This window comes from Luteimonas yindakuii (genome assembly GCF_004803715.2).
Taxonomy (GTDB): Bacteria; Pseudomonadota; Gammaproteobacteria; order Xanthomonadales; family Xanthomonadaceae; genus Luteimonas; species Luteimonas yindakuii.
The window spans coordinates 2,046,828-2,104,164 of the sequence record NZ_CP039383.2; the positions used below are offsets into that span (position 1 = coordinate 2,046,828).

At 68.4% G+C, this 57,337-nt stretch carries 50 protein-coding genes and 1 pseudogene (1 of these 51 running past the window's edge); 21 read left to right on the forward strand and 30 right to left on the reverse strand.

What is annotated here, in order from left to right:
* Both gcvP and E5843_RS09350 read left to right on the forward strand, forming a co-directional pair.
* Positions 1-2,640, forward strand: partial view of an aminomethyl-transferring glycine dehydrogenase gene (gene gcvP / locus E5843_RS09345; RefSeq protein WP_141065948.1) — the 3' portion only. 234 nt of this gene lie to the left of the window's left edge; 2,640 of the gene's 2,874 nt are visible here — the last part of the coding sequence; the start codon falls outside the window, past its left edge; the stop codon is at positions 2,638-2,640.
* Positions 2,641-2,801: 161 nt separating this feature from the next.
* Positions 2,802-3,350 carry an NADPH-dependent FMN reductase gene (locus E5843_RS09350; RefSeq protein ID WP_136412497.1) on the forward strand — a complete coding sequence of 183 codons (549 nt, stop codon included), beginning with the start codon at positions 2,802-2,804 and terminating at the stop codon, positions 3,348-3,350.
* Between the two features lie 360 nt (positions 3,351-3,710).
* Here the strand turns inward: E5843_RS09350 and E5843_RS09355 are convergent, their stop codons facing one another.
* The 5 genes from E5843_RS09355 to lexA all read right to left on the reverse strand — a co-directional run bounded on the left by E5843_RS09355 (position 3,711) and on the right by lexA (position 10,348).
* Positions 3,711-4,283, reverse strand: coding sequence for an alpha-ketoglutarate-dependent dioxygenase AlkB (locus tag E5843_RS09355; protein WP_134673716.1), 573 nt, complete (start codon positions 4,281-4,283; stop codon positions 3,711-3,713).
* Between the two features lie 4 nt (positions 4,284-4,287).
* Positions 4,288-7,530, reverse strand: a complete 3,243-nt coding sequence (locus E5843_RS09360) for an error-prone DNA polymerase (protein ID WP_166815968.1) — start codon at positions 7,528-7,530, stop codon at positions 4,288-4,290.
* Positions 7,531-7,678: 148 nt separating this feature from the next.
* Positions 7,679-9,097 (reverse strand): Y-family DNA polymerase, encoded by a 1,419-nt coding sequence (locus tag E5843_RS09370; protein ID WP_136412500.1) that lies wholly within the window; start codon positions 9,095-9,097, stop codon positions 7,679-7,681.
* 9 nt (positions 9,098-9,106) lie between these two features.
* Positions 9,107-9,739 carry a translesion DNA synthesis-associated protein ImuA gene (imuA, locus tag E5843_RS09375; RefSeq protein WP_166815970.1) on the reverse strand — a complete coding sequence of 211 codons (633 nt, stop codon included), beginning with the start codon at positions 9,737-9,739 and terminating at the stop codon, positions 9,107-9,109.
* Positions 9,740-9,742: 3 nt separating this feature from the next.
* Positions 9,743-10,348 carry a transcriptional repressor LexA gene (gene lexA / locus E5843_RS09380; protein WP_136412501.1) on the reverse strand — a complete coding sequence of 202 codons (606 nt, stop codon included), beginning with the start codon at positions 10,346-10,348 and terminating at the stop codon, positions 9,743-9,745.
* 128 nt (positions 10,349-10,476) lie between these two features.
* On the opposite strand from lexA, the gene E5843_RS09385 reads away from it, so the two are divergent.
* Positions 10,477-10,698 (forward strand): AbrB/MazE/SpoVT family DNA-binding domain-containing protein, encoded by a 222-nt coding sequence (locus E5843_RS09385; RefSeq protein ID WP_134673719.1) that lies wholly within the window; start codon positions 10,477-10,479, stop codon positions 10,696-10,698.
* A 9-nt stretch (positions 10,699-10,707) separates the two neighbouring features.
* Positions 10,708-11,136, forward strand: coding sequence for a type II toxin-antitoxin system death-on-curing family toxin (locus E5843_RS09390; protein WP_136412502.1), 429 nt, complete (start codon positions 10,708-10,710; stop codon positions 11,134-11,136).
* Between the two features lie 49 nt (positions 11,137-11,185).
* Here E5843_RS09390 and E5843_RS09395 read toward each other — a convergent pair whose 3' ends face one another.
* From E5843_RS09395 to E5843_RS09420, 6 genes are all read right to left on the reverse strand, one after another.
* Positions 11,186-11,692, reverse strand: a complete 507-nt coding sequence (locus E5843_RS09395; RefSeq protein WP_136412503.1) for a DNA-binding protein — start codon at positions 11,690-11,692, stop codon at positions 11,186-11,188.
* 62 nt (positions 11,693-11,754) lie between these two features.
* A complete protein-coding gene (locus tag E5843_RS09400) occupies positions 11,755-12,333 on the reverse strand; it encodes a GIY-YIG nuclease family protein (RefSeq protein ID WP_136412504.1) in 579 nt (192 codons plus the stop codon).
* A complete protein-coding gene (locus E5843_RS09405) occupies positions 12,333-13,724 on the reverse strand; it encodes a DUF763 domain-containing protein (RefSeq protein WP_141065949.1) in 1,392 nt (463 codons plus the stop codon). The genes E5843_RS09400 and E5843_RS09405 overlap by 1 nt, the downstream gene beginning before the upstream one ends.
* A gap of 129 nt (positions 13,725-13,853) precedes the next feature.
* Positions 13,854-15,008, reverse strand: coding sequence for an amidohydrolase (locus tag E5843_RS09410; protein WP_136413082.1), 1,155 nt, complete (start codon positions 15,006-15,008; stop codon positions 13,854-13,856).
* A gap of 110 nt (positions 15,009-15,118) precedes the next feature.
* On the reverse strand, positions 15,119-16,252 hold the full coding sequence (locus tag E5843_RS09415; protein ID WP_141065950.1) for a fatty acid desaturase family protein: 1,134 nt from the start codon (positions 16,250-16,252) through the stop codon (positions 15,119-15,121).
* A 13-nt stretch (positions 16,253-16,265) separates the two neighbouring features.
* Positions 16,266-17,372: a ferredoxin reductase gene (locus E5843_RS09420; RefSeq protein ID WP_136412505.1), complete on the reverse strand. Its 1,107-nt coding sequence runs from the start codon at positions 17,370-17,372 to the stop codon at positions 16,266-16,268.
* Positions 17,373-17,556: 184 nt separating this feature from the next.
* Between E5843_RS09420 and fabR the strand changes: the two genes are divergently transcribed.
* Together fabR and E5843_RS09430 are read left to right on the forward strand one after the other, a co-directional pair.
* Positions 17,557-18,213 (forward strand): HTH-type transcriptional repressor FabR, encoded by a 657-nt coding sequence (gene fabR, locus E5843_RS09425; protein ID WP_244240761.1) that lies wholly within the window; start codon positions 17,557-17,559, stop codon positions 18,211-18,213.
* Between the two features lie 82 nt (positions 18,214-18,295).
* Positions 18,296-19,057 (forward strand): enoyl-CoA hydratase/isomerase family protein, encoded by a 762-nt coding sequence (locus E5843_RS09430; RefSeq protein WP_208542749.1) that lies wholly within the window; start codon positions 18,296-18,298, stop codon positions 19,055-19,057.
* A gap of 128 nt (positions 19,058-19,185) precedes the next feature.
* Here the strand turns inward: E5843_RS09430 and E5843_RS09435 are convergent, their stop codons facing one another.
* The 3 genes and pseudogenes from E5843_RS09435 to E5843_RS09445 form a co-directional block, all read right to left on the reverse strand.
* Positions 19,186-20,037: a sulfurtransferase gene (locus E5843_RS09435; protein WP_136412507.1), complete on the reverse strand. Its 852-nt coding sequence runs from the start codon at positions 20,035-20,037 to the stop codon at positions 19,186-19,188.
* Positions 20,034-20,875, reverse strand: a pseudogene (locus E5843_RS09440) (NUDIX hydrolase). The gene E5843_RS09435 and the pseudogene E5843_RS09440 overlap by 4 nt, the downstream one beginning before the upstream one ends.
* A 135-nt stretch (positions 20,876-21,010) precedes the next feature.
* On the reverse strand, positions 21,011-21,712 hold the full coding sequence (locus E5843_RS09445; RefSeq protein ID WP_134673730.1) for an FKBP-type peptidyl-prolyl cis-trans isomerase N-terminal domain-containing protein: 702 nt from the start codon (positions 21,710-21,712) through the stop codon (positions 21,011-21,013).
* Between the two features lie 205 nt (positions 21,713-21,917).
* Here E5843_RS09445 and E5843_RS09450 point away from each other — a divergent pair, with 205 nt between their 5' ends.
* From E5843_RS09450 to nth, 3 genes are read left to right on the forward strand one after another with little or no spacing between them, the layout of a single operon-like run.
* Entirely contained in the window at positions 21,918-22,700 is a 783-nt protein-coding gene (locus tag E5843_RS09450) for an enoyl-CoA hydratase/isomerase family protein (protein WP_134673731.1), read from the forward strand.
* Between the two features lie 5 nt (positions 22,701-22,705).
* Entirely contained in the window at positions 22,706-23,110 is a 405-nt protein-coding gene (locus tag E5843_RS09455; RefSeq protein WP_134673732.1) for a hypothetical protein, read from the forward strand.
* A gap of 13 nt (positions 23,111-23,123) precedes the next feature.
* On the forward strand, positions 23,124-23,843 hold the full coding sequence (nth, locus tag E5843_RS09460) for an endonuclease III (RefSeq protein WP_141065951.1): 720 nt from the start codon (positions 23,124-23,126) through the stop codon (positions 23,841-23,843).
* A 173-nt stretch (positions 23,844-24,016) separates the two neighbouring features.
* Here the strand turns inward: nth and E5843_RS09465 are convergent, their stop codons facing one another.
* On the reverse strand, positions 24,017-25,321 hold the full coding sequence (locus tag E5843_RS09465; RefSeq protein WP_136412508.1) for an OprO/OprP family phosphate-selective porin: 1,305 nt from the start codon (positions 25,319-25,321) through the stop codon (positions 24,017-24,019).
* A gap of 254 nt (positions 25,322-25,575) precedes the next feature.
* Here E5843_RS09465 and E5843_RS09470 point away from each other — a divergent pair, with 254 nt between their 5' ends.
* Positions 25,576-26,718: a glycosyltransferase family 4 protein gene (locus tag E5843_RS09470; RefSeq protein ID WP_136412509.1), complete on the forward strand. Its 1,143-nt coding sequence runs from the start codon at positions 25,576-25,578 to the stop codon at positions 26,716-26,718.
* Positions 26,687-27,250, forward strand: a complete 564-nt coding sequence (locus E5843_RS09475; RefSeq protein ID WP_136412510.1) for a phosphatase PAP2 family protein — start codon at positions 26,687-26,689, stop codon at positions 27,248-27,250. The genes E5843_RS09470 and E5843_RS09475 overlap by 32 nt, the downstream gene beginning before the upstream one ends.
* A gap of 42 nt (positions 27,251-27,292) precedes the next feature.
* On the opposite strand, the gene E5843_RS09480 is transcribed toward E5843_RS09475, so the two are convergent.
* The 5 genes from E5843_RS09480 to creB form a co-directional block, all read right to left on the reverse strand.
* Entirely contained in the window at positions 27,293-28,177 is an 885-nt protein-coding gene (locus E5843_RS09480) for a carbon-nitrogen hydrolase family protein (RefSeq protein WP_136412511.1), read from the reverse strand.
* Positions 28,174-28,779, reverse strand: a complete 606-nt coding sequence (locus E5843_RS09485) for a GNAT family N-acetyltransferase (RefSeq protein WP_136412512.1) — start codon at positions 28,777-28,779, stop codon at positions 28,174-28,176. The genes E5843_RS09480 and E5843_RS09485 overlap by 4 nt, the downstream gene beginning before the upstream one ends.
* Positions 28,780-28,855: 76 nt before the next feature.
* On the reverse strand, positions 28,856-30,169 hold the full coding sequence (gene creD / locus E5843_RS09490; RefSeq protein WP_136412513.1) for a cell envelope integrity protein CreD: 1,314 nt from the start codon (positions 30,167-30,169) through the stop codon (positions 28,856-28,858).
* 86 nt (positions 30,170-30,255) lie between these two features.
* Positions 30,256-31,692 carry a two-component system sensor histidine kinase CreC gene (gene creC, locus E5843_RS09495; RefSeq protein WP_136412514.1) on the reverse strand — a complete coding sequence of 479 codons (1,437 nt, stop codon included), beginning with the start codon at positions 31,690-31,692 and terminating at the stop codon, positions 30,256-30,258.
* A gap of 2 nt (positions 31,693-31,694) precedes the next feature.
* The gene (gene creB, locus E5843_RS09500) at positions 31,695-32,399 is read right to left on the reverse strand and encodes a two-component system response regulator CreB (protein ID WP_208542801.1); all 705 of its coding nucleotides are present in this window, start codon (positions 32,397-32,399) and stop codon (positions 31,695-31,697) included.
* A 31-nt stretch (positions 32,400-32,430) separates the two neighbouring features.
* On the opposite strand from creB, the gene E5843_RS09505 reads away from it, so the two are divergent.
* The 3 genes from E5843_RS09505 (at position 32,431) to mfd (ending at position 37,561) form a co-directional block, all read left to right on the forward strand.
* Positions 32,431-33,297: a 23S rRNA (adenine(2030)-N(6))-methyltransferase RlmJ gene (locus E5843_RS09505; RefSeq protein ID WP_136412516.1), complete on the forward strand. Its 867-nt coding sequence runs from the start codon at positions 32,431-32,433 to the stop codon at positions 33,295-33,297.
* Between the two features lie 98 nt (positions 33,298-33,395).
* Positions 33,396-33,929 carry a GNAT family N-acetyltransferase gene (locus E5843_RS09510; RefSeq protein WP_134673743.1) on the forward strand — a complete coding sequence of 178 codons (534 nt, stop codon included), beginning with the start codon at positions 33,396-33,398 and terminating at the stop codon, positions 33,927-33,929.
* 128 nt (positions 33,930-34,057) lie between these two features.
* Entirely contained in the window at positions 34,058-37,561 is a 3,504-nt protein-coding gene (gene mfd / locus E5843_RS09515) for a transcription-repair coupling factor (RefSeq protein WP_134673744.1), read from the forward strand.
* A gap of 80 nt (positions 37,562-37,641) precedes the next feature.
* Here mfd and E5843_RS09520 read toward each other — a convergent pair whose 3' ends face one another.
* Positions 37,642-38,139 (reverse strand): hypothetical protein, encoded by a 498-nt coding sequence (locus E5843_RS09520; RefSeq protein WP_134673745.1) that lies wholly within the window; start codon positions 38,137-38,139, stop codon positions 37,642-37,644.
* Positions 38,140-38,291: 152 nt separating this feature from the next.
* Between E5843_RS09520 and E5843_RS09525 the strand changes: the two genes are divergently transcribed.
* The 7 genes from E5843_RS09525 to E5843_RS09555 all read left to right on the forward strand — a co-directional run bounded on the left by E5843_RS09525 (position 38,292) and on the right by E5843_RS09555 (position 48,412).
* Positions 38,292-40,169: a winged helix-turn-helix domain-containing protein gene (locus tag E5843_RS09525; RefSeq protein WP_134673746.1), complete on the forward strand. Its 1,878-nt coding sequence runs from the start codon at positions 38,292-38,294 to the stop codon at positions 40,167-40,169.
* A gap of 204 nt (positions 40,170-40,373) precedes the next feature.
* Positions 40,374-44,078 carry a hypothetical protein gene (locus E5843_RS09530; RefSeq protein WP_136412517.1) on the forward strand — a complete coding sequence of 1,235 codons (3,705 nt, stop codon included), beginning with the start codon at positions 40,374-40,376 and terminating at the stop codon, positions 44,076-44,078.
* A gap of 53 nt (positions 44,079-44,131) precedes the next feature.
* Positions 44,132-44,992, forward strand: a complete 861-nt coding sequence (locus E5843_RS09535; protein ID WP_136412518.1) for an AraC family transcriptional regulator — start codon at positions 44,132-44,134, stop codon at positions 44,990-44,992.
* 36 nt (positions 44,993-45,028) lie between these two features.
* Positions 45,029-45,484 (forward strand): VOC family protein, encoded by a 456-nt coding sequence (locus tag E5843_RS09540; protein ID WP_136412519.1) that lies wholly within the window; start codon positions 45,029-45,031, stop codon positions 45,482-45,484.
* A 46-nt stretch (positions 45,485-45,530) separates the two neighbouring features.
* On the forward strand, positions 45,531-46,037 hold the full coding sequence (locus E5843_RS09545; protein WP_136412520.1) for an ankyrin repeat domain-containing protein: 507 nt from the start codon (positions 45,531-45,533) through the stop codon (positions 46,035-46,037).
* An 82-nt stretch (positions 46,038-46,119) separates the two neighbouring features.
* The gene (locus tag E5843_RS09550; protein ID WP_136412521.1) at positions 46,120-47,835 is read left to right on the forward strand and encodes a catalase; all 1,716 of its coding nucleotides are present in this window, start codon (positions 46,120-46,122) and stop codon (positions 47,833-47,835) included.
* Positions 47,836-48,052: 217 nt separating this feature from the next.
* Positions 48,053-48,412, forward strand: a complete 360-nt coding sequence (locus E5843_RS09555; protein WP_136412522.1) for a hypothetical protein — start codon at positions 48,053-48,055, stop codon at positions 48,410-48,412.
* Positions 48,413-48,427: 15 nt separating this feature from the next.
* On the opposite strand, the gene E5843_RS09560 is transcribed toward E5843_RS09555, so the two are convergent.
* The 9 genes from E5843_RS09560 to E5843_RS09600 form a co-directional block, all read right to left on the reverse strand.
* Positions 48,428-49,597, reverse strand: a complete 1,170-nt coding sequence (locus tag E5843_RS09560; RefSeq protein ID WP_136412523.1) for a hypothetical protein — start codon at positions 49,595-49,597, stop codon at positions 48,428-48,430.
* 90 nt (positions 49,598-49,687) lie between these two features.
* Positions 49,688-50,497 carry a hypothetical protein gene (locus E5843_RS09565; protein ID WP_136412524.1) on the reverse strand — a complete coding sequence of 270 codons (810 nt, stop codon included), beginning with the start codon at positions 50,495-50,497 and terminating at the stop codon, positions 49,688-49,690.
* Between the two features lie 1,278 nt (positions 50,498-51,775).
* Positions 51,776-54,058: a choline BCCT transporter BetT gene (betT, locus tag E5843_RS09570; RefSeq protein ID WP_141065952.1), complete on the reverse strand. Its 2,283-nt coding sequence runs from the start codon at positions 54,056-54,058 to the stop codon at positions 51,776-51,778.
* Between the two features lie 257 nt (positions 54,059-54,315).
* Entirely contained in the window at positions 54,316-54,708 is a 393-nt protein-coding gene (locus tag E5843_RS09575; protein ID WP_136412525.1) for a VOC family protein, read from the reverse strand.
* 37 nt (positions 54,709-54,745) lie between these two features.
* Positions 54,746-55,075, reverse strand: coding sequence for a hypothetical protein (locus E5843_RS09580; RefSeq protein WP_134673756.1), 330 nt, complete (start codon positions 55,073-55,075; stop codon positions 54,746-54,748).
* 423 nt (positions 55,076-55,498) lie between these two features.
* Entirely contained in the window at positions 55,499-55,915 is a 417-nt protein-coding gene (locus E5843_RS09585) for a hypothetical protein (RefSeq protein ID WP_141065953.1), read from the reverse strand.
* A 64-nt stretch (positions 55,916-55,979) separates the two neighbouring features.
* Positions 55,980-56,228, reverse strand: a complete 249-nt coding sequence (locus E5843_RS09590) for a hypothetical protein (protein ID WP_136412528.1) — start codon at positions 56,226-56,228, stop codon at positions 55,980-55,982.
* A 165-nt stretch (positions 56,229-56,393) separates the two neighbouring features.
* Positions 56,394-56,813, reverse strand: a complete 420-nt coding sequence (locus E5843_RS14600; protein ID WP_141065954.1) for a DUF6404 family protein — start codon at positions 56,811-56,813, stop codon at positions 56,394-56,396.
* 23 nt (positions 56,814-56,836) lie between these two features.
* A complete protein-coding gene (locus tag E5843_RS09600) occupies positions 56,837-57,304 on the reverse strand; it encodes an RDD family protein (protein WP_141065955.1) in 468 nt (155 codons plus the stop codon).
* Positions 57,305-57,337: the final 33 nt, after the last annotated feature.

The window sequence follows — 57,337 nt, forward strand, 5'->3', positions numbered from 1 at the left end:
AAGAAGAACAAGGTCTTCCGCAGCTTCATCGGCCAGGGCTATCACGGCACCCGCACGCCCAACGTCATCCTGCGCAACATCCTCGAGAACCCGGCCTGGTACACCGCGTACACGCCCTACCAGGCGGAGATCTCGCAGGGCCGCATGGAAGCACTGATCAACTTCCAGACCATGCTGTCCGACCTCACCGGCATGGACATCGCCAATGCCTCGCTGCTCGACGAAGGCACCGCCGCGGCCGAGGCGATGACGCTGGCCAAGCGCTCGGCGAAGTCGAAGTCCAACGTGTTCTTCGTGTCCGAGCGCGTGCATCCGCAGACGCTTGAAGTGCTGCACACCCGCGCCGACGGTCTCGGCATCGAGCTGCGCGTCGGCCCCGACGCGGAAGCGGCACAGGCGGACAGCTTCGGCGTGCTGCTGCAGTACCCCGACACCTTCGGCCAGGTGCACGACCATGCCGCGCTCGCCGATGCCGTGCACGCGCGCGGCGCGGTGGTGGCGGTGGCCGCGGACCTGCTGGCGCTGACGCTGATCAGGGCGCCCGGCGAATGGGGTGCGGACATCGTGGTCGGCAACACCCAGCGCTTCGGCGTGCCGTTCGGCTTCGGCGGCCCGCACGCCGGCTACATGGCCTGTCGCGATGCCTACAAGCGCTCGATGCCGGGCCGCCTGATCGGCGTCTCGGTCGACGCCGAAGGCAACCCCGCCTACCGCCTGACCCTGCAGACCCGCGAGCAGCACATCCGCCGCGAGAAGGCGACGTCCAACATCTGCACCGCGCAGGTGCTGCTGGCGGTGATGGCCGGCATGTACGCCGTCTACCACGGCCCCGAAGGGCTCAAGCGCATCGCGCTGCGTACGCACCGGCTCGCCGCGATCCTGGCCGCCGCGCTGGGCAAGGCCGGCATCACCGTCGGCCCGGATTTCTTCGACACCCTGCACGTGGTCGATGTCGACGCCGACGCGATCCACGCGCGTGCGCGCGAGGCCGGCGTCAACCTGCGCACGATTGACAGCAACAGCGTCGGCATCAGCCTCGACGAGACCACCAGCCGCGACGACGTCGTCGCGCTGGCGCAGCTGTTCGGCGCGACGGTCGACGACATCGACGCGCTCGATGCCGCCACCGCCGACGCACTGCCCGCCGGGCTGCTGCGCACCTCGGACTACCTGCAGCACCCGGTGTTCAACACCCATCACAGCGAGCACGAGCTGCTGCGCTACATGCGCGCCCTGGCCGACAAGGACCTGGCGATGGACCGCACGATGATCCCGCTGGGCTCGTGCACGATGAAGCTCAACGCCACCGCGGAGATGATCCCGATCACCTGGCCGGAGTTCGCCAACATCCACCCGCTGGCGCCGGCCGACCAGGCCGAGGGTTACAGGGAACTGATCGACGGGCTCGAGCAGATGCTGGTGGAGATCACCGGCTACGACGCGGTGAGCTTCCAGCCCAACTCGGGCGCGCAGGGCGAGTTCGCCGGCCTGCTGGCGATCCGCGCCTACCACCAGTCGCGCGGCGAAGGCCATCGCGATGTCTGCCTGATCCCGGAATCCGCGCACGGCACCAACCCGGCGTCGGCGCAGATGGTCGGCATGCGCGTGGTGGTGGTGAAGTGCGACCGCGACGGCAACGTCGATGTCGACGACCTGCGCGCGCAGGCGGAAAAGCACAGCGAAAAGCTGTCCGCGCTGATGGTCACCTACCCGTCCACGCATGGCGTGTTCGAGGAAGCCATCGTCGAGATCTGCGAGATCGTCCACCAGCATGGCGGCCAGGTGTACACCGACGGCGCCAACATGAACGCACTCGTCGGCGTGGCACGCCCGGGCAAGTGGGGTTCGGACGTTTCGCACCTCAACCTGCACAAGACCTTCTGCATCCCGCACGGCGGCGGCGGCCCGGGCGTCGGCCCGTGCGCGGTGAAGTCGCACCTGGCGCCGTTCCTGCCGCGCGCGTTCGGCGGCGAGGGCGATGTGGGCATGGTGTCGGCGGCGACGTTCGGTTCGGCGTCGATCCTGCCGATCAGCTGGATGTACATCGTGATGATGGGTGCGGCCGGGCTGAAGCGCGCGACGCAGGTGGCCCTGCTCAATGCGAACTACGTGGCGAAGCGGCTGGAGCCGCATTACCCCACGCTCTACACCGGCCGCAACGGGCTGGTGGCGCACGAGTGCATCCTCGACCTGCGGCCGATCAAGGACGAGACCGGCATCAGCGCCGAGGACGTCGCCAAGCGCCTGATCGACTTCGGCTTCCACGCGCCGACGCTGAGCTTCCCGGTGGCCGGCACGCTGATGGTGGAGCCGACGGAGAGCGAGGCGCTGCATGAACTCGACCGCTTCATCGACGCGATGATCCAGATCCGCGACGAGATCCGTGCGGTCGAGGAAGGCCGGCTGGAGCGCGAGGACAACCCGCTGAAGAACGCGCCCCACACCGCCACCATGGTGACCGGCAGCGAGTGGACGCATGCCTACCCGCGCGAGCTGGCGGCGTTCCCGCTGGCCACGCTGAGGCGGCAGAAGTACTGGCCGCCGGTGGCGCGCGTGGACAACGTGCATGGCGACAAGAACGTGATGTGCTCCTGCATCCCGATCGAGGCGTTCAAGGAAGAAGAAGAAGCCGAGGCGTGACGCATCACGCCGTGCGGTAGAAGCCGACCCCCTCCCGTCATCGGGAGGGGGTCTTTGTTTGCGGGGTTTACGATCCGCAGACGCCTGCGGCGTCACTGCCGGCCAACAGGCGTTTAACAGCGGCAGGTACAGCATGGAGGGCCCGATCCAGGAGCCCCGCCATGTCAGATCTCAACATTGCCGTACTCGTCGGCAGCCTGCGCAAGGACTCGTTCAACCGGAAGCTCGCCGACGCGTTGCCGGCACTCGCGGCCGACGGCGTGCGCTTCGAAGTCCAGCGCATCGACGACCTGCCGCTCTACAACCAGGACGACGACGCCAAGCCGCCCGAAGCCGCCAGGCGCCTCAAGCAGGCGATCACCTCCGCCGATGGCGTGCTGTTCGTGACGCCGGAATACAACCGCTCGGTGCCCGGCGTGCTGAAGAACGCGATCGACCATGCCTCGCGTCCGTATGGCCAGAGTGCGTTCGCAGGCAAGCCCGCAGGCATCCTCGGCGTCTCGATCGGTGCCATCGGCACCGCCTGCGCGCAGCAGCACCTGCGCACCATCCTTGCGTATCTCGACATGCCCACGCTGGGGCAGCCGGAGATGTTCCTCGCCGCCAACAAGGTGCTGGAAGACGATGGTGGCATCGCCTCCGGCAGCCGCGACTTCATCCAGGGCTGGCTTGACGCGTACATCGGCTTCGTGCGCAAGCACGCCGGGTGATCCCGACGCGGCACGGGCGTGGCGATATTTTCGCCATGCTCGCCTCGATGCACCGGGTGGTCACAATTTCGCCATATCAAGAAATGCCGCCGCCGGATGCCGTTCTGCGACCAGTGTCCCGCGCGCTTCCACAGAGTTGCCCACAGGCCGGGTGGATAACTCCACAGGCCGATGTGGCCAGAATTTCGCCACCTCCGCACAGCGGCCGCGCGGCCAGGATCACGTCGATTCCGGTTGACTTGCGCAACAGGATGCGAAGCCGTCGTTGGCAGGACCACGGTGGCCGCGTCATTCACATCGATGTGCACGCGCTCCATGTGCGAACTGTCGCAAGCGCGTGTGGACTGCCGCTGCTCGCGTCTACTCGTCCTGCTCCGTCCTTACCCGGAACACCACGCTCATCCGCGGTCCCGGATCGCGCAGGGTCTTCGGGATGCCGTGCTCGTGGGTGAGCTGCGAGGCATGGCTCATGCTCAGCACGCTGCCGGGCTGCAGATCGATGCGCACGAGTTTTCCACCGGCACGCGCGCGGATGTTCATCTGCCGCGGCGCGCCCAGCGACACCAGCGTGATCGGATGCCCGGGAATGAGCGTATGCAGCTTGTCGTTGTGCATCGCCACCGAATCGCGGCCATCGCGATAGAGGTTCAGGCCGACCGCGTTGTACGGCGCCGGCGCCACGTCCTGCACATGCGCGAGCAGTTCCGGCAACGGCAACCCGACAGGCGCCGACGCGAGCCGCCAGGACGCCAGCAGGCGCGGCACCTCGACCACCCGGTCGTACATCGGCCGCGACATCTGCCGCCACGCGATGCCATCGCGCAGCGCGTCGAACCATGCCTGCGCCAGGTCTGCGGGAATCACATCCGGCCAGTAGCGGATGCCGCCCTCGGCGTCGTCGACCAGCTGCAGCACGGAGGAGAACAGGTCCATGGCGTCAGTGGAAATCCCGCGACGGCAGCGACAACCCACCCAGCAGGCCGCTGAGATCCTCGAGGTCGCCGGCGATCAGGTGCTCGACGCCATCCACGCGCTCCCAGCGTCCGCGCACCGCCAGCAGGCGCGACTCCAGCAGCGCGCGACGGCGACGCAACGCCAGCTTCGGCCACACGATCACGTTGATCATCCCTTCCTCGTCCTCGAGGGTGACGAAGATCGTGCCCTTGGCGGTCCCGGGCCGCTGCCGCTGCGTGACCAGCCCGGCCACGTGCACGCCACTGCCATGCCGGCGTTCGCGTAATGCACGCAGCCCGAGGATGCGACGCTGGGTCATCTGCGCACGCAGCAGGGCCATCGGATGCTCGCGCAGGGTGAGGCCGACGCTGCGGTAGTCGGCCAGCAGTTCCTCGCCACGCCGCGGCGCCGGCAGTTCCACCGTCGTTTCTTCCGGGCTGCCCGGCAGCAGCGGCAGGCGGCGTTCGATGCCGGCCACCGCCCAGCGCGCGTCATTGCGATGACCCGACAGCGATCGCAATGCATCCGATTCGGCCAGCACCGTGCGCGCCTTCTCGTCGAGGCCTGCGCGCAGGCACAGGTCGGCGATGTCGGAAAACGGCCGCTGCGCACGCACCTCGACGATGCGGCGCGCCACCGCTTCCGGCAGCCCGGCCACCTGGCGCAGGCCGAGGCGGATCGCCGGCTGCTCACCGCGGTCGTCGCCGTCACGCCACGCTGTTCCACCGACCAGCGTGCTGTCCCAGTGGCTGTGCATCACGTCCACCGGCAACACCTCCACCGCTTCGCGTTCCGCGCTGCCGCGGCGTGCGTCCTGCACGATCTGGCTGGGCGAATAGAAGCCCATCGGCTGCGAGTTGAGCAGGCCACAGGCGAACGCCGCCGGTTCGTGGCGCTTGAGCCAGCAGCTGGCATAGACCAGCTTGGCGAACGAGGCCGAATGGCTCTGCGGGAAGCCGTACGAGCCGAAGCCCTTGATCTGCTCGAAGATCTGGTCGATGAACTCGGGCGCGTAGCCCTTCTTCTCCATCAGTTCGCGGATGCGCGCACGGTGCGATTCCATGTCGCCGCCACGTCGCCATGCCGCCATCGAACGCCGCAGCCGGTCCGCTTCCTCGGGTGTGTAGCCGGCCAGGATCACCAGTTCCATCACCTGTTCCTGGAACAGCGGCACGCCCAGCGTTTCGCCGAGGATCGCCTGCACGTCCGGCGACGGATACAGGATCGGCTCCTTGCCCTGCCGACGCCGCAGATAGGGATGCACCATCTGCCCCTGGATCGGCCCCGGCCGCACGATCGCCACCTCGATCACCAGGTCGTAGAACCGCGCGGGTTTCAACCGCGGCAACATCGCCATCTGCGCACGTGATTCGATCTGGAACACGCCGACCGTGTCGGCGATCTGGATCATCGCGTAGGTGTCCCTGTCGTCGCCGGGAATGGTGGCGATGTCGTAATCGCGGCCGCGATGCCCGCGCACCAGGTCCAGCGTCTTGCGGATGCAGGTCAGCATGCCCAGTGCCAGGCAATCGACCTTGAGCAGCTTCATCGTCTCCAGGTCGTCCTTGTCCCACTGGATGATGGTGCGGTCGGCCATCGCCGCGTTCTCCACCGGCACCAGGTTCCACAACGGCTCGTCGGAAATGACGAAGCCGCCCACGTGCTGCGACAGGTGGCGCGGGTGGTCGCGCAACTGCTCGGTGACGTGAAGCACGCGCTGGATGATCGGATTGGCGAGATCGAAGCCGGCTTCGGTGATGCGCTGCTCCATCGGCGTGGCGCCGTTGCCCCAGCCGTAGCAGTTGGCCAGCAGGGTGATCTGGTCCGGCGGCAGGCCGAACACACGGGCCACGTCGCGCACCGCACTCTTGCCCCGGTAGCTGATCACCGTGGCCGCCAGTGCGGCGCGCTCCCGGCCGTATTTCGCGTACACGTACTGGATGACTTCCTCGCGCCGCTCGTGCTCGAAGTCGACGTCGATATCCGGCGGTTCGTTGCGCTCCTTCGACAGGAAGCGCGCCATCAGCAGGCGGGTCTCGTCGGGATTGACCGCGGTGATGCCGAGCGCAAAGCACACGGCGGAATTCGCCGATGAACCGCGGCCCTGGCAGAGGATGCCGCGGCCGCGCGCGAAGCGGACCACGTCGTGCACGGTGAGGAAGAACGCCTCGTAGCCGAGGCCGGCGATCAGTTCCAGCTCCTCCTCGATCGTCGCCCACACCTTCTTCGGCGTGCCTTCCGGCCAGCGTTCGCGCGCGCCGTCCACCACCAGCTGGCGCAACCAGGTGGTGGCGGTGTGGCCTTCGGGTACCAGTTCCTTCGGGTACTGGTATTGCAGCGTGCGCAGGTCGAAGGTGCAGCGTCGCGCCAGCGCGACCGCGGCTTCCAACAGGTGGTGTGGATGGATGTTGCCCAGCGCGCGGCGCGTGCGCAGGTGGCGTTCGCCATTGCGGAACAGGTGCGCGCCGCATTCGGCCAGCGGCAGGTTGTGGCGGATCGCGGTCAGCGTGTCCTGCACGATGCGCTCGCGACGGGTGGCCATGTGCACGTCGCCGCTGGCCAGTACCGGCATGCCGAGTGCATCCGACGACGCCAGCAGATCCTGCAGCCGCTGCGCGTCGTCGCGTTCGCGGTGCAGCTCCACCGACAGATGCGTACGCGCGTGGCCGAAGACCCGCCGCAGCCAGCTGCCCTCGCCTGCATCCGGCTTGTCGCCCGGCAGCCACAGCGCGAACACACCGGACGTGGCGTCGGCGAACACCGCTTCCACGTCGGCACGTGACAGCCGGTACGTGCCCTTGCTGCCGGCACGGCGGCCGCTGGTGATCAACCGGCACAGCTGCGTGTAGCCTTGTGCGTTCTCCACCAGCAGCACGAAGCGCAGGCCGTCGAGCAGGCGGAACTCGTTGCCCACGATCAGGCGCAGGCCGGTCGCTTCGGAAGCTTCCAGCGCGCGCACGATCCCGGCCAGCGAACATTCGTCGGTGATCGCAAGCGCCTCGTAACCGCATTGCGCGGCGCGCGCGAACAGCTGTTCGGCACTGGAGGCACCGCGCAGGAACGAGAAGTCCGACAGGCAGTGCAGTTCGGCATAGGCCGGCAGGCTGTCGTCATCGCCCACGGCATCGTTGGCAGCCTGGCGCAGGCGCTGGCCGACCGCCCAGGCGCGTGGGATCTGCGCCCCGGGCGTGTCGCGGCCGAGCCCGTCGAAGAGATCGCCGGTCATCGTCGGCCCCTCATCCGCCCTTCGGGCACCTTCTCCCGCAGACGGGAGAAGGGAAAAACACTGCGATGCGCCAGCTTGCAGACGCAGTCGCATCCCTTCTCCCGCTCGCGGGAGAAGGTGGCGCAACGCGCCGGATGAGGGCACATGCTCATCCGAACCACCCGTGCAGCATCCAGCCGTCGCGCTCACCCGCCCGGGTGAATGCCCACGCTCGTTGGCCGAGTGACGTTTGCACCACGTAGTAATCGCGACGTACATCGTCGCCATCCCACCAGCCGCTTTCCAGCCGTTCCGGGCCGTGCAGGATGTCGATCCGGCTGTCGCGCAGCGGCATCGGCTGCGGCAGCAGCCAACCCGGGCGTGGCGGGCGCGACGGCGCCTCCGGCATCGCATCCGCCTCGCCGTCGATGCGCCGCCAGGCGCGTTCGGGGCGCGGATCGTCGGCCGGCGCCAACCGGTACACGGCCCCATCGCCCAGCCGTCCACGCAGCCGCTCGCGCAGCTGCGGCCACGGCATGCCCTGTTGCAGGCGCTGTTCGAACAGGTCGCGGCTGGCCGGCACGAACGGCGGCAGTGCTGCCGCATGCAGGCGCAACGCCACCACCGGACGCGCCACCTCCACCCGTTCCAGGCGGCTGCGCGCCACCTCGAACAGCAGCGCGGGATCGCGTTCCGGCGCCAGCAGGCCGACGTCGACGGTGGTGTGCCCCTGTTCGTGTTCCAGCCGCAGCTCGAACCGCTGCACGCCGCCATCGCGGATCGACAGCGCGGTACACAGGTCGCCGATCATCCGCCGCAGCGGAAACAGCAGCGCCATGTGGCTCTCGACCTCGTAGCCCATCTCGATGCGGGCATCGAAGCGGTCCGGCGGTGCGTACCAGGGCAGTGGATCGTCGGCTTCGCCGTACAGGCGTTGCAGGTGGTCGAGCACACCGGCACCGAAGCGCCGGCGCACGGTGTCGCTGGGCAGGCCACGCAATGTGCCGAGCGTGCGCACGCCCATCCGCTGCAGGCGTTCGCCGGCGTCGTCGGGCAGCGCCGCGCGTCGCACCGGTACCGTGTCGAGGACGCGCGCCATCGCATCGGCATGGGTGACGGCGAACCCGTCGCGCAGCCCCGCCAGCACCCGTGCCGCGCGCGGGGTGGGCGCCAGCGCGATGCGATGGCGGAAGCCGAGTGCATCGAGTTCCTCGCGCAGGCGGGGTTCGAAGCGTGGCCACGGCCCGAACAGGCGGAAGCTGGCGCGCGCCTCCAGCACGATCGCACCCGGCCAGGCCGCACTCACCAGCGAACTGTGGCGGTAGGCCCAGGCGGCAAGGAACTGCTGCGCGGTGGCCTCGTGCGCGGGATCGTGCTCGACGATGGCGAAGCCGGGCGACAGCGCCTGCGCGGCAACCAGCCGCTGGCCCGGGCGCAAGCCGGCGGCGGCCGCGGCCGCATTCACCGCATGCAGGCTGCGCAGTTGCGCCGGCCCGGTGACCAGCGCCAGCGGGGCGTCGGGATCAGGGCAGCGGCGGAGAACGGCGTCGAGCGCCAGCTGCGGCAGGAGGATGCAGGCCCAGAGCATGGTCGCGGCTCAATGCGGAAGGGCCGCCAGTGGACCCGGTCGCAGTTGCAGGGGCTGGGACGGCAACTGCCCGCCGCGGCATTTGCGCACGTGCCAGGCGCCCTGCGCGCATTCCAGCCGCAGCGCGGCCGGGGACGGGTTGGCGGCATGGCGCCGGTCGCGCACCACGAAAGCGAAGCAGTCGCCACTGTCGGCCGCCACCTGCAGCCGCCGCAACGCACGCTCATCGGCGGTGCGCGGCCAGCCCACCACCGCGGCGCAGGCACCCGAACGCAGGCATTGCTCGAACGCCCACAGCGCATCGCGCGGCGCGGCATCCACCACGTGCAGCCAGGCTAGGTCGATGCCGGCCGCCTGCCAGGCCGGTGCATACGGCAGGTACGGCGGGGCCACCAGCACCACCGGGCTGCCGGCGGCGGTAAAGCGCGCCAGTGCCGGCAGCAGCAGTTCGAGTTCGCCCACGCCGTCGGCCGGCAGCAGCAGTTCGCTCAGTGCACGCCGCGGCCAGCCACCCTGCGGCAGCACCGCATCCAGCGCCGCGTGGCCGGTGGGTTCGCCATCGACCACGCGCACCGCGCCCTTGCCGGCGGGCCATATGGTGCGGGCGGCCAGCAGTGCATCCAGGGGCAGGACGTCGCCCATGGCTCAGCCCTGCCGGACCAGGCCGCAGAACAGCCCTTCGATGGCGAAATCCGTTCCCGCGGGGATGGCGATCGGCGCATGCGCCGGATTGCGCGGCAACAGGCGCAGGCGGTCGCGACGCTTCTCCAACCGCTTGATCGTGAGTTCGCCGTCCAGCCGCGCGACCACGGTCTGTCCATCGCGGGCATCGGCGCTGCGGTGCACGCCGACCAGGTCGCCGTCGAGGATGCCGTCGTCGATCATCGAATCGCCCTGCACCCGCAGCAGATAGTCGGGCCGCAACGCGAACAGCCCGCGGTCCAGCCACAGCTGCTGGTCCAGGCCGATGTCCGCGCCGATCGGCTGGCCGGCCGCCACCCGCCCCAGCACCGGCAGAGCCAGCAGGTCCGGGCGCTCGCCCACTGCCAGCCGGATGCCACGCGCATGCCCGGCGACACGTTCGATCAGACCCGCTTCGGCCAAGGCATGCACATGCTTCTGCGCAGCGCTGCGCGAGGCGAAACCGAACTCTTCGGCGATCTCCGCCAGGCTCGGCGGCCGACCCTCGGCGGCCCGCTCACGCAGGAAGGCGAGGACAGCGGCACGGCGGGAAGACAGTGGGGAGGACATCGGACGGGAGGCTGGAATCGGAATTCGAGTGTACAGATGTACACCCATATTGCGAGACTCAATCGACCTCTTGCGTTCGCCGGCGCGGACTGGAAATATAACTCCCGTTATAACTTCAAGGCATGGCCATGAAACTCAAGATCACCACCGTGGGCAACTCGGCCGGCGTCATCCTGCCCAAGGAACTGCTGGCCCGGCTGCGCCTGTCCAAGGGCGACACGCTCTACGCGCTGGAAACCCCGGACGGCATCCGGCTGAGCGCGTTCGACCCGGAGCTGGCGCAGCAGATGGAAGTGGCGGAGGAAGTGATGCGTCGTCGCCGCACCCTGCTGCACAAGTTGGCGCAGTAAGGAGTGGCCATGATCTGGATCAGCAAAGTTCTGCTGCTGGCCGTCCATGACCGGCAGCTCGCCGAACACGGCGGCAGCAGTGGCATCCGCGATGAGACGCTTCTGGAATCAGCGATCGCACGACCGCTGCAGCTCGCGGCCTATGGGGAGCCACCCCCCCACCTTGCCTCACTCGCCGCAAGCCTGGCCTATGGGATCGCGCGCAACCATCCTTTCGTCGACGGCAACAAGCGGACGACAGCCGTGGCCTGCGAAACCTTCCTGATCCTCAACGGTGCGTCGATCGATGCGGACGATGTTGCCCTCTATCCTCTCTACCTGGGGTTGGCGGAGGGCAGCCTCGACGAAGCCGGCTTCGCCGACTGGTTGCGCCGCCACGTGGTGCTGCCGCCAGCGACATCGCGGCTCAACGAACCGGGCGCCGTCTACCAGGACTGAACACCCGCAGTCCTTGCCCTGCCCCTGCCTGTGACTTGCTGGCCACGACTCAGCCCGCCTGCTTGCGCGTACGCGCCGCCTTTTCTGCCGCAGCCTTGCGACCGGTTGCGCCTTTGGTTTCCGCGGCTTTCTTCGCCGCTGCCGAACGGTCCGCGGCGCTGCGCTTCGATGCCGCCTTCCTGGCCTGCGTCGACAGTGCCTTCTTGCCGGCGACCTTCTTCGCGGTGGTCTTTTTGCTTGCAGTCCCGAGCGCCTTCTTCGCGGCGGTGGAACGCTTGGCCGAGGTCTTCTTCGTCGCCTTCTTCGAAGCCTTCGTGTCCTGTGCGGCCTTCTTCTTTGTCGCCTTCGATGCGGTCTTCGACGGCTTGGCCTTGACGCCATCGCGGCGTGCCTTCGACATGCCGATCGCGATCGCCTGCTTTGTGTTCTTGGCGCCGTGCCTGCCTTCGCGCACGTGCTCGATTTCCTCCTTCACGTATTCGCCGGCCTGGGTGTTGGCCGACTTGCCTTCGCGCTTCGCCTTTGCGGCGGCCTTGCGGGTCTTCTGTTCCGGCATGACGGTGCTCCGATGGCGTGGAGCGCCCGATGTAGCAACCGCGGCGTGAAGCAGCCGCAAGGTCAGCGCCGGTACCAGTCGCGCACCGTTCGTGGAAGCACGTCGTCGATGTCGATCCACAGTGCGTCGAAGGCATCGAGCTGGTCGCGCAGGCGGCGCTGTGCCGGCGTGTCGCCGCACAGGCCTTCGAGTTCATCGACCGACAGCTGCAACAGCGTCCACTCGTGCAGGCCATCGCGCCGGGCCGCCAGAGCAGCGCCCAGCCAGGCCTGCAATGGCAGCAGGCGATAGCCCTGCGTGGCGAGGCCACGCACCGCCACGTCGAGCAGGGTCTCCACGCCGCGGAACCATTCGGTGCCGCCGCCCGCCTCCATGCGCACCGACAGCGGTGCCGGTGCGTTGTGGTCGCGCAACGGCTCGCGCAGCAGCAGCTCGAGGTCACGTGCGTCGCGCACCGACTCGGCCTCCACCAGCACGCCGCGCTCGAGATCGAAGAACTCGTACCAGCGCGGATGCAGCGCGGCGATGCGCCCCAGCGGATCGCGCGAGAAGCCGATCTTGCAATGGTCTTCCCAGCGGCACGGGAACACGTAGGCGAAGCAGCGGCCGTCGATCGGCACGTCCGCCATGGGGACGTCCATCAGCCGGTGCCGCGTCGTCGCACGGGTGGTACCACCTCGGCCGGTGGCGGTTCCCAGCCGAACACGCTGCGCCCGCCGTAACGATGCGACTGCGCGCGCTCGTCGGCGAGGAATGCATCCAGCGTCGGACCGGTGGCGGTGGCTTCCAGCGTGCGGGCCTGCGCATCCAGCCGGCGGATCGCCGCCAGCCGCTCGTCGTTGCCGAGCTTCGCCTGGCCGACCGCCTGCTTCATCACCGCGATGGTGTGGTCGAAGACTTTCGTCGGCACCGGGAACGGATGCCGGTCCTTGCCACCGTGTGCCAGCGAGAAGCGCGCCGGGTCGGTGAAGCGGCAGGGCGTGCCATGCACCACCTCCGCCACCAGTGCCAGCGCGCGCACCGTGCGCGCGCCGACACCGGGTACCTGCAGCAGTTCGGTGAAGTCACGCGGACCGGAGTCGGCTGCGGCAGCGAGATTCCCGTGCAGGCGGCGCAACACGATGTCGCCGGCACGCACGTCGTGGTGGTCGGGCATGGCCAGGTGCGGCAGGCCTTCGGGCATCCGCGCCGAAGGTGCCGGGGCGGATGGCGCGTCACCGAACAGGTCACCGATGGCGTGGTGTGCAGCCCGGCCTGCACGCGCGCGCTTCGGCGGGACCGCGTGCTTGACCTGCGAGGCTGTACCCGCTGAAAGCTTCGTGCCGGCATCGAGCTTCGCGAACTCGCGCGCGATCGCATCCGGTCCCATTCCCGCCAGCAGCGCGACCTGCGCCTCGCGCGAGGCGGCCGCGCGGCGATCGGCCAGGTTGACGATCCGCCCCTGCCCCGGACCATCGATCGCCGCATGCGGGGCGTCGACGAAGCTCTCCAGCCCTTCCGACAGCCAGTGGTAGCGCCGCGCCTGGCCACGTTCGCCATGCATGCCCTGCTGCACCACCACCCACCTGCCGTCGTCGGCAACGATGAAGCCGTGCAGGTAGAGGTCGAAGCCATCCTGCACCGCGGCGCTGTCCACCTTCGCCACCAGCCGGCTGGTGCGCGCAAGCGCTGCGCCATCGACGCCGGTGCGCTCGCCCACCGCCATCAGCTCGGCCGGCGTATTGCGCGAATGCCGGCCGCGACCGCCACACACATGGATGCCCAGTTCGCCCGACAGCGGCGTCAGCCCGCGCTTGAGCGCGCCGATCACGCTGGTGGTGATGCCGGACGAATGCCAGTCCATCCCCATCACCGCACCGAAGCTCTGGAACCAGAAGGGATGCGCAAGCCGGCGCAGCAGTTCATCGCGGCCGTACTCGAGCACGATCGCCTGGCACAGCACCGCGCCCAGCCGGGTCATGCGCTGGCCCAGCCATGCAGGCACGCGGCCGCCATGGAGCGGGAGATCGGCGCTGCCGGTACGTCGTGACATGCGCCGGATTGTGCCGCGCCGGCGTCTCAGTCGATGAGACCGCGCCGTGGGGCGTGCTTGCGCGCGAAGGCTGCCGGTACGAGGCCGGCACCGGGCCAGCCACGCGTGACCGCCCGGTGCACCGCCGCATCAGCCCAATCGCTTCCTCACGATGCGATCGAACACTGCCGCCGCCACCGGCAGCAGGTTGTCGTCGAAGCGGAACGTCGGGTGGTGGCACATCGCGCTGTCCATGCCGAGGAACAGGTAGGCGCCGGGTGCGTGCTCGAGCATGTAGGAGAAATCGTCGGAGAACGGGAACGCGCGCAGGTCCGTCTGCACGTTGCCGGCGCCGAGCACCTCGGCCATCGCCTCCGCGGCGAGCGCGGCCTGCTGCGGCGCATTGACGCAGGGCGGGCAGTAATGCGGCAGCTGCAGGTCGATCGTGCAGCCGGAGATCGCCGCGAAACCCTCGCACAGGGCGCGCAGGCGCGCGAGCAGCGTCTCGTGCACATCGGTCGACAGCGCGCGGATGGTGCCACTGAGCGAGGCGCTGGCCGGGATGATGTTGTGGGTAGTGCCGGCCTGCAGGCTGCCGACGCTGATCAGCGCCGCTTCCATCGGGTCGACATGGCGGCCAACGATTCCGGAAATCTCCACCGCCAGCCGCGCCGCGACCTGCAACGGATCGGTCGCCCTGTGCGGCGCCGCGGCATGGCCGCCGACGCCCTCGATGGCGATCTCGAACACCGCCAGCGACTGCAGCGTGGCACCGGTGCGCACGCTACCCTTGCCGAAGCCCAGCAGCGGCATGTTGTGGAAGGCGTAGACCTCGTCGCAGTGGAAGCGCTCGAACAGCCCGTCGTCGATCATCCGGATCGCACCGCGCCCGCCCTCTTCGGCCGGCTGGAACATCAGCACCACCCGGCCGCTCTTCGGCGGCTGCGCGACCAGATGCCGCGCGGTACCGAGCAACGCCGCTGTGTGGCCGTCATGGCCGCAGGTATGGGCGAGGCCGGGGCGTTGCGAACGGAATGGCAGGTCGTTCTGCTCGTCCATCGGCAAGGCATCCATGTCGGCGCGCAGGCCGATCGACGGGCCCGCTACGCCGCTGTCGATCACCGCCACCAGTCCGGTGCCACCGAAACCGCGATGCACCTCCAACCCCAGCGATTCCAGCACCTCGGCTACCAGCGCCGAGGTGCGTTCCTCCTCGAAACCGAGCTCGGGCCAGGCATGGATACGCTGGCGCCACTGCGCCATCTCGGGCGCAAGCGCCTGCAGTTCAACAGGAATGTTCGACATCACGACACCACGCGAAGGGGGTCCGCGATGGGACCAGAGCGCGTGCGCGGTGTCAAAACGGCAACGGCCGCCTTGCGGCGGCCGTGCTGGTTGTTTTGCGTCGTGCAGGATCAGGCGCGCTGCGGCATGCCCTGCGGCGACGAAGCCCGCTTCGGCCGGCTCGGGAAGGCGTGGCGGGTGATCCGCCACAGCACCTCGCCGAACTGGCGCGGCAGGGAGCCCACGTCATAAGGCTGGTTGTAGCGCTTGCAGATCTCGCGCACTTCCTTCGACAGCTCGCCGTAGCGATGCGCCGGCACGTCCGGATAGAAGTGGTGTTCGATCTGGTGGCTGAGGTTGCCGGTCAGCAGGTTCATCACCCGGCCACCGCCGATGTTCGAGGAACCGCGCAGCTGGCGCAGGTACCAGTGGCCGCGCGACTCGTCGCGCAGGACCTGCTTGGGGAAGGTCTCCATGTCGGCGGTGAAGTGGCCGCAGAAGATCACCACGAAGGTCCACACGTTGCGGATGCCGTTGGCGACCAGGTTGCCCAGCATCACCGGCAGGAAGAACGGGCCCGCCAGTGCCGGGAACAGCACGTAGTCCTTGAGCAGCTGGCGACCCATCTTGCGGCCGACCGGCTTGAAGTCGCGCCTGATCTTTGCGCGCGCGCCCTTGCCGGCGAACAGGCGGCCGACCTTCAGTTCCTGGATCGCCACGCCCCATTGGAACAGCAGCGCGAACACCGGAACGATCAACGGCTGGAACAGGTGGTACGGCTTCCAGCGCTGTTCGGGGAACACGCGCAGCAGGCCGTAGCCGATGTCGTCGTCCATGCCGCGCACGTTGGTATAGGTGTGGTGGCGGTAGTTGTGCGAATGCCGCCAGTTGTCCGACGTCGCGACGATGTCCCACTCGTAGGTGCGGCTGTCGAACTGCGGGTCGTTCATGAAGTCGTACTGGCCGTGGATCACGTTGTGGCCGACTTCCATGTTCTCCATGATCTTCGACAGCGCCAGCAGCAGCACGCCGACGATGCACGGGGGCCACAGCAGCCACGGCACGAACGCGCCGCCGATCGCACCCACCATCAGCAGCGCGCGCCCGCCGAACCCGGTGTAGCGCACCCAGCGCACCACTTTCCGGATGTAGTCGGCGTCGACCTTGCCCACCTGGGCCATGGTGCGCGTGTGGAGCGCGTCGAGCTCGGCACCGAAGGCGTCGAGCTGCTGTTCGCTGAGGCGTACTGTTCTGGTCTTGGACATGTCGTTTCGCATTTCAGAGATCGAGGACAAGGTCGGTCACGGCGCTGTTGACGCAGAGCTTCAGCGCGTGCGTCGGCTCTTCGGCAACCGTGCCGGTGCGCAGGTCGCGCACGGCGCCGGCGGGCTTGCCGCAGGCGCAGGTGTTGCAGATACCCATGCGGCAGCCGGAACGCGGCTTGAGCCCTTCGGCCTCCAGCGCGGCAAGCAGCGGGACGCCACGCGCCAGCTGCAGTTCGCGGCCACTGCGCGCCAGCCGCACCGACACCGTGCCGGCATCGTCCGCAGGCGGACGCGGCAACGGAGTGAATGCCTCGGTGCGCAGCAGCGGCACGCGGCCATCCAGCAGGGTTTCGACGGTGGCGATGAAGCCGCCGGGGCCGCAGGCGTAGGTCTGTCGCGTGGCGTGGTCGGCGGCCAAGGCATCGAGCAGCGTGGCGTCGATGCGTCCACCGGCCTCGTCGGCTGCGGACGGCATTTCACCGGTGAGCACGAAGCGCACGTCGAAACCGGCATGGCGGGCGGCGAGCGCACGCAGTTCGTCGGCGAAGCAGAATTCGGCACGGGTGCGCGCCCAGTACAGCAGCGTCACCGGCGCCGGCATGCCCTGCGCGGCCAGCTGGCGCACCAGCGCCATCAACGGGGTGATGCCGCTGCCGGCGGCAAGGAACAGCCAGGACGCGGTGGCCGTGGCCGGCAACACCAGGTCACCGAAGCCGGGGCCGATATCGAGCACGTCACCGACGCGCGCGGGATCCAGCAGGTGACGGCTCATGCGCCCGCCGTCGACACCCTTCACCGTCACGCTGATCCGCCCGTCCGGCTGCACCGGCGCATCCAGGCTGTAGCTGCGGGTGAGGCGGATGCCGTCGATGACGGCGGTGAGGTTGACATGCTGGCCCGGCAGCGCGCCGGCCCAGTGACGGTTGGGCTTGAGTACCAGCGTCACCGCACCTTCGGCGGCGCGGGCGTGGCCGAGCACACGGGCCAGGGGACGCTCCCAGGTCCAGGTCGGATGCAGGCGCTGGGCCCAGAAGTCGAACACCGGCGGTGGCATGAAGGCGCCGGCCACCTGGGTCAGGCGGCTGCGGCGACGTGCTTTCGGGCTGGGAAGGACTGACATGGGAAGCGAATGTACACGCATCCTTACAGGCGTGTATACACGTGTGCATTAAATGGGCGGAGGGTCACAACAGGGGTTCAGTCAGGTGATCCCGACGTGTCCTATAGATGACGGAAGCCGCGCCCCGCCGACCATACGGCCGGGCACTGCTATGCTCCCCGCTCGCCCGTCCCGATGGCAGCCCGTGTCCGTCAGCACTCCAGCGCCTGCAGGCGTCGAGGCCGCCGCCCCCGAAGGCCCCGGCCGCAAGCCGACCATTACCCGCGACGACCTGATCGCCGCGGCGCTGCGCCTGCTCGGCCCCCACCGCAGCGTGTCCACCCTGAGCCTGCGCGAGATCGCCCGCGAGGCCGGGATCGCCCCCAACAGCTTCTACCGTCAGTTCCACGACATGGACGAGCTGGCGGTGGCGCTGATCGACGTGGCCGGTGAATCGCTGCGCCGCATCATCGGCGACGCCCGCAGACGCGCGGTGTCCGGGCGCAGCATCGTGCGCGGCTCGCTGGAAATCTTCATGGAACGGCTGCGCGCCGACGACAAGCTGCTGCACGCGCTGCTGCGCGAGGGCACCGTCGGCTCGGATGCCTACAAGCGCGCCGTCGATCGCCAGCTGCACTTCTTCGCCGAGGAGCTGCAGGCCGACCTGGTGCGCATCGCGTCCGCGCAGGGGGCGCGCTTCCACCGCCCAGACCTCGTCGCCCGTGCCATCACCCGACTGGTGTTCGCCATGGGTGGCACCGCGCTGGATTCGCCACCGGCACAGGACGAGGAACTGGTGGAGGAACTGGCGCAGATGATCCGCATGCTGCTGCGCGGCGCGCAGGCACTGAGCCGGGAATAGCGTTGTGCCGGGGCCGCGTGGCCCCGGCGACCCGCCCGGGCCGCGCCGTATGATGGCCGCCCTGCCCTCATGCGGAGCCGTCATGCCCCTGATCGAGACCATCGCCCACGACCGCATCCGCGAACTGCGCCTGGCGCGCCCGCCGGTCAACGCGCTCGACCCCGCGCTGTGCGACGAACTGGTGCTGGCGATCGACACGGCGGTGGCCGCTGGCGCCGACGGGCTGGTGCTGTCGGGTGGCCCAAAGGTGTTCTCGGCCGGCCTCGACGTGCCCTACCTGCTGTCGGTACAGGACGACCGACGCGTGCTGCGCGCGGCGTGGGACAGCTTCTTCAATGCCGCGTACGCACTGGCCGCGTGCCCGGTGCCGGTGATCGCCGCGATCGGTGGCCATGCGCCTGCGGGCGGCTGCGTGCTTGCCCTGTGCTGCGACGCGCGGATCATGGCGGCGGGCCCGTACAGCATCGGTCTCAACGAAACGCAGGTCGGACTGCGCATGCCCGCCGGCGTACTGCGGTTGATGCAGCGCACCGTCGGCCAGCGCCAGGCCGAGCGCCTGGTCGTGCCGGGCCTGATGCTGGACGCCGAACAGGCGCTGGCGATCGGCCTGGTCGACGAGGTGGTCGGCGTCGACGAGGTGGTGACCCGCGCGGTCACCCGGCTGCAGGCGCTGGCTGCGCTGCCGCGCACGCCGATGCTGGCGACGCGGGCATTGACCCGCGCCGATCTCGTCGAGGCGATGTCGCCGGCGGCGCTGGAACTCGACGCGATGATCGATGCCTGGTTCGATCCGGATCCGCAGGCCGCGTTGCATGCGCTGGTGGCACGTCTCGGCAAGCGCTGACTGGCAGCGCTGTTGAGGCCACCAGCATTCGCGGCCATGGGCCGCTCCAATGCGTGCGGCTGCCGGTCGCAATCGTTCGAACGGGTTCCGCTCTGTCGCGCGCGCAGAAGGCTTCCCGCCCTACACACTCAGGCGCCGGTGGCCACCGGCCGCGACGGATTCTCGATCCAGCCACTCCACGAGCCGCCGTACAGGCGCGCGCCCTCCAGGCCGGCATGGGCCATCGCCAGCAGGTGATGGCAGGCGGTGACCCCGGAGCCGCACATGGCGACGATCTCCGCGGGATCGCTCCCGTGGAGCAGGCCCAGGAATTCGCTGCGCAACTCGGTTGCGGGCTTGAATCGGCCATCGCGCAGGTTGTCGGCATATGGCCGGTTGACCGCGCCCGGTACATGCCCGGCGACGCGGTCGATCGGCTCCACGCGGCCGTGGAAACGTTCCGCGGCGCGCGCATCCAGCAGCAGGCCGCCCGAGGCCAGCGCGGCCTTGACGCCATCCGCGCCGAGCGGCAGCGACAGCCATGACAGTGCCGGGAATTCGACCACGCCGGGAGACGGCACGGCGTCGGTGACCGGAAGGCCGCGCGCCTGCCACCGCGCCCAGCCGCCATCGAGCACCGCCACGCGCGTGAAACCGACGGCACGCAGCAGGCACCACAGCCGCGCGGCGAACGCGCCGTCGCCGTCGTCGTAGGCCACCACCTGGCGGGTGGCGTCGATGCCCCAACCGGCGACGGTATGCGCGAAGGCCGCTGCCTGCGGCCATGGATGCCGACCCGCACCGGGCGTATGCGGCCCGGAGAGGTCGCGGTCGAGGTGCGCGTAGACCGCGCCCGGCACGTGGCTGCGCCGCCATGCGTTTTCCCCTGCGCCGGGGTCGGACAGCGCGAAGCGGCAGTCGACCACGACCAGGTCGGGCCCACAGAGGGCCGCATGCAATGTGTCGCAGTCCACGAGCGCGGTCCACGCGGGTGTACTCATGCCGCGGCCTCCCGCAGCGCCGCCAGGCGCTCGCGCAGGTTGAAGAGGATCGATGCGGTCGCACCCCAGATGCGGTGCGGAGTGGACAGCGGATCGCAACGGAACTGCAGCACCTGCCGTTCGCGGCCCCGGTACTCGATGGCGATGCGCTCGAGGCTGGTGTCTGCCAGCAGCCAGGCAAGCGGCACCTCGAAGACCTCGGCCACCTCGCCGGGGTCGGGCCGCGCGATGAAGTCGGGACTGATGCGGGCCACGGCAGGCAGCACGCGGAAGCCGCTCACCGTCAGCAACGGATCGAGGAACCCGAGGGGCTCGACCTGGGCATTGGAAAGGCCGATCTCCTCGTCCGCCTCGCGCAGCGCCGCGGCCAGTGCGTCGGCATCGGCAGGCTCCACGCGCCCGCCGGGAAAGCTCACCTGTCCCGGGTGGTGGCGCAGGTTCTCGTTGCGTAGCGTCAGGACGACGCGCAGGCCATCGTCGCGCCCCACCAGGCCCACCAGCACGCCGGCCTCGGCGTGCACGCGCGCATCCGGCAGCAGGTCGTGCAGCTCATCGAGGTTCCAGCCTTCGCCGGTGGGCGGGCGCCGCAACGGGTGCAGCACCCGGGCGATTTCCCCCAGCGTCGGCACGGCCACGCTCACGTGCGCAGCGCCTCGCGCTCCGGCAGCACGACGTCCATGTAGTGCTGGCGCTCGGCCTCGCCCATCTGCGACCAGCGGGTGATCTCGTCGATGCTGCGATGGCAGCCATCGCACAGGCCGGCCCCATCGAGCGTGCACACGCCGATGCAGGGCGTGAGCACCGGACGCGGCGGAATGTAGGCAGTCATGGCGGACATTGTATTGGCGCCGCGGTGAACCCGCAGATGCGCCGCGTGCAGCGTTGCCGCACCGCACACGCAACGAGCCAACGCCGGCGCCACAAACAGGAACGCCGCCCGGAGGCGGCGTCCTGCTGTCGCGTGTCGCGGCAGTTACTTGATGCTGACCAGCTTGACGTCGAACACGACCGCCTGGTTCGGGCCGATCGGCGACTGCGGCGAGTTGCCGTAGGCCTTTTCCGGCGGCATCACGATTTCCCAGCGCGCACCGGTCGGCATCTGCGCCAGTGCCTCGCGCAGGCCCACCAGCGGGATCTGGTCCATGCGCACGCTCACCGGGCCGGCCTGCTGGCCTTCCGGCGCCACCGAGGTGTCGACGAAGGTCTGGCCGGTGGACAGGCTGCCCTTGTAGTTGATCGACACTTCGCTGTTCGGGGTCGGCTTGGCACCGTTGCCGGCCTCGATCACGCGGTACTGCACGCCACCGGCCAGCGACTGCACGCCGGCCTTGGCGCGGTTCTGCGCAAGGAAGGCATCGCTGCGGGTCTTGTTCTCGCCGGCGACGCGCTCGAACTCGGCGCGGGCCTTGGCCAGCTGGCGCTGCTGCATGTTCTCGACCGCACTGCGCAGCTGGTCGACCGGCACGGTGGGATCACGGCGTGCGTAGCCGTCCTGCAGTGCCTTGATGACGGTATTGACGTCGACCTGTTCGCCGCTCTCGATCAGGTTGCGGCCCAGGTCGTAACCGAGCGCGTAGCTCAGCCGTCCCTGCTCCGACGAGGTGTCCTGGGCGACGGCAGCGCCGGCGGTCAGGGTCAGTGCCGCCAGGGAAGCGGCCAGCAAACGCAACTTCATTCGGTGGATCTCCGAGAATTTTTCCGGTTTGGGCGTTCCCGACAGCACGCCGGGAGGGCGCGCGAAGGAACGGGTTAGGATAACGACCGCCGGGCTTAACTGCCACTGACGGCGTCCTCCGACAAGCCCCCCGGGTGGTGAGTTCCCCGGTGGCGCGGAGCCGTTCACGCATGACACCACATTTCGACCTCCGGAAACGAATCGCATGACCGAATCCCTGCTCCTGGTTGCCGACGACGGCGCCGTGCGCACCCTCACCATCAACCGGCCGGACAAGCTCAACGCGCTCAACGCCGCCACCCTGGACGCGCTGCTGGTCGCCTTCGATGACGCCGCCGAAAACCCCGCGGTCCGTGCGGTGGTGCTGACCGGCGCCGGCCCCAAGGCGTTCGTCGCCGGGGCCGACATCGCCGAGATGGCCGACCTGCCGGCAGTCGCCGGGCGTGATTTCTCGCAGCGCGGCCAGCGCCTGATGCGCCGCATCGAGACCTTCCCCAAGCCGGTGGTCGCGATGGTCAACGGCTTCGCGCTCGGCGGCGGGCTGGAACTGGCGATGGCCTGCCACCTGCGCATTGGCGCCGATACCGCGAAGGTCGGCCAGCCGGAAATCAACCTCGGCCTGGTGCCGGGGTTCGGCGGCACCCAGCGCCTGCTGCGCCTGGCCGGCCGTGCGGCGACGCTGGAACTGTGCCTGACCGGGGCGCCGATCGATGCCGCCCGCGCGCAGGCGCTGGGCATCCTCACCCGCGTGGTCCCGGCGGCGGAGCTGGCGGACGCCACCCGCACGCTGGCCGCGCAACTGGCCGCGGCCGCACCGCTGGCGCTGCGCGCGATCCTCGACTGCGTGCATGTCGGCGGCGAATGCGCGATGTCGGAGGGCCTGGAATACGAGACCGCGCAGTTCGGCCTGATGTTCGCCACCGAGGACATGCGCGAAGGCACCCGCGCGTTCCTCGAACGCCGCAAGCCGGACTTCAGCGGACGCTGAAGCACGTGCACGCGCCCGACCCGCATCGCCTGCTCGCGTTGCTGACGGCCGACGAGGTCGACGCGGCCATCGACGCCGGCCTGGCCGATCTCACCGATTCAGAGCTGGCCAATGCCGCCCTCGGCGGGCTGACGGCGGCCGACGCTGCACGGCTGCGCGACGCACGCGACCGCCTGCGTGCGGCCTGGGCCGCGCGCGAGCGTTATCGCGCCCGCAACGAACGGCTGGCGCGCCGCGCCGCCGAGCGCGAGGCGCGGCGCCAGGCGGCCATGGCGCCGGCGGCCGGAACGCCGAAAGCACGGCCCGCCGTCTCGGCAGCCGCCACGCCGCTGACGCGCCCTGCCCTGCCTGCAGCCGCTGCGGCTGCGCTGGCCCGCGCGCGCAGCCGCGCGCAGCGCCCGGCCGACTGATTCCCTGATCCGCATGTCCGAACGTATTCCGCCGCGTCGCCGCGGCCGCACCCTCACCCGCGCCGAGATCCACGAGATGTTCGCGCGGCTGTCGGCCCTCAACCCGGAGCCGACCACCGAACTCGAATACAGCTCACCGTTCGAACTGCTGGTGGCGGTGACGCTGTCGGCGCAGTCGACCGATGTGGGGGTCAACAAGGCCACGCGCCGGCTGTTCCCCGTCGCCAACACGCCGCAGGCGATCCTGGCGCTCGGCGAGGACGGGCTGAAGCGCCATATCTCCACCATCGGGCTGTACAACGCCAAGGCGAAGAACGTCATCGCCGCCTGCCGGATGCTCGTGGAGCAGCATGGCGGCGAAGTGCCGCGCGATCGCGAATCGCTGGAAGCGCTGCCGGGCGTCGGCCGCAAGACCGCCAACGTGGTGCTCAACACCGCGTTCGGCGAACCGACGATGGCAGTGGACACGCATATCTTCCGCGTCTCCAACCGCACGGGGCTGGCACCCGGAAAGAACGTGCGCGAGGTCGAGGACGGCCTGCTGAAGCGGGTGCCGAAGCAGTTCCTGCACGACGCCCACCACTGGCTGATCCTGCATGGCCGCTATGTCTGCAAGGCGCGCCGGCCGGAATGCCCCGGCTGCGTGATCCGCGACCTGTGCCGCTATCCGGACAAGACCCCGGGGGAGCCGGGGGAGCCGCTGCGCCCAGCCACCAGGCCGGAACCCCGCTAAGCCCTCGCCCCTGCCCCTCTCCCGCAGGCGGGAGAGGGGTTGCAACACGGCTCTGCCCTATTGCTGCGCGTGGCGCGCGACATTGCGCCTCGTCGCGGCGTCCGGAATGACGACGCCGCCCACGGTCCGGGGAGAGAGTCCGGACCGGAGCGGCGGCGTGCCTGGAACAACGCTTAGAAGCTGAGCTGGGTCCGCAGCGCGAACTGGTTGGTCTTGTCGCCGAGGAACTCGTTGTCGCCGCGGGTGTAGTTGAACATCAGCCGCACGCTGGGGTTGATGAACCAGTTGACGCCGAACGTGGCGCTGCTGGCTTCCATGCCGGCGATGTCCTTGTTCTCGATCGTGTCGTAGCGGGCAGTCAGCTGCCATGCGCCGTACGGCCCGTTCGGGCGCGGCGAGTTGAACACGCCGGTGCCGACGCGGTACGGGCGACGCTCGCCGGTGATGGTCCACGCACCCATCAGGTACCAGGTGTCGACGTCCTGGTCGCCGCCGAGCGGCTGCCCGTAGGTCGCACGCGCGTATTCTGACTGGAAGAACAGCGGGCCGAAGGCACCGGCGGCTTCCAGGCCCACGGTGTCGATCGATTCGCCGCTGGCGCCGGTGGTGCGGGCGATGGTCTGCGACGGGCCGCGGCGGCCGGCATAGACCGCCGATGCCGACACGTCGGCCGAGCCCTTGTTGAGGTTCTCGTGGCTGTACGAGGCACCGAAGTGCAGCGTGCTGTCGTCGTTGTTGATCGGTGCCCAGGTCGCGCGCGTGGACGCGCCCATGCCCTCGTTGCGCGGGCCCGAGGCACTGCGCATGTTGAACACGCTGGCGCCGAAGCTGTAGTTGTCGCCGCTGGTGAGGTAGCCGACGCCCTGCTGGAACTGGCGCCCGGCGTAGATGCCGGTGGCCGAGGCGAACGGGCGCTCCATCATCAGGATCTCGTTGGAGCTGGTCATCTCCTCCATCGAGCGGTACGGCTTGAAGTGGCCGATGGTGACCTTGCCACCCAGTGCGTCGCGGGCGATGAAGACGTCGCGGAAGCCTTCGGTGGTGCTGCCGCCGGTGAAGTCCTGCTCGACCTTGTATTCCCAGCCCGCGGCCTTGCCGGCCAGGGTCAGGCGCGCACGGCGGAAGTCGGTGGTGCCGGTGACGTCGGCGTTGTCGCGATCGAAGGCGTAGGCATCGAAATGGATGCGCCCGCCCAGCGAGAACTCGGACTTGCCGTCGGCGGAGGTGACGCGCAGGCCGCCGTTGCGCGGCTCGACCTTGGGCTGTGTCTTCGCGGCGGCTTCGGCCGCCTGCTGGCTGGCGATGTTGATTTCGGACTGCGCGTCGCTGCGGTCCTCGAGTTCGGCCATGCGGGTCTGCAGTTGGCTCAGCTGCGCGCGCAGTTCGGCGAGTTCGCGGTCGCGCGTGTCCTGCGCGGCGGCAGGCAGCGCCGCCCCAAGCGCCATGGCAATCGATACCGCAAGCAGGGAAGAACGCATCGTTCAAGGCTCCAGGATTCGGGAGGTTCGGGTGACTGCCACCACGGCAGCCGCGTGAAGTCGCGGTGCACAGGGTGGGTCCGGAATCTGACGCGGAGATGTGGGTTTTCTGACGGTCATGTGACAGCGCACGCGGGACCGCAGCACCAGGCACGCGGCAACGGCAGGCGCCCATGCAATACAAACGTCATCGCCGCGACACCGCCACGGCATATCCGCTCCGCACAGTGGCCACAGCCCCCGGGGAGGACGCCATGCACTACGCGCTCGTGACCGAAACCTGGCCGCCGGAGGTCAACGGCGTCGCGCTGACGGTGCGCGACCTTGCCCGCGGCCTATGGCAACGCGGCCATCTCACCGATGTGATCCGCCCCCGCCAGCACGACGACGTGGAGCCGGTGGCGCAGGAACTGCTGGTGCCCGGGGCACGCCTGCCTGGCTACGCCACCCTGCGCTTCGGCCTGCCGGCGCAACGCCTGCTGGAACGGCGCTGGCGGGCGCAGCGTCCGGATGCGATCTATATCGCTACCGAGGGGCCGCTCGGCTGGTCGGCACTGCGCGCGGCGCGCAGCGTCGGCATCCCCGTCGCCACCGGTCTGCACACGCGCTTCGATCTCTACATGCACGACTACGGGGTGGGCATGCTCGCGCCAGTGGCGATGGGCTGGATGCGGCGCTTCCACAACGCCGCCGCGGCCACGCTGGTGCCCACGCGGGCCCTGCACGACGAACTTGCAGGTCGCGGCTTCCGCAATCCGCGCCATCTGCCCCGCGCGGTCGACACCCTGCGTTTCGCCCCGTGGCGGCGCGATGCCGCGTTGCGTGCGCGCTGGGGCATGCACGACGACGACCTGGTGGTCATCTGCGTCGGGCGGCTGGCCGCGGAGAAGAACCTGCCACTTGCCATCGCCGCGTTCCGCCACCTGCAGCGCAGCCATCCACGCGCACGCTTCGTGCTGGTCGGTGATGGTCCGCTGCGCGCCACCCTGCAGCGCGAGCATCCCGACTTCGTGTTCACCGGCACCCGGACCGGCCGCTCGCTTGCCGAACACGTGGCATCGGCGGACCTGTTCCTGTTCCCCAGCCGCACGGAGACCTTCGGCAACGTGGTGCTGGAAGCGATGGCCAGCGGCGTGCCGGTGGTCGCGTTCGACAACGGTGCCGCGCGCGAACACCTGGAGGACGGCGTGCATGGGCGCCGTGTCGACGACGATGCTGGTTTTATCCACGTCACCAGAGAACTGGCTGGCGACGCCGGCACGCGCCGGGCGATGGGCCTGGCCGCGCGCGAGGCTACCGGAACCCTGTCGCCGGCCGCGGTCTGCGCCGACTTCGACCGCATCCTCGCCAGCCTGGGACACCCGCATGCCACTACCGCCGCCCTCGCCGCCGCCTGACTGGACCGCCCGCGACGCCGGCTGGTGCCTGCGCACCAACCGCTGGTGCGAACGCGGCGCCGTGTTCGCGCTGTTCGCCTGCGTGAGCCGGCTCGGCGATGGCGTGTTCTGGTATCTGCTGATGGCCGCGCTGATCGTCGCCGACGGCTGGAACGGCGTGCACGCCAGCGTGCACATGGCCGCCACCGGCGTGGTCGCACTCACGCTGTACAGGACGCTCAAGCGCCATACCCGCAGGCCACGACCGTTCGCCGCGGATGCCCGCATCCGCGCCTGGGTGGCGCCGCTCGACGAGTACAGCTTTCCGTCCGGGCACACCCTGCATGCGGTGGCCTTCAGCAGCGTCGCGGTCTGGCACTACCCGGTGCTGGCGTGGCTGCTGGTCCCGTTCGCCTCCGCAGTGGCCGCCTCGCGTGTCGTGCTCGGCCTGCACTACCCCAGCGACGTGCTCGCTGCGCTCGCCATCGGTGCAGTGCTGGCGCTGTTGTCGATCATCGGCGGGCCTGCGCTGGTCGCCTTGATCGTCAGCTGATCGAAGCTTGTGCATGCCGGGCCACGACGTGGAACCGCCGGCTCAACCCAGCGCCGTGACCCGCGCCGCGCGCAAGGCCGGCAGCGACTGCCGCGGCCAGTCGCGGTCGTTGGCCACCTGCGCCTGTGCGCGGCTGGCCTGCAGTGCATCGGTGTCGACATCGGCGATCGTCCAGCCGTCGCGGCCATCGCTGGCGGCCACCACGCCGTCGGCCGGGAAGCCGACGTCCATCGGCGCATACAGCGCCGCGTCGCCGGTGTTGACGTCGAGTGCCGGGCTCCATGGCGCTTCGCCGGCGGTCACCGCCTGGGCGATGAAGCAGCGGTTCTCCAGCGCGCGTGCCAGGCAGCCCACGCGCACGCGGGTGGCGCCGGCCGCCGTGTCGGTGCAACTCGGCGCGAGGACCAGCCGTGCGCCCGCTTCCATCTGTGCCCGCACCGGCAGCGGGAATTCGATGTCGTAGCAGACCGCGATGCCGAAGCGAAGGCCGCGGTACTCGAACACGCGCAGCGCGTCGCCACCTTCGATGGTGCCGACACCCTTCTCGAAGCCGGTCAGCTGCAGCTTGTCCTGCCAGTCATGGCCACCCTCCGGGGTGAACACGTCGGCGCGGTTGCGGTAGCCGCCGCCGCCGGTGTCGAGCAGAAAGGTGCCGGGCACCAGCAGCATGCCGCTCTGCGCGGCCAGCCGCCGGTACAGGCCGAGCCAGTCCTGCCGCAGCGCCTGCAGTGCCGACAGCGAGGCGTGGAGGTCGCTGCCTACGTGGTCGCCGAACATCGCCGCAAGTTCCAGCGCCAGGTATTCCGGTAACAGCGCGATGCCGGCACCGGCCTGCGCCGCCTCATCGATCCAGCGGCGCTGCACCCCGGCGAATTCGTCGAAGCTGCCGGGCCGGCCGATCGGATAACGCGCAACGGCGACCTTCATGCGGAATGTTCCAGCGCGTGCGTCCAGAAGGTCAGCGTGTGCATGGACTCGCCACGGTCGAGCTCCTCCCACGCCAGTTGCATGCGCAATTGCGGTTGGCGCACGTAGCCGCGGCGGCTCCAGAACGCGTCGTTGTCGCGATGGCCGGCGGGGCGGCGCGGATCGTCCTGTTCGCGATCCACCGCGCAGAACGCCGTCATGCGGAAGCGCCCCAGCGCCCGCGCATGCGCCTCGCGCGCATCGAAAAACGCATGGCCGACGCCGCGCCCGCGGTAGGCCGGCAGCAGCACCGATTCGCCGAAATAGAACACGTCGTCGACGTCGATCCCATGCGCGCGGAACGGCGCCTGGAAGGCCGCGTCGTCGTCGGCGAGCGGGATGCCGGTGGAGGCGCCGACCACGCGGTCGCCGTCGAAGGCCAGCACGAACACGCTGTCGACGGATGCCGCATAGGCGGCGAGGTAGCCGCGCTCGTAGTCCATGTCGCCGGCATAGAGATAGGGCCAGTCGCGGAACACGGCCACGCGCAGGCGCGCCACGTCGTCGAGGCGCGCCTGCAGGTCCGCGCCGACCACGCGGCGCACGTCGAGGGTTGCGGTCATGCGGCGATTCTATCGGGCCACTGCGCCCCGCCACCGGCCGGCAGCGGGACGCAGCGTTACCGGGCAGTCGCAGCACTCATCGCACTTCGTTGCCGAGCGCGTACCAGTCGACCTTGCGGGTGATCCACATGATCGCGGCGAGGATGCCGAACAGCAGCAGCGAACCCATCAGCAGCGCGTTGTCCTCCGACACCAGCAGGCAGTACAGCGCGCCGTACAGTGCGGTGAGCATGGCGGCGAAGCCCAGCCCGCGGCGCCAGCTGCGCAGCACGCCGGAGAGATACATCACCTGCACGCCGATGCAGGCCGTGGCCGACACCAGGTAGGCCCAATGGAACGCGATGTGCTCGGACAGGCTGAGCAGCAGCAGGAAGAAGATCGCCAGTGCAAGGCCGACCAGCAGGTACTGCAGCGGGTGGATCGGGAGGCGTTTGATCAGCTCGAACAGGCCGAACGCGACGAAGGTCAGCAGCACGAACAGCAGCCCGTACTTGGTGGCGCGGTCGACCTGGGTGTAGACGTCGACCGGATCCACCAGGCTCACCTGCAGCGCGTCCAGCGCATCCGCCTCGCCCCTGCGCAGCTGCGCCTGTGCATCGCTGGCCAGCGACGACAGCGCCCAGTGCGCGCGGAAGCCATCGGCGTCGATATCCCGGCGTGTCGGCAGGAACCTGCCGCCGAACTGCGGGTGCGGCCACGGCGAGGCGAGGTCGATGCGGTTGTCGTCGGCCACCGGCACGATCGCGAGCGAGCGGGTGCCGTCGATGGTGGCGTCGAAATGCACCTCGCGCAGGGCCGGCAGGCCAGTCGCGCCGGCGTCCGGCAATGCCGCGTGCACGCCGCCGCTGATCGCCGCGAGATCGCGGGTGCCCGCGGCGAGCGCCAGCGGTCGCCCGTCCACCACCAGCTGTGGCGCGCCGACCAGTCCGCGCACGTCGGCAATGCCGATCGCCAGGTACGGCTGCCCGTACGCACGACCGTCGACCGCCGGATAGTCGAGCGGCGCGAAGGACGCGACCGCCTGCGCCTGCCAGCCGTAGACCGGGATGCGGAACAGCCCCACGCGCCGCTCCGCCGGCTGCAGCGTGCCCTGCACGTCCAGCCGCACGGGCGCCTGCAACAGATGCCCGTTCACTTCGCGGGTGACCACGCGCTGGCTGCCATCGGCAGCGCGCTCGGCGACCTCGCGCCTTTCCGTCCACGGCACCACGCGCAGTGGCCCGACCAGCCGCTGTTCGCCCGCGCGTCCCTGTGCCACCCGCTCCACCGCCTGCGCGCGGTACTGCTCGCGCTCGTGCACCACGCCGCGGATCATCGCCAGCGGCACCAGCAACGCCAGCACCAGCGCACCGATCACCACGAACCGCAGCACCAGCTTCATCGACTTCATTTCGCTTCCCCGCCATGGACCGGCCTGCAGCGTGCGCGCCCTGCATGGGCGGGGTCGGAAGCGGATTTGAAGCGGATGTGAAGTGGTCAGGTCGCCGGCAGCGACAGCGTGGCGATGGCGCCGCCACCGTCACGGTTGTAGAGGCGGACGGCGCCACCGTGCAGGCGGGCGACCTCGCGTACGAACGGCAGGCCGAGGCCGGAACTGCGCGAACCACCGTCCGGGCGCGGCAGCGAGTAGAAACGCTCGAACACCCGCTCCTGCGCGTAATCGGGCACGCCAGGGCCGCGGTCGAGCACGCGCAGCCGCACGTTGCCGGCCTCCACCGATGCGTCGACCACGACCTCGCCGCCGTCCGGCGAGAACGCGACCGCGTTCTCCACCAGGTTGCGCAGCGCCTGCCGCAGCAGGAACGGATCGCCGCGCACCTCCACCGCCGCCACCGCGGCGGCATCGCAGCGCACGCACACCTCGCGACCATTTGGCGCCAGCACGTCGACCGCCTGCGCCAGCAGCGTGCCGACGGCGATCGCACTGCGCTTCTGCAGCCAGCCATGCTGTTCGACCTCGGCCAGCGCCAGCAGCTTGTCGATGGTCTCGGTGAGCCGCCGCTGCTGGGCGAGGATGTTGCCGGCGAACCGCGCGCGCTCGGCATCCGGCAGCGGCTCCTGCAACAGTTCCGCGGCACCGCCGATCGCCGCCAGCGGGCTCTTCATCTCGTGGGTCAGTGATTGCACGTACTGCTCGACGTAGGCCTTGCCCTCGAGCTTGCGGCGCATCGCCTCCAGCGCCTGGCCGAGGTCGCCGATCTCGTCGCGACGCGGCCGCGGCGGCGGCACCGGCTCGCCCCGCGCCACCGCCTGGGCGTAGCGGTTGAGGCCGCCGATGCCGCGCACCAGCCACCAGGTCATGGCGATGCCGATCAGCGCGGCGATGCCGATCAGCCACGCACCGCGCGCCAGGATGCTGCGCTGGCTGGCGACGATGAAGGGCTCCACGCTGCGGTTGGGCTGCGACAGCGTCAGCACGCCGAGCAGCCGCGATGGATCGTCGGGATCGCGCACCGGCGCGGCCACGTGCATCACGCTGTCGTCGTCGGCACCGGGCACGCGCGGCGTTGAACGCGCGCCGTACTCGCCGCGCAGCGTGCGGTAGACATCGTTCCAGCGCGAGTTGTCGCGGCCGAGGTCGCGGCCGGTGGAGGCGTACACCACCATCCCGCCCGCATCGGTGATCACGATCTCCTGGTCGACGCTGCTCTTCGCGACCTCCCACACCTGCGCCTGCGGGTCGCGCGCATGCGCCTGCGCCACCCGCTGCGCGAAGCGGCCATCGGCGATGCGCCCGGCCTTGAGATCATCGGCGGCCAGCTCGGCCAGCGTGTTGGCCGAATCCACCAGCGTGGCCTCGAGCGCCTGGCGCACGCCGGGCTTCACCTCGTCGACGAACACCCGCATGACGAAGAACGCCGCCACCCCGACGATCAGGAAGAACGCCAGGAACAGCCGCAGGCCGATACGCATGCTCAGGCGTCCAGTGCGTAGCCGATGCCGCGATGGGTACGGATCGGATCCGTGGTGGCGCCCGCCGCGCGCAGCTTGGCGCGCAGCGTCTTGACGTGGGTATCGACGGTGCGGTCGCCGCTGTCGGCGGCGTCGTCCCAGCCGCGGTCCATCAGCTGCGCGCGGCTGAGGATCGCACCCGGGCGTTGCAGCAGCGCCGCCAGCAGCGCGTACTCGTAGCGGGTCAGGTCCAGCAGCGTGTCGCGATAGCGGATGCGCCGGCCCTCGTGGTCGATGGCGAACGCGCCGTGCGCGCGCCAGCCGTCGGCATCGCCCGCGCCGACCGGCGCGCTCCGGCGCAACCGCGCGCGCACCCTTGCCACCAGTTCGCGCGGTGAGAACGGCTTGGCCATGTAGTCGTCGGCACCGAGTTCCAGGCCGAGCACGCGGTCCACCTCGTCGTTGCGCGCGGTGAGGAAGATCACCGGCACCTGGCTGAAGCCGCGCAGTTGCCGGCACACCTCGAAGCCGTTGAGATCGGGCAGCCCGACATCCAGCACCACCAGCTCCGCGCCGGGATTGCGCAGCGCCGCCAGCGCATCGCGACCGAGCAGGCAATGCCGCACCGCGTAGCCCTCGCTGCCGAGTGCGTACAGCAGGGTGTCGGCGATGGCCTGTTCGTCCTCGACGACGAGGATGCGCGCGGGTTCCGGCATGCCGCGCAGCATAGAGCGTGGCGGCCCGGCATACACTGCGCGCATGAACTATCGCCACGCCTTCCACGCCGGCAACCATGCCGACGTGCTCAAGCACGTCGTGCTGCTCGCCCTGTGCGATGCCCTCACCGCCAAGCCCGCCGCCTGCTTCGCCCTGGACACGCATGCCGGGCGCGGCCTGTACGGGCTGGGCGACTACGCGGCGCGGCAGACCGGCGAAGCGGACAGCGGCATCGGCCGCCTGCGCGCGGCCGCTGTCGAGGAGCCGCTGCTGCGTCGCTATCTGGACGCCGTGGATGCCTGTCGCGCGCAGGCCGGTGCGGATGCCTACCCCGGCTCGCCATGGCTGCTCGCGCATGCGTTGCGCGAGCAGGACCGCATCGCCTGCTGCGAACTGCAGCCGGAGGAAGCCGCCGTGCTGAAGGCCAACTTCGCCGGTGATCCGCGCATCGCCGTGCATGCCCGCGACGGCTATGGCGCGGTGCGCGCCCTGCTGCCGCCGCGCGATGGCGACGTGCGCATCAACCGCGGCCTGGTGCTGATCGACCCGCCCTACGAACTGCAGCTCGAAGAATTCACCCCTGCGCTGGGCGCGATCCGCGAAGGGCTCAAGCGCTGGCCGCAGGCGAGCTACGCGCTGTGGTATCCGATCAAGCAGCGTCGGGTGCTGCAGCGGCCGTTCCGCAGCGCGGCAACCCTCGAGGCTGCCGGTGGCGTGCTGGCCTGCGAACTGCTGGTGCGCCCCGACGACTCGCCACTGCGCATGAACGGCAGCGGCCTGCTGCTGGTGAACCCGCCATGGGGGCTCGACCGCCGTCTCGGCCCGGCTCTGAAGGCGCTCGGGGAGCTGTTGCCCGCGGCGCGGATGGCGGAACCGTCCCGGCTGGAGTGGTTGCGCCCCGCGGCGTGAACAGGGCGCCGGCCGCGACATGACTACTTGTTCAGGTTGGGCTAGCGCATTCAGCTTCTGCAAAGGGACTTCACCCGTTGCGTGGCAGCATCCGTCGCATGGCCGCCCGCAACCGACTCCCGCCGTGGCATGACCAGATCCGTCTGGCCAATGGCCGCGAAATCCTGATCCGTCCCGTGCGCCCTGACGATGCCGAGCCGCTGCGTGCCGGCTTCGCCCTGCTGGGCCCGGAGGAAATCCGTCAGCGCCTGGTCTCCCCGTTGCCCGAACTGAGCGCGGAGATGGCAGATCGCCTGACCCGCCCCGACCCCAAGACCGAGTTCGCCCTGGTCGCGGCGGAGCCACTGCCGCCGGGTGACGCGGTGGTCGGCGGCGTTGCCCGCGTGGCGATGGTGCCCGGCACCCGCGACGGCCAGTTCCTGATCCTGATCAGCGGTTACATCGCCGGCCTGGGCGCAGGCCGCCAGCTGATGCGCCGCCTGGTGCGCTGGGCGCGCGGCAAGAAGCTGCAGCGCCTGATCGGCGAGGTCCAGGAAGAGAACCAGCCGATGCTGGCACTCGCCGAGTCGCTCGGCTTCCGCCAGGAAGCCTCCGACCATCCCGGCACCGTGCGGGTGGTACTCGATCTCTGACCACGGCGTGCCGACACCGCCGCGACGGTCACCCACTGAAGCCTGCCGCTGTTCCCCTTCCGCGCGTGGCGATGCGTTCGTCCTGCGGCAGGAGCAACGACGCCTTGCGCGGTAGAATGCGCGGTTCGATGAAAGCACCCGACCTTCCCCTTCCGCCGCTGCCCCGGCGCGGCCAGCAGCGTGCGTTCTGGCGCGCGCCCGCCTCCACCTCCGCACTGGCCTGGACGCTGTTGCGCGCCGCCACCGCGCATGGCCGGCCGTTGCTGGTCGTCGCGCGCGACAACCACCATGCCCACCAGCTGGAATCGGACCTGCAGACGCTGGCCGGCGGCGACGACGTGCCGTTGCTGGCATTCCCCGATTGGGAAACCCTGCCCTACGACCACTTCAGCCCGCATCCGGAGATCGTCTCGCAGCGGCTGGCCACGCTGAACCGCCTGCCGCAGCTCAAGCGCGGCCTGGTGGTGGTGCCGGTGCAGACGCTGATGCAGCGCCTGCCGCCGCTGTCGTGGATCGCCGGCCAGACCTTCGACATGCGGGTCGGCCAGCGGCTCGACCTCGATGCCGAGAAGCGGCGACTCGAATCCGCTGGCTACCGCAACGTGCCGCAGGTGCTCGACCCGGGCGACTTCGCCGTGCGCGGCGGCCTGCTCGACGTGTTCCCGATGGGCGCCGACGCGCCGTTCCGCGTCGAACTGTTCGACGAGGACATCGAATCGATCCGCAGCTTCGATCCGGAATCGCAGCGCTCGCTCGACAAGGTCGAGGCGATCCGCATGCTGCCCGGCCGCGAGGTGCCGCTGGACGAGGCCGCGCGCGAACGCGCGATGGATGCGCTTGGCGAACGCTTCGATATCGACCAGCGCCGCAGCTCGCTGTTCCAGGACCTGAAGTCCGGGCTGTCGCCGGCTGGCGTCGAGTACTACCTGCCGCTGTTCTTCGAGCCGCCGCGCGGCCGCTTCGGCGAGCGCGATGCCGGCGACGCCACCGCGACGCTGTTCGACTACCTGCCCGAGGGCGCACTGCCGGTGCTTGCCCCCGGCGCACTGGCCGCCGCCGACCACGCGTGGGCACACATCGGCGAGCGCTACGAACAGCGCCGCCATGACATCGAGCGCCCGCTGCTGCCGCCGGCCGAGCTGTGGCTGCCGCCGGACACGCTGCGCGAATGCCTCAACCGCGGCGAGCGCGTCGACGTCGCCGATGCCAGCCACGCGCAGGCGGCGCAGGCCGTGGCGCTGGGCGACCAGCCGGCGCCGGACCTGCCGATCTCCACGCGCGATGCGGATGCCACCGGCGCGCTGAAGTCCTTCCTCGGCCATTACCCCGGCCGCGTGCTGCTGGCCGCCGACAGCGCCGGCCGCCGCGAGGCCTTGATCGACCTGCTCGCGCCGACCGGCCTCAAGCCGCAGGTGCTGCACGACTTCGCCGCCTTCATCGCCGCCGATACCGACGCGCGCTTCGCGGTCGCCGTCGCCCCGCTCGACAACGGCTTCGCGCTGGATGCGCCGCAGGTCACGATCCTCACCGAGCGCCAGCTGTTTCCGGAGCGCGCCACCCAGCCGCGCCGGGCGCGCCGTGCCGGCCGCGAGCCGGAAGCGATCATCCGCGACCTCGGCGAACTCACCGGGGGTGCGCCGATCGTCCACGAGGACCACGGCGTCGGCCGCTACCGCGGACTTGTCGTGCTCGAAGCCGGCGGCCAGCCGGCCGAGTACCTCGAGATCGAATACGCCAAGGGCGACCGCCTGTACGTGCCGGTCGCGCAGCTGCACCTGATCAACCGCTACTCCGGCGCATCGCCGGAAACCGCGCCGCTGCATTCGCTCGGTGGCGAGGCGTGGACCAAGGCCAAGAAACGCGCCGCCGAGAAGGTGCGCGACGTCGCCGCGGAACTTCTTGAGATCCAGGCCAAGCGCGCCGCGCGTGCCGGCCTTGCGATCGACATCGACCGCGCGATGTACGAACCGTTCGCCGCAGCGTTCCCGTTCGAGGAAACGCCCGACCAGCATTCGGCGATCGAGGCGGTCATCCACGATCTTGCATCGAGCCAGCCGATGGACCGCGTGGTCTGCGGTGACGTCGGTTTCGGCAAGACCGAGGTCGCGGTGCGCGCGGCCTTCGTCGCCGCGGCCGGCGGCAAGCAGGTGGCGGTGCTGGTGCCCACGACGCTGCTGGCCGAACAGCATTTCCGCAACTTCAGCGATCGCTTCGCCGACTCCCCGATCCGCGTCGAGGTGCTGTCGCGCTTCAAGAGCACGAAGGAAATCAAGGCCGAGCTGGAAAAGGTCGCCCGCGGCGAGATCGACGTGATCGTCGGCACCCATCGCCTGCTGCAGCCTGACGTGAAGTTCAAGGATCTCGGACTGGTCATCGTCGACGAGGAACAGCGTTTCGGCGTGCGCCAGAAGGAAGCGCTTAAGGCGCTGCGCGCCAACGTGCACCTGCTCACGCTCACCGCCACGCCGATCCCGCGCACGCTCAACATGGCGATGGCCGGCATCCGCGACCTCTCGATCATCGCCACCCCGCCCGCGCACCGGCTGGCGGTGCAGACCTTCGTCAGCGAATGGGACGACTCGCTGCTGCGCGAGGCCTTCCAGCGCGAGCTCGCGCGTGGTGGCCAGCTGTACTTCCTGCACAACGATGTCGAATCGATCGGCCGCATGCAGCGCGAGCTGCAGGAGCTGGTGCCGGAGGCGCGCATCGGCATCGCCCACGGGCAGATGCCGGAGCGCGAGCTGGAAAAGGTGATGGTCGACTTCCAGAAGCAGCGCTTCAACGTGCTGCTGTCGACGACGATCATCGAATCCGGTATCGACATCCCCAACGCCAACACCATCGTCATCAACCGCGCCGACCGCTTCGGCCTCGCCCAGCTGCACCAGCTGCGTGGTCGCGTCGGCCGTTCGCACCACCGCGCGTATGCGTACCTGGTGGTGCCGGACAAGCGCGCGATCACCCCCGATGCGCAGAAGCGCCTGGATGCGATCGCGTCGATGGACGAACTCGGCGCCGGCTTCACCCTCGCCACCCACGACCTCGAGATCCGCGGCGCCGGCGAGCTGCTGGGCGAGGAGCAGAGCGGGCAGATGGCCGAGGTCGGCTTCAGCCTCTACACCGAACTGCTGGAACGCGCGGTGCGCTCGATCCGCCAGGGCAAGCTGCCCGACGCCGACGAACCGGATTCGCGCGGTGCCGAGGTCGAACTGCACGTGCCGGCGCTGATCCCGGACGACTACCTGCCCGACGTGCACACCCGGCTGACGCTGTACAAGCGCATCAGCGCCGCCAACGATGCCGACGGCCTGCGCGAGCTGCAGGTGGAGATGATCGACCGCTTCGGCCTGCTGCCCGACCCGGCCAAGCACCTGTTCGCGATCGCCGAGCTGAAGCTGCAGGCCACCGGGCTGGGCGTGCGCAAGCTCGACCTTGGCGAGAACGGCGGGCGCCTGCTGTTCGAGGCCAAGCCACGCATCGACCCGATGGCACTGATCCAGCTGATCCAGAAGCAGCCGAAGCTGTACGCGATGGACGGCCCGGAGAAGCTGCGCATCAAGCTGCCGCTGCCGGAAGCCGCCGACCGCTTCAACGCCGCGCGCGGGCTGATGATGCAGCTGGCGCAGGGGTGAGCCAGGCCGGGGAACGCCAACATGGCGGTACCGGGGCGCGTAGCGCACCTGGGACCGCCAGTTCACCCGTGACGAGATCCCTACAACGAGCGCACGCCCTCGCTGCTTCCGCAGGATTCGAACAACAGCTGTTCGGCCGGGTTGAAGAACTTGCCGCGGAACGTTTCGCTCATGCTGTTGCCATCCCTGGATAGCGTGGCGGTGCGGACGACCTCGTTGGCTCCAGCAAAGCTGCCGTCGGGGTTGTAGCGATAGAGGCGCATGTGGGTCGTGTACTCGCGGGTCCGCGGGTTGTAGTCCCAGATGCCGAACGCTGGCCCGCGCGTGCCTGGGGGCGTGGTGTTGGTGTCCACCATGGTGCCGCCGACGTGATAGACACTGCTGGCGCGGAACCGGGTGACCGTCTGCCCGCTTGCGCAGTTGAAGACGTGGACATCGAAGTATTCCCAGGTCCCCACGATCCGGTTTGCGGGGGGATACAGCAGGTTCGGCGATGCGGCAGTCGCGTCCGGCAGCGTGGCGGCGGTGCCGGCAGTCAGCATCAGGATCGCGATGACCAGGGGGCGTAGAGTCTTCATGGCATCCTCCTTCGGGATGATGGTCGCGACCGCACCATGCAGCCGCGCAGGTGGAAGCCTCCGTCCGCGGGATGTTGGAAATCCCGTTGCAAACCCTGAAATACGCTGAGTTACCCTGAACCCCGCAACGCTGCGTACCGGGCGCCCCCGCCATGCAGGGTTACCGTTTCGATGGTTTCCATATCGACCCCGCGAGCCGCGTGCTGTCCGCGGCAGACGGCAGCGAGATCGCGCTCACCGGCAAGGCCTTCGACGTCCTGCTGGCGCTGGTCGAGCAGGCGCCGCGGATGGTGGGCAAGGACCAGTTGCTGGCGGCAGTGTGGGCGGGGCGGGTCGTCGACGAGAACAACCTCACCCAGGCAATCTCGGCCATCCGGAAGGCGCTGGGCACCGGAGCCGGCGACCATCACTACATCCTGACCGAAGCCCGGCGCGGTTACCGTTTCGTGGCCGCGGTCGAGCGCGACGTTGCGCCCCCGCCGGCCATGGGCGCCGCATCCGCAACGCCGGCCGCCACGCACCCACGACGCGGTGCGCTTGTGGGCATGGTGTTGGCAACCCTGCTACTCGCGCTGGTCATCGGATGGCAGGTTCGCGACCGGTCACCACCAGGCGCCGTTGTCGTGGAACTGCCGATGCTGGCGATCCTGCCGTTCCGTCCACTCCCGGGGTCACCGCCCGACGAGTTGCTGGAACTCGGCCTCGCCGACACGCTGATCGCGCGCCTGAGCCGCGTGCAATCGTTGCGCGTGAGCTCGCTGGCTTCGAGCCAGCGCGTGTCCGCGACGGCGCCCGATGCGCTTGCGGCCGGGCACCGACTGCAGGCGCGCTACGTGCTGGAAGGCGCGACCCAGCACGCGGACGGGCGGCTCCGGATCAATGCGCGCCTGCTCGAGGTCGCCAGCGGTCGGGCCGTGTGGGCCGGCACCTTCGATGCAACTCCGGGCGAAGTGTTCACCCTGCAGGATCGCATCGCGGCTGAAGTGACCACCGCACTGGCGGCGCAGGGCGACGTCCGTCCGCCGGGCAGGCGCAGTCCCTGCGATGGCAGCGATCCGGAAGCCTACCGCGCCTATCTCACCGGCCGTCATCTGATCAGTCGACCCGATGCCGTGCGCCTGCCCAAAGCCATTGCCGCGTTCCAGCGCGCCATCGCGCTGGACCCCACCTGTGCCCGCGCCTACGCCGGACTCGCGTTCGCCTACCGTGCCCGGGTGATCAGCGGCGATCTCGACCCGCGCGAAATGATGCCGCTTGCGCAGGCTGCGACCACGCAGGCACTCCGGCTCGATCCCGACCTGGCCGAGGCGCACGCGACCCGTGGCTTCCTGCTGTTCTGGTACGACTGGAACTGGAGCGGCGCCGAGGCGGCGTTCAAGCGCGCGATCGCGCTCAATCCCAGTCTGTCCGACGCGCATCTGGGCTACGCACATCTGCTGGCGAATCTGGGGCGGTTCGAGCAGAGCCTGTTGCATGCCCGCCATGCGCGCGAACTCGATCCGCTCTCGCCGCTGATCAACACGCTCGAAGCCGGGTTCATGACAGCGGCGGGACAGGACGCGGCGGCGCAGGCGGGACTGGAACGGGCGTTGGAACTTGAGCCGGATTTCTGGATTGCGCTGCTGGTGCGCGGCGGCCTGGCGCTGGACCGTGGCGACGAGAACGCTGCGCGTGCGGATTTCACTCGCGCCGTGGAACAGTCCCACGGCAACAGCCTGGCGGTCGCACTGCTCGGGGTGGCGCAGGCCTCCGCGGGCGACCGCGTCGACGCCGAGGCCACGCTGGCAGACCTGCAGGCGCGCAGTCGCGCCGGCTACCTGCCATCGACAAGCCTGGCGGCGCTGTACGTCGCGCTGGATCAACCCGGGCAGGCGTTGGATGCCCTGGAGCGGGCGCGCGAACAGCGCGACGTCCGCGTAACCTTTCTCGGGATCGACGCGCAATGGAACCCCTTGCGGCCCACGCCACGGTTCCGCGCGCTGGCACGTGGGCTCGGGCTGTCGGCGGCCCACGCCTCTGGCAGGTTCTGACCGCGGTAAAGCGAAGCGGAGTTCGCGCAGTCCTTTTTCAACCCTGTTCCCCACAGCGACTGTCCGCACCGGACGTCGCCCTGCGTTGGCAGCAGTGAGCAGTCGCACCGGCCGCGCTGAAGCGGATCCGCGGCGGACGGCTGCACGGGGGGCAATGCATGCGCCTGGCGTCCGCCGGGCACGCCCGCACCCGGAGACGCCGCCATGGCGGGATTCGCGGAATACATCCGTTCCAGCAGCACCCAGCTGAGCCTCGTCGAGCTGCTCCAGCAACCCGTTACCGAGCTGCTCGGCGTGGGTACGGATGCACGCACCGCACTGGCGGACATCGGCGTCGAGACCATCTTCGACCTCGGCTCGTCGGCGGTGTTTGCCGCCGCATCGGCCGCGCTTGCCGCCGGCTCATCGAGCCTGCGCGCGCTTGCCAGCGACGTGCTCGATGCCGACGCACCACCCGGCCCGGTCGAGGATGCGGGCGCGCTCGAACTCGAACACCTGCGCGGCATCTCGCCGGAACAGGCCGCGGCGCTGTCGACCGCACTCGAGGTCGACACCATCCGCGAGCTCGCCCTGTGGCCACCGCGGCAGCTCGCGCACCGCATGGTCGCGGCCGCCGCGGGCGCGTCCACCGAAGACGACGAAACCGCGGAAGAACTGCGGCCGCGGTTGGGCGAATACCCGACCGAGCGCGTCTACTACGACACCCTGGTGATGCTGGGCACGCGCCAGGAAGGCGAGCTCACCGAGTTCACCCAGCCGCTGTCGCTGGGCCGGCTCACCGATCCCGCGATCGGCTTCGGCACCCCGGCGGTCGGCGCGGTCGCCACCTATGCGCAGTCCTGGTTCGCACAGGGCATCACCCTCGGCCATATGGTGCATTCGCTCGCACTGGCGCCGGGCGAAGCCACCCGCATCGCGGTGGTCGACTGGAGCCGGCGCACGCGTGCATCGACCTCGGAATCGATCGAGGAAAGCGAGCAGCTCGACAACTCGTCCCTGCATGCGCGCGCCGTCAGCGAAGTGCAGAACGCGGTGGCCGACGAGATGCAGTCCGGCGGCTCGATCGCCACCGGCTGGTCGAAGTCGTCGAGCAAGGCCTCGGGCTTTGCCGGCAGCATCGGTGGCGGCATCGCCGGCAGCATCGGCAGTGCCGCGGGCGCGCTCGGCTTCGGCTTCGGCGGCTCGTCCAGCAGCCAGAGTTCGCAGACCGAATCACGCGCCACCAGCGCGTCGTGGTCGGTGGGCTCGCGCTCGGTGATGTCGGAGATGAGCCAGCGCGTCAACGACCGCACCGAGCAGCATTCGACCTCGGTACGCAACCGCCGCGCCAGCGCCGTGCGCGAGGTGTCGCAGAGCGAGCACGAGCAGGTCAGCACGCGCATCGTCGCCAACTACAACCACATGCACGCGCTCACCATCCAGTACTACGAGGTGGTGCAGGTCTACCGGGTCAGCGTGCGCCTGCACCAGTTCGTGCGCGCGTTGTTCGTTCCGTTCGAGATGCTGGATTTCTCCACCAACGATGCGATGGAGCGCGTCACCCGTTTCCGCAGCCAGCTGCTCGGTGCGGCGCTGACGCCACGCGCGGCGGACCTGCTGCTCGACGACCGCGGACGGGTGGAAGTGCGCAGCGCGGTGCGGGTGCCGTTCGCCATCAACGTGGCGGCGCTGGCCGACATCAACATGACCGTGATGGCACGCATGGCCACCGGCGGGCCGGCTACCACGGGCACGACCGGCACGGCGGGCACCACGGGCACCGCCGGCACCAGCACCGGTGGCGGCGTGGCCACCAGCCCGACCGGCGCCGGCACGGGTATTGCGCTCACCCGTCTTTCCAGCGTCCGCGCGGGCCCGGTCGAAGAGGTCCTGCCCGGCGATGCGAAGCTGGTGTCGATCGCCTTCGAGGATGTGGGCGTGGCCCGCGTGCGCGTCGACCAGGCCGGCGAGACCGCCGAGGCCGGCACCTTCCCCGTCCCGCCCGAAACCGACAAGGTCGATTTCGCCAACGGCATCGTGCTGCGCACCGTGCAGGGCATCCAGGTCGCGCGTGACGGCACCGGGCCCGGTGCCGGCTCGATGGTGCTGCGTTACGAATCCGAGGGGCATCCGGGCATCGCACTGGTGCCGCTGTCGCTGATCGAGGGCGACCGCATGCAGAAGGTCGCCTTCTTCAATGCGGATACGGCCGACCGCCGCGCCGAACTGTTGTCGCACCTGCAGTCCAACCGCGGGCACTACACCCGCGCCGTGCTCGGCAGCCTGGATTCCGCCTCGCTGGTGCAGCTGCTGGCCGGGCTGTCGTGGCAGGGCCGGCCGCTTGCCGACCAGGTGGAGCCGCGCCCGGTGGCGGTGACCGGCAACTACTTCGTGCTGCGCGCGCCGGTGGAAGCCGACGCGCCCGGTGGCCTCGCCGACGACCAGACCTGGGCCGAGCTGATGCAGGAGCGCGGCATCGATTTCGCCGACGAGAACACGCGGCTGGTGCCGATTCCCACCGGCGGCGTGTTCGCCGAAGCGGTGCTCGGCCGCTCCAACGCCGCCGAGAAGCTCGACATCACCCGCTTCTGGAACTGGCAGGACTCGCCGATCCCGCTGCAGCCGCCGGAGATCGCGCCGGTGGCCACGGGCTCGCGTGCAACCGCCGAAGACCTGCGCCCCGGCGCACTCGGCGCACCGGTGGTCACGGTGATGGCGCCGACCGCGTTGCCCGATTCCGCCGGCCTGTCCGCCGTGCTCGGCGCGGTGGCCAATGGGAGCATGTTCCGCGACATGAGCGGGCTCGCCGGCACCCAGGCCACCGCGCAGGCGGCGTCGGCCGGCACCCTCACCGCGGCCACCGAAGCCGGCCGCATCGCCAGCGAGAACTTCAAGGCCGCCACCACCCAGGCCACCGAGATGGGCAAGGCCGCAGCCGACATGTGGAAGGTCAAGAACAGCCCGAAGGGCGATGGCTCCGGCAGCGCCGGCAGCGCGAAAAGCGGTGGCATCTCCGGCGAGGGCGCGCGCATCAACCATGGCCGGGACATGGACAGTCGCAGCCTGCCCGGCACCAGCACGGCCGATGCGTCGAAGTCGAGCGGGGTCAGCGAAAGCCAGCCGGTGTTCGCGTCGTCGTCCGAGAGCATTCCGCCGGTCGGGTTCTCGCGCGAGGTCGCCTACAGCGACGAATCCGCCGCGGTGTCGCCGCAGCTGGTCGGTGCCACCACCGCCGCACTCGGCAGCAGCGCGCTGGCGGGCCAGGGCCTGGCCGGCTTCCTCAACCCGGTCGATGTCATCGCCGATGTCGCCCGCGGCATCGGCGAAACACTGATCCTCGCCATCATCCGCGCCGACGCCCAGCGCGCCAACATCCTGCAGGGCGCGACCCTGCTGCCGATGCGTCGGCACGACAACCATGCGGACTTCGAGCGGGTGAAGTACGCCGCCTGGACCAACACCGCGCAGCACGTCTACGTGAACATCCCGTTCTTCATCGACACGATCAACCAGCTGGTCACAGGCGGCGCCACGCTCGACGATGCGCTCGCCATGGTGCGCGCGCTTGCCGTCAGCATGGTGCGGCACGAGGAAGAACACGTGCAGCAGTTCGCCGGCCCCGGCGGCGGCCAGCCGGCCTCGTTCGCGGACATGGTGGTGCTGGAGGAGCAGGCCTACGGCAACGACGTCACGTGGCTGCAGAGCGCGCCGGTCAAGGCATTCATGCTCAACGACCTCGGCATCGACCAGGCCTTCATCGACACCCTGAGGGACGGTGCGAACGACAACAGGACGCTCATGACATCGTTGAAGACCAACCCGCCGCCGAACCTCAAGAAGAAGCTGATCGACAAGAAGATGCTGCCGGCGATGATCCGCGGCAATGCCGGCTACACCATTGCCGACATGTACAGGACCGCGCCCCCGTGAGCGCAGCCACGACGGCGCTATAGTCGCGTCGTCGCTCGTCCACAGGCCCCGCCGTGCAGCGTCTTCCCGTCCCTGCCCTGCGCCCGTTCGTCGCCACCCTGTGGGCGACGACGGGCGACACGCATGTCCGCAGCGCCTGCGAGCACGTGCTGCCGACCGGGCGGATGCACCTGGCCATCCGCCTCGGCGATGCGCCCCTGCAGCTGCTCGATGCCGGCACCGGCGCGGTCGCGGTGGTGGGCCATGCCGTCGTTGGCGGCGCGCGCGACCACTACTACCTCAAGCACGCGCGCACGCCCTCGCCCACCGTCGGCGCACAACTGCATCCGGGCGCGGCCTTGGCGCTGTTCGGCATGCCGGCCGACGCGCTGGCGCACCGGCATGTCGCGCTGGAGGCAGTGCTCGGTGATGGCAGCGCCGCCCTGCGCGAACGGCTGCTGCAGGAACCGTTGCCGCAACGGCGCATCGACATCCTCGAAGCCTTTCTCGCCACGCGCCTGCCGCGTGCGCGTGGCCTGCATCCGGCGGTCGCGGAATCGCTGGCGCTGTTCGCCAGTGGCCACGGCGTGGCGGCCGCGGTCCAGCGCAGTGGCTACAGCCATCGCCACTTCGGCGCGCTCTTCGCCAATGCCGTGGGGCTCACCCCGCAACGCTACCGGCGCGTGCTGCGCTTCCAGCACGCGCTCGATGCCCACCGTCGCGATCCCGCCGGCCCCTGGGCCCGGCTCGCGCACGACGCCGGCTACAGCGACCAGCCGCACTTCGTGCGCGAGTTCATCGCGATCACCGGCGTGCGGCCGCAGGACTATCGCCGCATCGCGCCGGCCGCCGCCCACCATGTCCCCGCGGATGCGCCTTGGGCCGTGCGGCCAGCTGGCCAGGTCGATTCCATTCAAGACGCCCGCCCCGCGTAGCGCCAGCATCGACGCACACCCCGACGGACCCACGCCATGCCCATCCATGAACTGTTCGCCTATCTCTGCGTTGCCGACACCGATGCGGCCATCGGTTTCTACGCCCGTGCATTCGGCGCCACCGAGAAATTCCGCCTGACCGAACCCGGTGGCCGCATCGGCCATGCCGAGATCGACCTCGACGGCCACACCGTCATGCTGTGCGACGCCTTCCCCGAGTACGGCATCCGTGCGCCGCAGCCGGGCGTCGGCACCGCGGTCACCCTGCACCTGCATGTCGACCATGCCGATGCCGCCATCGCCCGCGCGGTCGCGGCCGGCGCCACGCTGGAGCGCCCGGCCAGCGATGCCTTCTACGGCGAGCGCAGCGGCAGCGTGGTCGATCCGTTCGGCCATCGCTGGCTGATCGGCCACAGCATCGCGGAGGTCGATCCCGCGGAAATGCAGCGCCGCTACGACGCCCTGTTCGCCGAGGCCCGCGAGCCCGGCTGAGCGCATCCGGGGCTACGCTGCCCGCACCCCACACCGGACCGACCGCATGAGCCAGCCGCGCCCCGAGCTCGACGATGCCACCCTCGCCCAGGTGCAGGAACTGTTCGCGCTGGTGCGTGCCGGCGACAGCGAACGCCTGGCGCGGCTGCTCGACATGGGGCTGGTGCCGAACCTGCGCGACGGCAAGGGCGACAGCCTGCTGATGCTGGCCGCCTATCACGGCCACGCCGATGCGGTGCGCGTGCTGCTGCAGCACGGCGCCGATGCGGAACTCGCCAACGACCGCGGCCAGACGCCGCTGGGCGCCGCCGCGTTCAAGGGCGACCTCGCGATCGCGCGTGCCCTGCTGGAGGGCGGCGCCGACGTCGATGGCCATCCCGAGGGCGGCCGCACCGCGCTGATGCTGGCCGCGATGTTCGACCGCGTGGAGATCATCGAACTGCTGCTGGCGCACGGCGCACGGGCGGACCGTGTCGGCGCCGATGGCGCCTCCGCGCTCGACCTCGCCCGCGGCATGGATGCGCAGCGCGCCGTCGCCCGCCTATCGGCGTGATCGGAAGATTCAATCGCCCAATACACCCTGCCTAAGGCCGAAAGGAGGATGCTAGGGGACCACCTAGCCGGGAGACGCAGTCATGAAAGACAGCACGCACGGAGGCGGCGGCGGCGATCGTTCGCTGACCAACCGCCAGGGACATCCCATCTGCAACAACCAGTCGCAGCGCACCGTCGGCAGCCGCGGTCCGGCGACGCTTGAGAACTACCAGTTCCTCGAGAAGATCAGCCACTTCGACCGCGAGCGCATTCCGGAACGCGTGGTGCATGCGCGCGGCTTCGTCTGCTACGGCGAGTTCGAGGCCAGCGGCAACATCGGCGACGAGCCCGCATCGAAATACACCCGCGCCAAGATCTTCTCCCGGGCCGGCAAGAAGACTCCGCTGGCGATCCGCTTCTCCACCGTGATCGGCGGCCGCGACTCGTCCGAGACCGCACGCGACCCGCGCGGCTTCGCGGTGAAGTTCTACACCGAGGACGGCAACTGGGATCTGGTCGGCAACAACCTCGCGATCTTCTTCATCCGCGACGCGATCAAGTTCCCCGACGTCATCCATTCGCTCAAGCCCGACCCGGTGACTTTCCGCCAGGAGCCGAACCGCATCTTCGACTTCATGAGCCAGACGCCCGAGTCGATGCACATGCTCACCCACCTCTTCAGCCCGCGCGGCATTCCCGCCAGCTACCGGCACATGGAAGGGTTCGGCGTGAACACCTACAAGATGGTCAACGCCGAAGGCAACACGGTGCTGGTGAAGTACCACTTCCACCCGCGCTGCGGCGTGGCCAGCCTGACCGCCGGGGAAGCCGCCAAGGTGCAGGGCCAGGACCTTGGCTCGGCCTCGAAGGACCTGTTCGAATCGATCGAGCGCGGCGACTACCCACAGTGGGACATGTACGTGCAGATCATGGAGGACCACGACCATCCCGAGCTCGACTGGGATCCGCTGGACGACACCAAGATCTGGCCGGAGAAGGATTTCCCGCTGCGCCACGTGGGCGTGATGACCCTCAACCGCAACGTCGAGGACCACCACAACGAGAACGAGCAGATCGCCATGGGTACCGGCGTGCTGGTCGACGGCCTGGACTTCTCCGACGACAAGATGCTGGTCGGCCGCACGTTCTCCTACTCCGATACGCAGCGCTATCGCGTCGGTTCCAACTACCTGCAGTTGCCGGTCAACCAGGCCAAGGGCGTCGACCGCGTGCAGACCAACCTGCGCGGCGGGCAGATGTCCTACGGCGTGGACCTCGCCCCCGGCCAGAACCCGCACATCAACTTCGAGCCCTCGATCCACAACGGCCTGCACGAAGCGCCGGACATGGGCCCGAACAACCAACCCGTCATCACCGGCGCGCTCACCCGCAGCGTGCTCGAGCGCCGCAACGACTACGTGCAGCCACGCGGCCGCTTCAACACGATGATGGACTGGGAGCGCCAGGACCTGATCGACACCATGGGCACCATGCTCGCGGCCTGCGAGCGCGACGTGCAGGAACGCATGCTGTGGCACTTCTTCCTGATCCACGACCAGTACGGCCAGGGCGTGGCCGAAAAGCTCGGCATGAGCGCGGACGACGTGCGCCACCTTGAACCGCTGCAGGGCCAGGTGCTCACCGACGAGGACCAACAGCGCCTGAAGAACCTCGGCAACAACAACGACCCCATCGACCCCGAGGTCTGGGGCCAGTGGACCAGCTCGGTGCAGAACCACCGCGCGACCGCCGAGGAAGTACTGGACGGCACCCTCCCCGGCCCGAAGGCGGAACTGGAGGCGACGGCGGAAGCGTGATGTAGCGAGCGCTCAACCCCGAGTGCATTGAACAAGCGGCGCCTTCAACGGCGCCGCTTTTTGTTTGCCGACGCTTGCCTTACGACGTCGTTCCCGCCCAACACGCCGTCATCCCCGCGAAGGCGGGGATCCAGGGACTTTGCCTCACCTCCCGCTGGCCAAAAAAGCGCCCTCACCCTCACTCAAAGCGCCACCGCCCGCACTCCAAACGCCATCGATGACGGAAAAAGCGCCGTCGCCGGAACTTCAAGCCCCACCAATGGCGAAAAAAGCGCCATCCACCGCACAAGCCGACGCACCAGAAGCGTCACAAACCCCGGCGCATGACGAAGAAAGCGCCACTGCCACACTCAAAGCGCCATTGATGGCAAAAAAGCGCCATTCACCGCGCAAGTCGACGCTCCGGAAGCGTCACGAATCCCCGCGCATGACGAAAAAAGGGCCATCGTCGGCGCTCGAAGTCCCACCCATGTCTAAAAAAGCCCTTACGTCCGCACCTAAAGTGCCAGTGATGGCGAAAAAAGCGTCAACGTCTAACGCCAGAATTAAGCCGAGCCGCGAACCGGCTTCGGCTTGAATGATTTGTTAGCCATCACTGCTTCGTTCCCACGTTCAGTACGTTCTTTATCTCGTGGGGATCTACAGAGCGGCCGAAGTATGTCCGAATCAACGACTTGCGAATTTCTTCTTTGTCCTCGTCCTTCATCAGCTCGATGAACGGGCCAAGCGAGGCGAGCTCAAGTTCAGTCTGGCGGGCGCGATCAGCATTCGTCCGGTGCCTTGCGGACTCACGCGCCGTATAGAACGCGGGCGCGGCAATCGCTAGCGCATAGAGTAAGCGGACGGCGATTGCCAGTGTGTTGGTGGTGGTAACTGGCTCGTGATAGAACTTGTAGAAGGTGATTCCCGCCATGATCAGACCGCTCGCAAACAAGGCGATAGTGATCCAGCGCCACAAGTTTGCCTGCCCTGTTTCGTTGTTCGCGATGTTCTGGTAGTTGCCTGTGACTCCAATATCCCCGACGACTTGCACGATCCGCGCTGCGTCCACCTTGTGCTTCTCTAGCGATTCAATCACGGCATCAGCTTGACGTTTGAAGTTGCGCTCAGATTTCGCCAGCTCTTCTTTAGAGTCGTTCACTAATTCGGAAAAATCTGTATCGCGCTGTAGCTGGGCCTTGTTGAACGAAGTTTCGAGATTTGAAAGAGAGGCCGCCATTTCAGCCTTCAGCAAAGCTTGAGACTCCTTTAGTTCTTTCAAGCTGGCCTCTTGTGTTTGCGTCACTTCAGTCAATCGAGCGATAGTCGACGCAAGTTGTTCCTTCTGTCCATCGAGCTGTTCGATGGTTTGCCGAGACCTCTCCTGAAGATAGTCGACGACTTCACCCGCCTCAGCTTTCGATAGCGGGTTAATTTTTGGGAGGAAGGCCCACGTGTAACTGAGTACGTTCTGGTCCAGTTGGGCAACAGCATTTGCGAGGTGACCAGCATTCGTGTTAGCAACGAACGCCGTTAGTTCATTGATCGGCGCCTGGAGATGCGAGTTCATCTGGTTCAGAGCGGTGTCTGAAACCATAGTTGCGGGGCTCTGTCCGACAAGCGACCGCAGACTCTTAGTGATGTTCTGAATCTTGTCGCGATTGAATTGTGCGATTTCGTCAGCTGCTATCGCAGGGGCCACAAACGCCTCGTCGCGAAGGAGTTCCTGCATGCGCGCAAGCGATGCCGAGATCGCATGGTCTTTAAGAGATTTAAGTGCCAAGGAGCTTCCCCGTGATGGCTAACGCCAGAATTAAGCCGACCCGCGAAACGGGTTCGGCTTGAATGAATTGTTAGACGTCTGCCCTATGCTCTAGCCGAGCGCCCATTGCAACTGGTCGAAATACGATTGAATGCTCTCGTGGTTCTGGTGCTTCCAGTAGAAGCGGGCTTGCTGGTGCACTTGCATATGGCCAAACAGCCGAAACTCGGTGATCTGCGGAAAGATCCTTTTAGCCGCCTCGTATGCGCCCCGGTCTACTTCATTGAAGTATTTGTCTCCAGCCCAGGGGTTATCAAAGCTGCGCACTATCTCTCCAGCTATGGTTACAGAGGCAGTAAAGTGGGCAAGATCAATGATGTCGAGTGAGTAGTCCTCAAGCGACAGGTGAGCAGCGGCGCGATCCGCGTGCTGCTTTAGCAATCCGATCCGCTTGTGCAGCCAACCGTCTTTCTTGAGCAAAACACTATCGCTCTTAGAATATTCGGAGAAAAATTTCCGCAGAAAAACAAGAGCGCTGAGGCACTCGTCCGTGTCTTTCTCGGAGTATTTTGCCCAGTACTTTGCGTGCTCCAAGAGCACTTGGTCCGAAAGCTTTCCAAAGTTTGCGCCTGTAAGATCGGGCTTGGCCGCGTGATCGAACATCTTTCGGCACGCCAAGGTGAGTGTGTTTAGGTCGGAGAATTCAGAGTAGGTCTGAGCGATCTTGAACGGATAATCGTCCGTTGTTTTTGCTGTTTCGTGTGCCGAAGCGGACCCGAGGAAATAGTAAAAAGCGGGAAGACACATGCTGGCACGTGAAAATACGCCTCTCAGGAACTGAACTGAGCGACCTGTCCCGACAAGTCGGAACGGTTCGCCTGTTCGGAGCATCTCCGTTGCTCGAGTTGCGAGGTCGTTCATTGGGCCGCCCAGAGATGACGTGCTTCGGCTTGAATGAATTGTTAGGGCGCACCCTGCGCTACCAAGTACGAGAGTGCAGCAGTCGCCGGAAATGCAACCGCGTGCCACACGGGGTACGCCGCTAGCCACCCACCGCGATAAACGGAATCAGGAGCCACCCGAAGGTTACCGGTACAACGGCGATCGTAGCCGGGCCCATCGTGGGCGTCACTAGCGGCACCGAAATAACCACAATCAGCGCGATCCAAACGGTCCGACCGAAGCCCCGTGTCAGCCAAGCAACGACAAGCGTGACGCCGAGCGCGACGGCAAGGAAGGGTAAGAAGAGAGCGGCGGCTACGATGTACATCATGTGCGGCCTAACGCCAGAGTTAAGCCGCGCTGCGAAGCGGCTTCGGCTTGAACGATTTGTTAAGCCCCGCGCAACTGGGCCTTGGATCGAATGCAGCCGCTGACTAAGGAATATCCGACAGCGTGAAACCGTATGGAGCTCTCGAGGAAGCGGAGTTCCCGGCATGCGCGTCCACGTACAGGTCAGCTATGTGACCTTCGGCGTCCGATACGCCATAGTGGTCCAAGACTCTGTTGCTAGGCCCAACAACGGACCCGTACCTCTCACACGTGACGCGGCGCCCTTCATGTCGAAGCGAGAACAGATACAGCTTTGACGACATGATGTCCTTGCAAAGGATCGGGTCATGAGGCTCGTAACCGTAGTTGATGCCGTCTATCCCCTCCCTCGCCGTCAAGGCTATGCCTACAAGGTCAGCTAAATCTTTGCTGGGTGTTGACATGGCCTCCGGTCTAGGGGGCGCCGGGGGCGCACTATTCGCCTTAATGAGGTTATCTAAGTCGATCTTTATTTGCTCGGAAAAAGGGTGCTCGCGTGCATGACACTCCACCCAGACGGCAACGAGCCCTTTAGCTACTGCGGAGCTCTTGTCAAGGTGCTGATCGTTCGAAGCGCGCGCACGAGGGCAACTTGAAGGAGGCTGGGTTCGGAATTTCAATAACTTACGACTCGAAGCGGCTGTAGGCCGGTGTTAGGGCACCGGAGTTATCCACCACCGCTTGCATGTGCGTGGCCGCACACGCTAGGGCCGTTCCGGTGACGCTTCGCTGTGTCTGCCCCACGAATCGCGTTCGCGGTCGCCCACCCTCGCGCCGCCGTCCCCTGTGCCATCCCTGCCATCCATCTCCCTTGCCAGCTCTCCCCAGAGCGTGACGTTCGTCCCGATTGTTCAATCGTGCGAATGCGGAGTCAACCAGCGCGGGACGTTACTTCCCCTCCTCCCCCAGATCCTGCACATCCCCCGCATCCCTCGGCACCGCGGAAAGCTCATCGGCCGGCAGGATCGAGGGCGTCAGCACCGAGGCCGTGTCTCGCTCGGTGGAAACAGTCAGGAATGCCAGGTGTGCCTCGTAACGCTCCAGCACGTCGTCGATCACCTGCTGTTTGGTCAGGCCCATCAGGTCGTAGCCGCCTGAGCCGGTCTGGGTGAATACCTCCAGCCGGTAATACACGTCGGTCTCGCGCGACATGCGGCCGCTGAACATCGGCACCGGGGCCTCGACGACGGCGACCTGGTAATGGAAAGCGCGGAAGGATTCCATCGATACCCGCAGCACCGGCTCGGCGATGCCGTGCTCGTTGGTCATGCTGCTCTGCTCCACGTCGTAGCCCTGGTTGCGGAATTCGGCGGACACGTCGTCCAGCGCGGGCCGCACGGCACGGTCGAGGAAGCGGTCGGCCTGCTCCAGGGTCGGGTACGAGCGCATCTGTTCCAGCCGCTGCTTCCACGAACGCTCCGGCACGTGGCCGCCGATGGGGGCGATCGAGCGACGGTGTAGCACCTGCCCCTCGCGTTCGGCGCGCTCCATGCGCAGCACCTTGTGGAACGAGGCCATCACCAGGTAGGCGATGACCGTGACCGGCAGCGCGAAGATCAGCGTGGCGTACTCCATCGTGGTGACGCCGCCGGCCAGCAGCATCGCCACCGTGAGCACCGCGGTCAGCACGGCCCAGAATACCCGCAGCCATTTCGGGCCGTCCTGCGAAGGGTCGGGGATCGACGCCGAGAAGTTGGACATCACCATCGCGCCGGAATTGGCACTGGTGAGATAGAACAGCAGGCCCGACAGCGTGGCCAGGCCGATCAGGAACATCGCGCCGGGAAACATCGCCAGCAGCGCATACCAGCCCTGCTCTGGGCTGGCCACCGCGAGTTCGGCGAAGCTGGTGTTGCCCTGCAATACCTGGAACAGCGCCGAGTTGCCGAACAGCGACACGATGATGAAGTCGCACAGCACCGGCGCGGTGATCGCCGCGATGACGAACTCGCGCAGCGTGCGCCCGCGCGAGATGCGCGCCAGGAACACGCCCACGAACGGCCCCCACGCCAGCCAGAATGCCCAGAAGAACAGCGTCCAGCCGCCCATCCACTCGGCGCCGTTGGGCTCGTAGGCGAAGGTCTGCAGCGTGCGCGCCGGCAGCGTCATCATGAAGCGGCCGATGTTCTCCACCAGCGCGTTCAACAGGAACGCGGTCTGCCCGGTGACGAGGATGTACACCATCATCGCCACCGCGCTCCACAGGTTGAGTTCGGCGATCCAGCGGATGCCGCGATCCACGCCGGAGGTGGTGGCGGCGATGGTCAGCACCACGGCGCCCACCACCAGCGCGATCTGCAGGCCGAGGCCGGCCGGCAGGCCGAAGATCAGCGAGAAGCCGACGCTCAGGAGCACCACGCCGATGCCCATCGAGGTGGCCACGCCGAACACCGTGCCGACCAGCGCGATGATGCTGATGCCATCACCCAGCGGCCCGCGCACGCGCTTGCCCAGCAGTGGATACAGCGCGGCGCGGATCGACAGCGGCATGCCCCAGCGATAGGCGAAGTAGCCCATCGCCATGCCCAGCAGCGCATACATCGCCCAGCCCGCGACGCCGTAGTGGAACATCGTCCACACCACGGCATCCTGCATCGCCGCGGCGGTGGCGCCGTCGCCCGAGGGCGGATACAGGTACTGCACCACCGGGCCGGTGACCGAATAGAACAGCATGTCGATGCCCACGCCCGCGGCGAACAGCATCGCCACCCAGGTGGTGAGCCCGTATTGCGGGCGCGAATGGTCCGGGCCGAGGCGCACGTTGCCCTCCTTCGACAGCGCCACCCACAGCACGAAGCCGATCACCAGGGTGACCGTGAGCACGTAGTACCAGCCGAGGTTCAGCGCGATCCAGTCGACCGCCGCCTTCATCGCGACGCGGGCCTCGTCGGGAATCACGATCGCCCAGACCGAGAACGCCAGGATCACCAGCGCGGAGATCACCAGCACCTGCCAGTTCACCCGCGAGGCGCGATGTTCCAGCAGTTCCTGCGGCCCCTTGCTGAGGTCGCTGCGCGAGACCGGCGCATCGTCGTCGTCCACGCGCCCCCGGCGCTGGCTGCCGCCGAAGCGGGTGCGCTCGATCGGTGGGGGCCGGGCTCCGGGCGTGTTCGCCGGCGGTCCGCCCGGACGGGGCGCGGAAGGATCGTGGTCGGACGGTTCGATGGGCATCGCCTGCGGCCTCCCCGGGCGTGTCGCCCATGGCGACGCTGCGACCGGGATGGCGTGGCTGTCAAGGAGCGTGTGGCGCCGGCGCCTCGGCGGCGCCATCCCTGCTCATAGCGGCGGCGGTGCTTCGGCGCCTTTCCCCGCATGTCTCGCGCAGGGGCTAGCCGTCACACGCAGCGGTTGAAGTTCGGCGCCGCGGGTTGGCGAGACGTCAGCGCGGTTCGTGCAAGGCCGCGACGGGCTGGGCCCGTTTGCCTCCATCACGCATCCATGGGCGAACACAGTTCGACCAGCAGCCCGTCCGGACACCGCACGTAGGACACCACCTGCCCCCATGGCCTGGCCTTGGGCGCGGCCATCTCCGCAGCGCCTGCCGCCACCGCCCGCGCATGGGCCGCATGCACGTCGGATGTCACCAGACCGATCTCGATGCCGAGCGGCCTGCCGGACGTGTCGGCAGCCACATGGCCGCCGCTGAAGTTCGTCTCTGCCAGCCCATGGGATGCGAACGCCAAGGCTGTACCACCGGTCTCCAACTCTCCGTACATCTCCGACTCGTGGAGAAAGCGGCGCTGCAAACCGAACGCACGCTCGAAGAATTCGAGTGACGCCGGGACATCAGGAACGTAGGCGATGGTGTAGCCAAACTTCACGGGTATTCCCCATTGTTGAAACTGTCCAGGCGAGCTTTCAGGCCCGGACCGCGCGAAGAATGCGAGCCATGACCGGACGTACCAGGAAATGGGCGGCCGCGGAGATAGCGGCGCCAACGGACGCCGCAATGGCCGGCAACACCGAGCCGAGCACGAACGTCATCCCCAGCACGAAGCCGAAGACGTACTCCGCCCGGTACGTTGGCAGGAACAGCCCGGCTGCCAATGCGGTGAAGAAGATGCCGCTGGCAAGCGACCCGTAACCCGCGGCGAAGGAGAAGGACAGCGCCAGGCCCACCAGCAAGGCGCCCAGGAAGGCGGAAACCGACCGGACCGCCGCCCGGCCGTCCACAGCCGCGCGGCGCATGGCCGTCCACGAAGCGAGCCACCCCAGCAATGGAAGGGATCAGCAGCCCCCACCAGTTGGACACCGCCGGCAAATCGCGCCGGGCCAGCAGATGATGGCTCGCGACGCCGCCGTGGGTGTACTCCCAGCCCAGATGGGCGGCGCTCGCCACCAGCGCAACGGCGAGGCCATAGGGCAGCGCGCGGCGAAACACTGGACTCATGTCGTTTCCGTGGTTTACGGCAGTAGCGGACGCCAGGCGCGAACGCGTGGCTGGAAGAAGCGGTCTGATCCTGCGCGTGCTGCTACGCCTGCGCCGGCTTCTTGAAGACGTAGTACAGGCCTGCGCGAACACCGCGGCCGTGCTGCCGCCTTGATACGGGAATCTCTCATGCAAGCCTGACGCTTGGATCAAGCCGACCCGGAATCGGGCTCGGCTTCAACTCATCGATCCGCAGCCGGCGGTGCCGCCACCTTGCGCGACTCGAAGATGCGAACGATGACGTAGGCCACCAGCGCGATGCAGAAGAACACCAGCAGCATCCAGGCGATCCCCTGCAGGGTCTCGATGATGGTGCGGTAGACCTCGAGCACCCATCGCTCGGACGTCAGCTCGATGATGCGCGGCTCTTCCTGCCACTGGTTCGGCGTGATGTAGCGCTCGAGCTCGTGGATCCGCACGCCCGAAGAAACACCCACCACCAGGATGGCGAACTTGAGATAGCGCACCCAGGCTGCGCTGATGTCGTCGGCAATGATGCGACTGAGGATGCGGCTGATGGGCCGGTTGAACGCCAGCGAGACAGCGATCGATACAGCGACCGCCAGCACAAGCGTTACGAGCAGCAGAGTGAGGAACATGGGTTCTCCCGTGGCCTATGGCGAGACGCGAGTCCGCCGCGCGGCGGGTCCGGCTTGATGAAGTCTATTTCTTCCTGCCTGTTCCCGGCAGCCAGCCAAGGACTGTACCCGCGATGGATAAGGTGAGCGCGCCCAGAAGGATGACCTTGCCGTAGCGCCGCCCCACTTCATACCCGGCGGCATATCCGGCGTCGTAGCTCTGCACTGCGTCGCCATGCGCGGACGTATCGGGAGCGACAACGACCCCGAATATGATCATCGCTGCGACAAGGAATACGACGAACCATAAAAACCCGAAGGCGACCCTTGTCATTACCCCTCCCAGCGTCTCAATCCCCAGGCCAGCTTCGCGCGGTACGGTCTGGACTCGACTGAACCATGGCGAGCGCTACACGTGCCATAGGCTTTCGACCGCTACCTGGCACTCCGGTTACTCCTGGCCGCGAAGCAGCTTCGGCTCAACGTATCGTTGGCCACATCACGGTGCGCCTGTGTACTCCCTCCATGGCGGAAGTCTGTGCTTTCGGGCCAGATGCCGGAAATAGGCAGCCATCACTAGACCGAACAGTGCCCCCGCAGCAACAGCAGTGGCCGCCATGAGGCCGATTGGCATGCCCTGCCGTGCCCAGAGAATCATCCACATGAGCAGGCCCCACGACAGCGCAAAGAACACCCCCATTGCCAGTGCGCCAGGCATGAAAGGAGTGAACAGTGGAGGCGGCAACTCAACGCCGAGACGCCAAAGCAGACGCCAGGCCGGCGGAGCTGCTGTGCTCCTTGGGACGCCGAGCATCGCCATGTGCCGATACATCTGTTCCAGTTTCTCTTGATGAGTCATCAGCGTCTGAGCACCTTGATTTACGCCGGGTCGCAGAGCGACTTCGGCCTGAACTGTCATGCCACGGCCGCGCGCTCGAATCCTTACCGCTCGAAACGCACTGCCTCCGTCCGATCCCCAGCCGGGCGGATCACCACGGTGCCGGCCAGCTTGTCGTGCCAGCCCTGTTTACGCGGGTCGAAGGCGACCCAGATGATGCCGAGCCCGAGCGGCAGCGTTGCCACGAAGTAGCCGACGTAGCGGATGACCGCCTGTACCCCGGAGAGCGTATTGCCGGTGCTCGCGTCCACCACGCGGGCGGAGACCGCCATCTTCCCGGGCGTGGCCTGCTTGTGCAGCCAGAACAGGATCACCGCGGCAAAGGGAAACACCCAGCTGATCACGAAGTCGGCCGGGCCGCGGATGATCGGGGCGTCCGGATCGGCGAAGTAGCCGGTGCCGTAGATCCCCAGCAGCAGCGGGAGAGTGATCAGCAGGACCAGGATGTAGTCGATGATCGACGCGCCGACCCGGGCCCAGAACCCTACGTATTCCATTTCATCGTGTTGCATGTCCGTTCCCCTGTAGTTGCTGCGTGGTGTTTC

Coding starts and splice junctions, on each gene's coding strand:
- lexA (WP_136412501.1), bottom strand. CDS start 10,348: ATGTCCTCCCCACTGTCTTCCCGCCGTGCCGCTGTCCTCGCCTTCCTG.
- E5843_RS09445 (WP_134673730.1), bottom strand. CDS start 21,712: ATGAAGTTGCGTTTGCTGGCCGCTTCCCTGGCGGCACTGACCCTGACC.
- E5843_RS09430 (WP_208542749.1), top strand. CDS start 18,296: ATGCCCCTGATCGAGACCATCGCCCACGACCGCATCCGCGAACTGCGC.
- E5843_RS09585 (WP_141065953.1), bottom strand. CDS start 55,915: ATGTTCCTCACTCTGCTGCTCGTAACGCTTGTGCTGGCGGTCGCTGTA.
- creD (WP_136412513.1), bottom strand. CDS start 30,169: ATGAAGTCGATGAAGCTGGTGCTGCGGTTCGTGGTGATCGGTGCGCTG.
- E5843_RS09590 (WP_136412528.1), bottom strand. CDS start 56,228: ATGACAAGGGTCGCCTTCGGGTTTTTATGGTTCGTCGTATTCCTTGTC.
- E5843_RS09555 (WP_136412522.1), top strand. CDS start 48,053: ATGACGGAAAAAGCGCCGTCGCCGGAACTTCAAGCCCCACCAATGGCG.
- betT (WP_141065952.1), bottom strand. CDS start 54,058: ATGCCCATCGAACCGTCCGACCACGATCCTTCCGCGCCCCGTCCGGGC.
- E5843_RS09520 (WP_134673745.1), bottom strand. CDS start 38,139: ATGAAGACTCTACGCCCCCTGGTCATCGCGATCCTGATGCTGACTGCC.
- E5843_RS09435 (WP_136412507.1), bottom strand. CDS start 20,037: ATGAGTACACCCGCGTGGACCGCGCTCGTGGACTGCGACACATTGCAT.
- E5843_RS09525 (WP_134673746.1), top strand. CDS start 38,292: ATGCAGGGTTACCGTTTCGATGGTTTCCATATCGACCCCGCGAGCCGC.
- E5843_RS09410 (WP_136413082.1), bottom strand. CDS start 15,008: ATGTCGAACATTCCTGTTGAACTGCAGGCGCTTGCGCCCGAGATGGCG.
- nth (WP_141065951.1), top strand. CDS start 23,124: ATGTCCGAACGTATTCCGCCGCGTCGCCGCGGCCGCACCCTCACCCGC.
- mfd (WP_134673744.1), top strand. CDS start 34,058: ATGAAAGCACCCGACCTTCCCCTTCCGCCGCTGCCCCGGCGCGGCCAG.
- E5843_RS09390 (WP_136412502.1), top strand. CDS start 10,708: ATGATCTGGATCAGCAAAGTTCTGCTGCTGGCCGTCCATGACCGGCAG.
- E5843_RS14600 (WP_141065954.1), bottom strand. CDS start 56,813: ATGACAGTTCAGGCCGAAGTCGCTCTGCGACCCGGCGTAAATCAAGGT.
- E5843_RS09530 (WP_136412517.1), top strand. CDS start 40,374: ATGGCGGGATTCGCGGAATACATCCGTTCCAGCAGCACCCAGCTGAGC.
- E5843_RS09400 (WP_136412504.1), bottom strand. CDS start 12,333: ATGGACGTCCCCATGGCGGACGTGCCGATCGACGGCCGCTGCTTCGCC.
- E5843_RS09550 (WP_136412521.1), top strand. CDS start 46,120: ATGAAAGACAGCACGCACGGAGGCGGCGGCGGCGATCGTTCGCTGACC.
- creB (WP_208542801.1), bottom strand. CDS start 32,399: ATGCTGCGCGGCATGCCGGAACCCGCGCGCATCCTCGTCGTCGAGGAC.
- E5843_RS09370 (WP_136412500.1), bottom strand. CDS start 9,097: ATGCTCTGGGCCTGCATCCTCCTGCCGCAGCTGGCGCTCGACGCCGTT.
- E5843_RS09540 (WP_136412519.1), top strand. CDS start 45,029: ATGCCCATCCATGAACTGTTCGCCTATCTCTGCGTTGCCGACACCGAT.
- E5843_RS09510 (WP_134673743.1), top strand. CDS start 33,396: ATGGCCGCCCGCAACCGACTCCCGCCGTGGCATGACCAGATCCGTCTG.
- creC (WP_136412514.1), bottom strand. CDS start 31,692: ATGCGTATCGGCCTGCGGCTGTTCCTGGCGTTCTTCCTGATCGTCGGG.
- E5843_RS09600 (WP_141065955.1), bottom strand. CDS start 57,304: ATGCAACACGATGAAATGGAATACGTAGGGTTCTGGGCCCGGGTCGGC.
- E5843_RS09450 (WP_134673731.1), top strand. CDS start 21,918: ATGACCGAATCCCTGCTCCTGGTTGCCGACGACGGCGCCGTGCGCACC.
- E5843_RS09420 (WP_136412505.1), bottom strand. CDS start 17,372: ATGTCAGTCCTTCCCAGCCCGAAAGCACGTCGCCGCAGCCGCCTGACC.
- E5843_RS09350 (WP_136412497.1), top strand. CDS start 2,802: ATGTCAGATCTCAACATTGCCGTACTCGTCGGCAGCCTGCGCAAGGAC.
- E5843_RS09485 (WP_136412512.1), bottom strand. CDS start 28,779: ATGACCGCAACCCTCGACGTGCGCCGCGTGGTCGGCGCGGACCTGCAG.
- E5843_RS09415 (WP_141065950.1), bottom strand. CDS start 16,252: ATGTCCAAGACCAGAACAGTACGCCTCAGCGAACAGCAGCTCGACGCC.
- E5843_RS09395 (WP_136412503.1), bottom strand. CDS start 11,692: ATGCCGGAACAGAAGACCCGCAAGGCCGCCGCAAAGGCGAAGCGCGAA.
- E5843_RS09480 (WP_136412511.1), bottom strand. CDS start 28,177: ATGAAGGTCGCCGTTGCGCGTTATCCGATCGGCCGGCCCGGCAGCTTC.
- E5843_RS09475 (WP_136412510.1), top strand. CDS start 26,687: ATGCCACTACCGCCGCCCTCGCCGCCGCCTGACTGGACCGCCCGCGAC.
- E5843_RS09545 (WP_136412520.1), top strand. CDS start 45,531: ATGAGCCAGCCGCGCCCCGAGCTCGACGATGCCACCCTCGCCCAGGTG.
- E5843_RS09565 (WP_136412524.1), bottom strand. CDS start 50,497: ATGAACGACCTCGCAACTCGAGCAACGGAGATGCTCCGAACAGGCGAA.
- E5843_RS09385 (WP_134673719.1), top strand. CDS start 10,477: ATGAAACTCAAGATCACCACCGTGGGCAACTCGGCCGGCGTCATCCTG.
- E5843_RS09355 (WP_134673716.1), bottom strand. CDS start 4,283: ATGGACCTGTTCTCCTCCGTGCTGCAGCTGGTCGACGACGCCGAGGGC.
- imuA (WP_166815970.1), bottom strand. CDS start 9,739: ATGGGCGACGTCCTGCCCCTGGATGCACTGCTGGCCGCCCGCACCATA.
- E5843_RS09465 (WP_136412508.1), bottom strand. CDS start 25,321: ATGCGTTCTTCCCTGCTTGCGGTATCGATTGCCATGGCGCTTGGGGCG.
- E5843_RS09360 (WP_166815968.1), bottom strand. CDS start 7,530: ATGACCGGCGATCTCTTCGACGGGCTCGGCCGCGACACGCCCGGGGCG.
- E5843_RS09505 (WP_136412516.1), top strand. CDS start 32,431: ATGAACTATCGCCACGCCTTCCACGCCGGCAACCATGCCGACGTGCTC.
- E5843_RS09405 (WP_141065949.1), bottom strand. CDS start 13,724: ATGTCACGACGTACCGGCAGCGCCGATCTCCCGCTCCATGGCGGCCGC.
- E5843_RS09470 (WP_136412509.1), top strand. CDS start 25,576: ATGCACTACGCGCTCGTGACCGAAACCTGGCCGCCGGAGGTCAACGGC.
- E5843_RS09580 (WP_134673756.1), bottom strand. CDS start 55,075: ATGCGCCGCGCGGCTGTGGACGGCCGGGCGGCGGTCCGGTCGGTTTCC.